Here is a 55009-nt window from a genome sequence, read left to right on the forward strand (position 1 = left end):
TCCGGCCACCCCTGACGGAGACGCCGTCGCGCGGGTCCCGGACGCTTCGGCTCCGTTCCCACCCCGACACGGACACCTCGTAGTCCTCCGGCGAGCGCGTGGGTGCGGCCGCGTCGTCGTGAAAAACTTGCTCGGCTCCGACGGCCGAGACGACCTCGGCGGCCCCGTGTTCGACGAAGACGTCCTCGACCTCGGTGACGATCGCGTCGCCGTCGACGCGGTCGACGTAGCCGTCCTCGAGATCGCCGGTCAGCACCGTCCGGACGGCGTCGGAATCGACGCGGTCGTCGCCGGGTGAGACGTCCGTAAAGACGTACTCGGGGTCGAAGATCGTGAGCGTTCCCGCGACGGCGTCGGCACTGACGTAGACGTCGGCCGCACCCCGGAGTTCGACGGGCGCGGTTTCGCCCCCGCCGACGTGAACGTCGCCCGTAAACTCCCGTCGAACCGCGTCCTGATCGCCGCTCATGATACTCTCGGGGTTCTCAACCGGCTTACTTCAACGGTTCGAATAGTTGCGACAGAATACCGATTCCGGTCGGAAAACCTAAACTACTTTGTGATTGAACTGTCACGGGAATCCATGAATCGACGGCGGTTCCTCCGGGTCTCTGGGGGTGGGTTCGTGACCGCGAGTGTGGGACTTGCCGGCTGTCTCGGGAGTGACGACGACGACGAGCGACCGCCGCGGGAGTCGGAAGTGTTCGACGACGTTTCGATCGATGCCGGGACGATGACGGTCGAACTCGTCTCGACGCCGACAGTGCAGTCGACCGACGACAGCGTCTCCGAGGACGCGGTCGTCGGCGCACTGGTCGGGCCGCTGTTCCCGGTCGGAACCGCCCGTGCCGGGTCGCGCTCGAGCGGCTCGGGGTCGGGCAGGAGCGGCGCGACCGGCCGCGGCAGGGGTGGCTACTCCGACGCACCGACGGACGGCCGCACCGGCTGGGCCGTCTACGGCGGGCACCCCCACCATCACCACCACGACCGGGAGGACGAGGCGACGACGTACCGCGCGGCCATCGCGACCCTCGGCGTCGTCTACGTCGGCTCGAACCAGACGTATCAACGGAAGTCCCCGGGACCGGACTGGGGACGGGGCGACTGGGACGAGACGCTGTCCGACGTCGATCCGGGAGCGACCCTCGCGGTCGACCTCGCGACGCTCGGGGACGACTCCGTCTCGTCGCTTGCGATCGGTTCCGGGTCCGTCCCCGAACCCGAGCCGGAGTCCGATTCGGCGGGCGAAACTGAAACCGGGGCCGGGACCGGGACTGACGCCGACTCGAGCACCGGCGACGACGCGGCGACCGCCGACGAGGGCTGGTACCGCCTCGGAACGCACCTCGAGTCACCCGCCGGTGAGGCCGATTTCGAGTGGGAGGCCGCCGACTTCAAACTCGAACGAGGCTCCGACGGCGGGCTCAGTATCGACGAAGCGTGGCACGTGCGGCCGCGGCTGTAGCCGGTGGTCCCGTTGTCCTCGACCGATCCCCGAACGCCGTCACCCGATCGTCTCGAGCGTGATCCCGTGAGCGGGACTGCCGAAGCCGTCAGTATCCATGTCAGACGATAGATCGACCGAGGGCGTCGACCGGAGTCCGACCGGAGCGAGCGACGGAACGGACGAGCGGCCACAGCGACTCGTCACCGATCGGCGGGTAGCGCTGGCGGCGACGTTCGTCGTCGCGTTCTGTTCGATCGCGTACGAACTCGTCTATTCGGAACTGCTCACCGTCTTCTTCGGCGGAACCGTCCTCCGGTACTCGATCACGATCGGCCTCTATATGTTTTCGCTTGGCGTCGGCTCGGTGTTGTCGGCACAGTTGGGCGAACCCGAGTCGAACTTCCTCCGGACCGAGGTTTACCTCGCGATCGCGGGACCCGCGGGGGCGATCGCCATCGTCGCGATCAACTCCCTGCCGTCGCTGACTTTCGCCGGGAAGGAGCCGGCGGTCCTCCTGCTTTCGCACGTTCCGATCGTCGTCGTCGGCGTCCTCTCGGGGTTCGAAGTACCGTTGCTGACCGACCTCGTCGAGGACCGGGAGGAGACGATCTTCGCGTCGCTGGGTCGGCTCTACCCGCGGCGGCTCGTCCGCGGCCTCCTCGGCCTGTTCTTTACGGTCGACGATCCGGACGAGCGCTCGTTCTCGGAGGTCCTCGGTGTCGACTACCTCGGCAGCCTCGCCGGAACGGTCGTCTACGCGGTGGTGCTGTACCCCCGCGTCGGACTCGTCGTCACCGTCTTCGCGCTGGGACTGCTGAACGCCATCGCCGCGCTCGCCTTCGCGGCGTGGACGTTCTCGGGACGGACCCGTACCCTCTCGCGACCGACCGCGGGCCAGTGGCAGGCCCTCGTCCTCGTGGGGTTGCTTCTGACGGGGACCTACGCCGGCCTCGTCGGCCACCCGGGAGCGGTCGACCGCGCGGTGACGACCACCTACCTCGAGCGCAACATCGAGGGCGAGTACCCCGAGGGAACGGACGTTCGGACGCTCAGCTACGACACGACGCCCTATCAGACGGTGCTCACCTACGAACGCGACCTCGAGACCCACGCCGACACCGAGCGGTGTCTCCACCTCGATCAGGCGTTACAGTTCTGTGATACGTGGGTCGACTCCTACCACAGCGGGCTCGTCGACGTTCCGATGACCACGTTCGACGACCCGTCGTCGGTCGATGTCTTGCTCGTCGGCGGCGGCGACTACATCGCCGTCGACCACCTCCGGCAGTACGGCGCGTCGGTCGAGCAGGTCGACATCGACGGCGAGTTCCTCGCGATGGCTCGCCAGCGGGAGTTCTTCCGGGAGTTCCACGATGACGCCCACGAGTACGACCGGCTGAACACGACGACCGAGGACGCGTTCACCTACCTGCAGGAAACCGAAGGGACGTACGATCTGATCCTGCTCGACGTGCCCGGCGCGCGCAGTGACGAGACGCTGTCGCTGTACTCGACGGAGTTCTATTCGCTGGTTCGTGACCGCCTGAGCGACGACGGACTCGTCGTCTCGTGGGTCTATCCCCACGCCGACCACCCCGCCCACAACGAGGTCTACACCGCGACGCTGCGCGAGGCCGGCTTCGAGCGCTACCTCCCCTACTACGTCTACGACGACCTCGACGGCGACGGCCGACTCGAGCCCGGCGAACGGTTCTACGTCCTCGCAGACGGGGACGGCCCGACGCCGGACCCCGACCTCGAGCGCGCCGAGAGCGAGTATCTCCGCGAGCACGCCGGGGCGTTCGACGAGTGGCGCTGGCGCTCGATCCCCGACTACCGGGGCGTCGAGCCAAACAGCGTCTTCCGCCCGAACTACGACGTCATCGTCGACTACTGACCATGAACAGCCAGACCCTCCGCTTCGTCCACGACGACCGGCCGCCCGCGACCGACGGCGTCCGCGTGTTCGACTCGCTCACCCGGCCGTTTCTGGGGACCGAGTTCACCTTCCGGATCATCGGCAGTTCCCACTACATCAGCGCCCCGGCGTACGATTTCTACGAACTCTCCGCCTGTGGGCCGGTCCCGGGTGGCGGCTGTGAGGTGACGGCGATCCCGCTCGACCCGGCCCAGCCGTCGCGTCGTCTCGGGTTCGAGACCGACACATTGGGTTGCGAGACCGTCGTCGACCACCGGCCGCTGTCGGCGTTCCCTACCGACCGCCTCCGGTCCCGGCCCGACTCGTTCGACCTCGCGTACGCGTTCGACGGCAACCCCGAGGCCGTCACGACGATCGAAATCGGCGACGACGGCTACGAGACGTACCACACCTATCCGGAGTTCGACCTCGCGCTGTACACGCGATCGGAATTCGTGATCGCCGATCCGACGGCGGACGACCGGACCGCTCGCGTTCCGGATTCGGTTCGATAGTCGGAATGTCTTCTAAACGTATATGATGGTCGTTTTCGTAACGGCACGTAATGTCCGACGAATCGGGGGGCGGTGACGGGAGCAACACTGACGGTGAAACCGGGGACCGAGACACGGACGTCCTTCTCACGGCCGACGAGCCTGTGGACGTCGATCCGTCGATTCTGCACCTCTCGCCGGCCGAACGGGAGGCTCGCGGGATCACGGACGACGACGTCCGCGAGGCGTTTCGAGCGGTACTCGTCTCCGGAACCGACGAACAGAAAGACCTCCGCGGCGTCACCCTGCCATCCCTCTCGCTTGACCGAGCCACGATAACGAGCGCCGACCGAAACCCGGTCGATCTCAGCGGGGCAACCATCGAGGAACTCTCGCTCGAGTACTCCCGGGTTACGCTGCCGCTCGTGCTCGACGACGCGACGATCGGGGCGCTTCGATTGAGAGAGGCACACCTCGAATCAGCCCTGTCGTGTTCGGATGCGACGATCACCGGTCCCGTCGACTGCTTCGAGGCACGGTTCGATGACGACGTCCTGTTCGACGGGACGACCTTCGACGGGCCGGTCGACTGCGACGAAGCGACCTTCGACGACGACGTTCGCTTCGACGGTGCCACGTTCGACGACGCGGTTACGTTCCGCGCCGCGGAGTGTCACGGCGATTCGAATCACCTCGAGGACAACACGAGGTTTTCCGCGGCGACGTTTCGCGACGCCGTGAGCTTTCGCGAGACGGAGTTCGGCTTCACCCGGTTCGACGGCGTCACGTTCCACGGCGACGCCGTCTTTCAGGAGGCGACGTTCACCGGCGACGCGGAGTTCGAACGCGCTGACTTCGGCGCGCTCGCGGACTTCGACGAGGTCCGGTTCGGCGGCGACACCGCGTTCGACGGGGCCGCGTTCCGGGGGCGAGCGGACTTCCGTGGGGTATCGTTTGCCGGCGGCGCACGGACGCTGGTCGACGACGCGAGTTTCGCCGACGCGACCTTTCACGAGGAGGCCACGTTCTACCACGCCTCGTTTCGGTACGTAACGTTTGCCACCGCCGAATTCCGCGCCGATGCACACTTCGAGTCCGCGAGGTTCGACGGCGACGCCGACTTCCCCGATGTTACGTTCGCCCGCGAGGTCGACTTCGACGAGACGCGGTTTCGCGGGGATGCCGACTTCTCGGGCGTCTCCTTCGACGGGCCGTGCGTGTTTCGCGGCTGCGAGTTCGAGGGCGGTTCGAACCACCTGCAAGACGACGTCTCCTTCGAGTGCGCCCGGTTCGCCGACGACGTCGACTTTCACGACGCCGAGATCACGAGCGTGAACTTCGAGGGGACGGCCTTCGGCGGAACGGTCGATTTCAGCGGCTGCGTCGTCTCCGAACGGATCGACATCAGGGCGCGGGGGATCGACGACGACGCGTTTGTAGACTTCTCCCGCGGGAAGATCCGCAGCGGCCGTATCGTTCAGCCCGCAGAGGGCTGGGTGCGCTACGACCTGACGCTTGCGAGCATCGGCGACGTCGATCTCGAGGCCGAGCGGGTCGACGACCGCAGACAGTTGCTCGATTACTTCCGGTTCTGTCGGACGGAGTTCGACGAGTTCGACGGCCACACGTTCGATTTCAGCGGCCACCGCGAGTATCTCGACCGAAACGGCTGGACGATCCACACCTTCGACGAACCCTCGGCTGTCGACCCCGAGTACGCCCTCGAGATGAGGCCGGAAGTCGTCGAGACGACCTACCTCAAGGCCAAACAGAGCGCACAGGACGTCGGCGACATGAAGATCGCCGGGGAGTTTCGCGTCAAGCGCCAACAGTACAGCCGGAAAAAGAGCCTCGGGGTCGTCCGCGACGCCGAGGCGGGGCTGTTGACCCGGACGAAGAACTTCGGCCGCGCGGTCGAGAACCTCTTTTTGGGGGTTACCTGTGGCCACGGGATGCGGCCCATGCGGATCGGCCTCGCGTTCGCCGTCGCGCCGCTGTTTTTCGCGATCCCGTACGCGTTCGGCGGGCCGCTGTTCGAAACCGGAGCCGAGGGCTTCTACGAGAACCTCTATTTCAGCTACATTAGCTACACGACGATCGGGTACGGCGACATCGGCCCGCAGGGGCCGCTCGCCCGCCTGCTTGCCGGCTCCGAGGCGTATCTCAGTACGATCCTGTCGGCGCTGCTCGTGTACGCGCTCGTCAAACGCTCCGAACTGTAACCGACCGATCGCTGTCGGTGCGTATTTCTGCCGACGGCGACAACTCACACCGATGAGTTCCGAGGAACCCGTCGATCTCGAGGACGTCGGCGTCGATCCGAACGACTACGACGCACTCGAGGGCGCGGACGTACAGCTGCGAGTCAACGAACACGGCCTTCACATCGTCGACGACCTCGAGACGGGCGTTTCCAGCCAGGGACAGGACCCCGAGGAAGCGATGGCGAACCTCGCGGAGGCGGTCGACTCCTACAGGGAGGCGACCGACGACGAGACGGCCGACGATTGGTTGTAACTCCCTCCCTTCGTTCGACAGCCGGTGTGGTTATATGATGGGGGTGGATACGGGCAACTATGACGGCTCGACGGGATCGCGTCGAAACGGTATTGCGGGCGATCGTTCACGAACTCAAGGTCGAGCGCGTGACGTTCATGGCCGGCAGCATCGCGTACAACGCCTTCCTCTCCCTGCTTCCGTTGCTGTTGCTCTTGCTTTCGATCATCAGTACCGTCGGGAACCGGACGCTCGAGGAAGGATTAGTTTCGATTACGCGCGCGGCGCTGACCCCCGGCGCGGCGGACGTACTCGTCGCGGAACTCCGGTCGGGATCGGCCGGGGCCTCGATCGTCGGTCTCGGCGCGCTCCTGTGGGGGGCGCTCCGTATCTTTCGGAGCCTCGATATGGCGTTCTCGGATATCTACGAGTCGCAGGCTGCGAACACGCTGCCAAACCAGATCCGTGATGGGATCATCGTACTGGTCTCGGTGACGGCCGTCGTCGGCCTCGTTGCCGCCGTCGAAACGCTCGCGCCGGGTGGACTCGGCGGAGCCGGCGGGGTCGTCGGCTGGGTCGTCCAGCGAGTCCTGCTCGTCGTTGCCGCAGGGGCGGCGTTGCTGCCGATGTACTACCTCTTTCCGGACGAGGAGGACATGGCCGTCGTGGAGGCGCTTCCGGGCGTGGCCGTCACCGCTGTCGGTCTCGTCGCCGCGGAATCGCTGTTTCGCCTGTACATTCAGTACAGCTCCACGAACGCCGAGAACAGCCTGCTCGCCGGTATCATCGTCCTGATGACGTGGTTGTACGTCAGCGGTCTCGTCATCCTCGTCGGCGCGGCCGTCAACGCCGTGCTCTCGAACCGAAGCGAGGACGTTTCGATCCAGCCGGTGATCGGTGGCGTTCCCGTCGACGAGGGCGACGAGCACGCCGACGCGACCCCAGCGGACGGGATCGAGGTGAGCGGCGGCGATCCCACGGATCCCGTTCGGGCGATCGACGACCTTCGCGAACGCCTGCCGACGGCGACCGACGTTCGGATCGTCGTTGACGGGAAGGCCGTCGCGGTGCCGCCGCCGGACCGGATCGACGCCGACCGCGAGACGTCACCGATCCCGTTCGTCAACGACACCGTTGGCGTCGATCTGTCCTGGAACGTGCCGGACCGCGACCCCGATTCCGACGACGAGCAGCGAGCCGAACCGGCGGCCGACGAACGCGACTCGCAGGCTCCAACTTTACGCACGCAGTCGTAGTCCGGCGCGTATGCCGGAGTACGACGTCGTCGTCATCGGGGGTGGATCGGGCAGTCAGGTCGCGACCGCGGCCGCGGACCGCGGTCTCGAGGCGGCCGTGATCGAACGCGGTCCCCTCGGGGGTGCCTGTGTTACGCGTGGCTGTGTCCCGTCGAAGGCGCTTATCCACCGGGCCGACGTCGTCGACGAGGTGCGACGCGCCGAGGCGTTCGGCGTCGCGGCCGAGGTGACGGGCGTCGACTACGACGGGATCACGACCGCGATCCGCGAGACCGTCTTCCGGAAAGCGAATCGGCAGGAAGCGAACCTGCGGGAGGGCGACCACACGACGCTGTACGCAGGTGAGGCCCGGTTCGTCGACGAGCGGACGCTCGTGGTCGATCCGAACGATGGCGGCGACGACATCCGGGTTCGCGGCGACGCCGTCGTCATCGCAGCCGGCAGCCGTCCCGTGATCCCGCCGATCGACGGCATCGAGGACGTCTCGGTTCTCACCAGCGACGACGCGCTCTTTCTCGAGGAGCGACCCGACGACCTCGTCGTCGTCGGCGGCGGTTACATCGGGACCGAGCTGGGCTATTTCTTCGGCGCGCTCGGCACCGACGTGTCGATCGTCGGCCGCAGCGACCGGCTGGTGCCACGGGAGGACACTGACGTAAGCGAGGTCGTGACCGCCTCGCTCGAGCGCTATTGCGACGTCTACACCGGCTACGAGGCCACCGAAGTCGAGCAGGGAGACGGGGATATCACAGTCACGGCGGCCTCGACCGACGGAACCGACGACGCGGTCGATCTCGTCGCCGACGATCTCCTGCTGGCGACCGGCCGCCGTCCGAACACCGACGCCCTGAACCTCGAGGCGGCCGGCGTCGAGACCGACGACGAGGGGGCCGTCGAAACCGACGCAACCCTCGAGACGACCGCCGACGGCGTCTGGGCGCTCGGCGACGTCCTCGGCGACCAGCCGTTCAAGCACGCCGCCGACGACGAGGCCGTCGTCGTCTCGGCGAACGTCCTCGACGGGGTGGGGCGAACAGTCGACTACGAGGCGATGCCTCACGCGATTTTCACCAACCCACGGGTCGCGAGCGTCGGCCGGACCGAACGCGAGCTCGAGGACGAGGGCCGGGAGTACGAGGCCGTGACGGTGCCCTACGGGGCCGCGCCGCTGGGGATGATTCTGGAGGCCGACGACGGGTTCGTGAAGGCGATCGCCACACCTGACGGCGAGATCCGTGGCTGTCACATCGTCGGCCCGCAGGCCGAACTGCTGATCCACGAGGTCGTCGTCGCGCTGGACAGCGCCGAGGGGACCGTCGACGACGTGGCGAAGCCGGTCCACGTCCATCCGGCGCTGAACGAAGTCGTCTACGCGGCCTTCGACGAACTCTCGGACAAACCGTACTCGACGGCCCCCGACTGGCGGGACGTAAGCGACGGGTAACGGGGCGACGAGCGAGTTACGCCGACCGCTCGACGATCGTAACCGTCGTCGTCTGCCGCTGGAACCCGGTATCGAAGACGGCCGTTCGGTCGCCCGACTCCACGTCGGAACCGATCGTCGCGTGGGTCGTATAGCCGGCGAGCGTGTCGCCGTCGATCCGCTCCGAGAACACCTTCGGCGGCGCGCCCGGGACCTCGAAGACGCCCTTGAACGGCCCCGGACCACCCTCGTTCCGGACCCGAACGTCGACCGTCGCGATCGTCCCTGGTCGAACCTCGGCGTCGGCGTCGAACGAGACGCTCGTGAGACGAGGGGGATTCGACAGGCGATCGAGGACGTCCCGATAGACCGGATGCGATTCACCGCCGACCAGCACTGTGGCGCTCTCGGCCGCTACGTTCAGCGGTACCTCGAATCCCACGTCGAGCCGGCCGTCCGCCGTCGCGGTGAACGAACTGGCGTACTCGGTCCCGTCCAGCCGAAGGGCCACGTCGCTCGCATCGCTCGTCGGTGCGCCGAACGTGACGACGACGTACTGCCGGTCCTCGGTCGCCAGGATCTCGGGTCGTCGCCCGTCGCGCGGTCGTACGTACTGGAGCATCGCGGAAATCCCCGCTATCTCCGCCGACGCGGTTTCGCCGGGGCGGTCTCCGGTCTCGCTCGACGGCGACCCCTCGGAGCGAGAGGACGAACAGCCCGCGAGCGCGCTCGCGCCGGCGGTCGCGAGGAGAACCCGACGCCGGTCGACGACTGCGTTCATAGGCCACGATTCGTATCGGCGAGCATCAATGTACGGGGTCGGACGGGATAGCGGCCCGCCAGTCGACAGCGCGCTGGAACGCGCTACGCGTCGACGGGCCCGTGTTCTACCTCGCCCTCGTGGGCGAGCCACTCCGTGAGGCTCCCCTCGTAGACGTTGACGTCGTCGTAGCCCAGCGCGTCGAGCACGACGTAGGTGTGGCTGATCCGGCGAGCGGTGTTACAGTAAAGGACGACCTCGCGGTCCGGCGTAATGCCGTACTCGGCCAGCAGCGTCTCGAGCTCGTCGGCCGGCTTTAACCGACGGCTCTCCTCGTCGACGACGTCGCGCCAGTCGAACCGAACCGCGCCGGGAAGGCGCGCCTCCTCGAACTCGTCCCGTTCGCGCGTATCCACGACGACGGCGTCGCGCTCGAGGGCTGCCTCGACGGTTTCGCGGTCGATCAGCGGACTCTCGTCCGGGGACAGCGGATCGGGATCGTACTCCGTCGACTCGACGGGCGGCGCTTCGGTCGCCGCCTCGTACGCGCGATTCCAGGCGCTGTAGTCGCCGTCGAGCAGTTTCACGTCCGCGTGGCCGTACTCGCGCGCGGTGAGTACGAACCGGGCGGCGAAGACGCCGTAGGTGTCGTCGTAGGCGACGATCGTGTCCTCGGGGCTGATACCGGCCGCCGAGAGCAGGTCGGCGAAGGCCTCGGCGCCGGGGAGGGTCCCTCGGTCGACGTCGCTCTCGTCGCGGTAGCTCTCGAACGGGACGTTCACGGCACCGGGAACGTGCCCGATACCGTCGAACTCCCAGCCGTCCCTGACGTCGACGACCCGGACCTGCGGATCGTCGAGTCGCGCTGCGAGCCAGTCGGGGGCAACGACGGATTCGTCCATCGTCCCCACGGTCACAGCGAAGCCCCGAGAACACATCGATCCCGGCAGGCTTCCCTCCGCTACCGAGATAGTGGCAATTATTACCCATTTCAGGCCGGGTGGGTGCCAGTTTCGGCCCGTCGTTCGTCGGGGTTTCGTGGGATGCGACGCTAGCCGTCGGCTCCGGCCCGCGACCGCGAGCCGCCGCTCGAGGAACCGGCAACTGTCTCCGGCACGGTCGACCCCCGTCCGAAATTGTCCGCTTCGGGAGACACTATGTCCCCGGGGTACGATGGGCCGTATATGGCAACCGACTACGCCAAAGACGTACTCGTGTCCGCCGACTGGGTCGAGGACCGACTCGACGAGTTCCAGGCCGACGACGCTGCCCTCCGACTGGTGGAGGTCGACGTCGACACGGAGGCCTACGAAGAAGCGCACGCGCCCGGCGCGATCGGATTCAACTGGGAGACACAGTTGCAGGACCAGACCCAGCGGGACATCCTCGAGAAGGACGACTTCGAGGAACTGCTCGGCAGTCACGGCATCAGCGAGGACGATACCGTCGTCCTCTACGGTGACAACTCCAACTGGTTCGCCGCCTACGCCTACTGGCAGTTCAAGTACTACGGCCACGACGACGTGAAACTGCTCGACGGCGGCCGGGAGTACTGGCTCGAGAACGGGTATCCGACGACCGACGAGCAGCCCGACTTCTCCGAGACCGAGTACGACGCCGCCGGCCCGCGGGAGAACATCCGCGCCTACCGCGAGGACGTCGAGAAGGCGATCGAACGCGGTGTACCGCTGGTCGACGTCCGCTCGCCGGAGGAGTACCGCGGCGAGGTGCTCGCCCCGCCGGGACTGCAGGAGACCGCCCAGCGTGGCGGCCACATCCCCGGTGCGAAGAACATCTCGTGGGCCGCCGTCACCAACGACGACGGCACGTTCAAAGATCCCGACGAACTCGAGGAACTCTACGCCGAGGAGGGAATCACTGGCGAGGAGACGACCGTCGCCTACTGCCGCATCGGCGAACGGTCGTCGGTCGCGTGGTTTGCCCTGCACGAACTGCTCGGCTACGAGGACGCCGTCAACTACGACGGTTCCTGGACCGAGTGGGGCAACTTGGTCAGCGCCCCGATCGAGAAGGGCGAGGCCGAGTGAACGTAGTGAGCGAAGCCTCGAATCGGAACGGGGAGCGCAAGCGACCCGTGGAGAAGGGCGAGGCGGACGACTGAGGGAAGTGAACGAGTCCGTCTCGTAGCGAAGCGGGGAGCGACCCGTGGAGCAGGGCGAGGCGGACGACTGAGTATAACGAAGGAACTCTCGTATTCCGTTCGGCGCTCTCGAGCAGGGTAGCGCGGCTCGTAGCCGCAAACGAGCGACGGAACGGGCGATCGATGGGTGGCCCGTCCACCGCGGTCCCGAACGGAATTGCTTTTCAATTCGATGTCGTAATTCGAACCGATGGACGATGAAACCGAATCGTGGATCGCCAGTCGGAAAACGACGAACATGCTGCTCGCGTTCGGAATCGTCGTCCTCGCCGCGGGCTTCGTCAGCGTCGGTGATATCGGCCCCGCCTCGATACGATTCGTTTCGGAGACGCTCCTCGTTTTGATCCTCGTCGGTGCGTTACTGCTCGTCCTCGGGTACTTGATGCACTCCGACGGTGACTGACTCGAGGCGACAACTGGTCACGTAGACGATACTCCTAACTCCCGTCCGCTCGAATGCCCGCCTATGGTCGATTTCGAGACGTTCGTCGAGACCGTTCGCGAGGAAAACCGGACCGCTCTTTCACGACTCGGCTCCTCGAAGTCACTCTATGCGGACACCGGCGGCGACATCGAGACGGAACCCGTTCTCGAGGCGACCGTCGACGCCGAACACGCCGCCTGGCAGACGTTCGATGAGTGGGCGGACACCGAGGATCACGAGGCCGCTCGCGAGGCCTTCGAGACCACGGCCGCGGAGGAACGCGACCACTTCGAGACAGCCAGCGAGCAACTCGGCGACGACGCCTACGAGCCACGGACAGTACCTGCCCTCCACGAGTACCTGCGTGGCCTCGAGTCGACGATCGAACGCGTCGGCGCACTCGCCGGACGGATCCTCGCGAGCAAACGCTCGAAAGAGCAGGTCGTGGGCTATTTCGTCGGCGACGCCGACCCACAGACCGCCGACGTGTTCCGTGGCTTCGGCGACGACCTCGACGCCCAACTCGAGCGGACGCAAGCGTTGCTCGAGGACGTCTGCGAGGGTGACGACGACTGGGACCGGGCCACGGCGGCGGCGACCGGCGCGATCGAAGCCGCCTACGAGGAGTACGTCGAAAACCTGGAAGCGATGGGGGCGAACCCGAAGCCGGTCTGTTGACCTAGACGCCTTCGACCGTCTCCCGGAACGCACGGAGCGATTCGAGTGCCGCGTCGACGTGGGTGGCGACGTCGCCGCCTTCGTCGTCGGCGATTTCGGTGAGGATGTGTTCGTGGCGTGCCAGTCGACCGTGATCCGGGCCGCGATCGGCGGTCGCCAGATCCGCGAGTTGCGTGGCCTGGTTCCGGAGCCGTTCGCGGGCCGTCTCGTCCGCGGCGGCGTCGGCCGCGTGCTCGAGCGATTCGGCTGCGTTCTCGAGTTCCGTTCGGACCATACGGATCCGTTCGGCGGCGGCCGACAAAACGTTTCACCGACCGTCGGGTCGTTGCGGTGCCCGACGAACGACGGCGACGGCCAGTTCTCAGACGACCCGTTCGACGCGGCCTTCCAGTTCGAGGTGCGTCACGCTATCGGGCGTCAGCCCGGAGACCGCGTCGTGGAAGTTCGAGCGATAGCTTGCCGGACCCTCGTGGGCCATTTCGGCGGCGCGCTCGCCCGCGATGCCGAACGCGAGCGTGCCGTGGACGGCGGCCGCGTGATCGTCCTCGAGCGCGCCCCGGAAGGCCGCAAGCGTGACGCCGAGCATACAACCGGTGCCGACGACCGTCGAGAGCATTTCGTGGCCGGCGGTGAGTCGGTAGGCGCTGTTCGAGTCCGCCACGACGTCCTCGACGCCCGAGGCGACGACGGTCGCGCCGGTCGAATCGGCCAGCGAGCGCGCGGTGTCCTCGATGTCGTCGTAGTCGCCGATCGACTCGACGCCTTTTACCTCTGCCTCGACGCCGGCGAGGGAGCTGATCTCTCCGTAGTTGCCCTTGATAATGCTGAACTCGACCTCCTCGAGCAGTGCCTGCGCGACGCTCGCCCGCGTCGGCGTCGAGCCAACCCCGACCGGATCGAACACGATCGGCACCCCGCGTTCGGTCGCCGTTCGGGCGGCGTCGTGCATCGCCTCGATTTTCGTTTCGGGGACCTGTCCGGTGTTGAATAGGACCGCATCGGCGAGTTCGGCCATCTCGCCGGCGTCGCCGGGCGAATCGGCCATCACCGGCAGCGCATCCCAGTGGAGGGTGAGGTTGGCCACGTCGTTCATCGTCACCTCGTTTGTCAGCGCCTGAACGAGCGGTTCGGAATCGGCGATCGATTGCAGGGAGTCGGCGAGTTCCGCGCCGGTCACGTCGATCTGGTCAGCCATCGCCTTCCGTTCCGTTCCGGATACCCTTCGCGGTTTCGACGGTCCCTGCAAGGGAGGCAGTCGCGGCCGTCGGATCCGCAGCCGCGGTGATCTCCGAAATCACGGCGACGCCGCTCGCCCCAGCGTCGACGACCGGCCCCGCGTTGTCGGCCGTGATCCCGCCGATGCCGACTACCGGGATCGAGACGGCATCGACGATCTCGGCGATCCGCTCGGGACCGACGCCATCCTTGTACTCGGCGACGTCCTTCGACGTCGTTCCGTAAACCGTCCCGACGCCGAGATAGTCCGCGCCCGCGGCCTCCGCCTCGAGGGCCTGGTCGACCGTCGCGGTCGAACAGCCGACGACCGCGTCCGGCCCGAGCAGATCGCGTGCGACCTCGACCGGCAGATCCGACTGTCCCACGTGGACGCCGTCGGCGTCGATCGCCTCCGCGATATCGATCCGATCGTTGACGATCAGGTCCACGCCCGCGTCCGCGGTCAGTTCGCGTATCTCGAGGCCGAGTTCGTACCGCCAGCGGGCGTCGGTGTCTTTCTCACGCAGTTGGACGACGTCGACGCCGCCGTCGATCGCCGCCTCGACGATTTCGACGGTCGAGCGCCCGTTCGAGAGCGATTGCTGGGTGACGAGGTACGTGCCGTAGTTCGAGGGATCCATAGCCGAGATGGGGGAACTGCGCCACTAAGCGGCTTCGAAGCAGCTACGACCGCAACAGGGACCGAACGCCGGTCGTGACGACACTGTACACGAAACCAAGCGTCGTTCGGAGGTCGCTGTCGGAGCGGGTCAGGGACGGAACCGTAACGAACGCGGCGATGACGAGTCCGAGTACGCCGGCGAGGGCGAAAATGGGTCGAACCGGGACAGCCACGATCGCGGCGAGCAGGGCCGTGAACGCGACGAGCGCCGGGAGACCGGCGTGAACGACGGGACGAACTGCATCGGACGGAGGGCTGTCAGGACGCAGCGTTCGGCCAAGCCGGTGGAGTTGCCAGCCGCCGAACGTCCCAAGCGATGCGCCGAGTAACAGAACGGCGTCCGGATCGGCGCTGCTCACGACGAACGCGACCGCACCGAGGACGACCGCCAGCGAGAACGCGACCACCCCTTCGTCGGACGGCACCCGTGTCACCGCCCGGCCCGCGACGAGTACGAACGCGAGCCCGATCCCGACGCCGGCGACGACATCGACGAGGTAGTGGACTCCGAGGGCCACTCGCGAAAGACAGACCACCGCGACGATAGTCGCCGCTCCGAGGACGCGCTGCCGGAGCGTGCCGATCGAGAGGCGACCGGCCAGACTGGTGTAGACGACGGTCGTGATGAACGCGTGCCCGCTCGGAAAGCCGTAGCCGTCCGCCGTCGCCGTCGCTTCGTACAGCGGCCGGATCAGTACCGGGAGCGTTTCGAGGGCAACGAGTGGCTGCTCCGGCCGCGGCAAGGCGAACACGTGTTTCAACGCGGTGACGGTCGAGAGGCCGGCGAGCAGCAACCCGGTGACGATCGCGGCGTCCTCGCGTCTGTCGGGCCGAAACAGGTACAGAGAGCCGACGAGAAGCGCGAGAAACCACACGTCGCCCAGCTGGGTGACGAGGGCGACGAGGACCGCCGCCCACTCGGGGATCACCTCCTGAAGCGGCCCGAACTCTCCGACTCCTCGAGACATACCACTAGCTACCGAGTGCCGGATACATAAGATTCCGCCGACCGACACGTGCCGGCCGGTCGGCGGAGCGTCGTCGCTCGCCGCCGGGGCGTGCCGCTAGTGGCCCTGATCGTGGGGGTTTATCGCCGTTCCGTAGTTCTCGGCGTGGTCGGTGTAGTCGATAAAGCGCGGGGCGTCGGGATCGAACGGCCGCTCGAGGCTCTCGAAGGCCTTCTTCTTGTCCCAGCCCTGGAGTTTCCCGACCGCAGACTTGTCCTCCAGATCGTGGTAGTCGAGTTTCGGCTCGGTCAATTCCCAGGCGTTCATGCCCTGTTCGGTGCGAATGATGACGCTCGAATACTCGTCGGAGGAACCGACGGAGCCGACGGTAACGTCCGAACAGAAGCCGGTGAAGTCGGCACACTCGTCACAGCCTTTGAGCGCGGCGTCGTGGAAGTTCTCGATGTCCTCTTCGAGGATCATCTCGCCGTCGTGGTCGTAGACCATTAGCTTGCCATGCAGGACGTCCATCTTGCCGATCTCCGCCGGCGAGATGCCGCGTTGCTCCTCGAGTTGCTCGCCCATGAGGCTGTAGTAGTTGAAGTTCTTCGTACACATCAGCGAGATCGTGTACTCGACGGCGCGGATGCCCTCGTTCTGGGCCTGATAGTCCCACTCGAAGTCCTGCAGGGCACGGATGCCCTCGATCTCACACGGCGTCCCGACCAGAGCCAGCGAGAGGTCGTCCCAGTCCTTGTCGGGGAGCTTGTGCTCCCACTGGTTCAGATCGAGGTTGCCCAGCGCGAGCGTCTGGTTGTAGACCGTGCCGGCGTTTTCGATGAGTTCCTGTTCGGTCGTCGCGAGGAAGCTCTCGGCCTTCCAGGGTTCGTCGTCGCTTTCGGTCGCGATGAGCGCGCCGTCGATCTCGCCTTCCTCGAGCAGCGTCGCGAGGATGCCGGTGACGACGCCGCCGTCCTGAGCGTCGTCGGTCCAGTCGTCCTCGACGCGTGCGGAGAACTCGGTGATCGGGTCGCCGGCACCCTTGACGTTGTCCTCGCCGCCGGTGATCTTCCACTGGCGTTCGTACCGCATGCCGCCGCGGGGGCAGAAATCCCAGCAAAGCGAACAGCCGGTACACATCTTGACCAGCTTGGGGAGATCGTCCTCGCCGACGCCGATCGAGTCCGAGGGACAGGCGGCGACGCAGGTTCCACACTGGATACACCGACCCTCGTCGATGACCGCCTCGTCGAGTTCCATAAACCAGGTCTTCTCGTCCGGCGTTTCGATGTCGTTCATCGAAGAGCGGATCGAGTACTCCGGCGTTTCGAGATCGACGCCCTCCGGGATGCCGACGCGAGTGTCGGGCGCGTCGTCGTAGACGTCCTGACTGACGCCCTCGGCGGGTTCGGTGAACTCGAGGTCGCCGAGTTCTCCCTGCTCGTCGACGTTGGCGACGCCCGCCCCGTCGGTGGCGACCCGCTGGTCGGTCGACGCGGCGTCGGCCGTTCTCTCGCCGCAGGTGCAGGTCTCCGGCGAGCAACTGTCACCGCCGGCGCTGCTCCCATCCGTACGGATCGCACCCTCCCGAGCACGGTCCGTCCCGTCTCGAGACCGCGGCGCAGCGCTCCCCGTTTCGGGGACCATCACGGCTTCGTCGTCCGTACTTGACTCGGGAACGCGCGGGAACGCGCGCTCGGCAGCCTCGTCGGAGCCGTCAGTCCCCATGGGCGACACCCCGTGCGACCGGCGCATCCGCTCCCTGCATGATCCCCCGGAGCCGCTCGTTGTCGACGCGGCGGGTCCACTCGTAGAACTTCTCGCCGGCCTCCCGCTCGTCGCTGTAGACCTCGAACAGCTGCTCGAGCGCCGGGATCACGGCGTCGGCGGGCACGGCGTTTTCCACCCAGTCGAGGAACTCGTTGTCGGCACCCAGCGATCCGCCGAGTCCGAAGTCCATGCCCTCGACGATACCGGATTCGTCGTCCGTATCGAGTGTGACGGTCTCGCCGCGGAAGCCGATGTCCGCGATCTGGGGCTGGGCACAGGAGGCCGAACAGCCGGACATGTGCATCCGGATGGCCTCGATGTCGTCGGGGACGTCGATGCGCTCGTCGAGTTCGCGGGCCCAGCGTTTGGTGCGCTTTTTGGTCTCGATGATGGCGTAGTTACAGAACTCGTTGCCCGTACAGCCGACGGCACCGCGGGAGAACGGCCCCGGATCGGGACTGTACTCCCGAGCGAACGGCTCCGCGAGCAGGTCGTCGACGTTCTCCTCGGGGATGTGGGTGATGAGGAAGTTCTGATCGGTCGCCAGCCGGATCGAGGCGTCCTCGGTGCCGTACTTCTTGGCGGCCCGGGCCGCCTGCGCGAACTCGTCGCCGCCCATGCGGCCGGCGATCACGTTGAAGCCGACGTATTTCAGCCCGTCCCGTTTCTGGTCGTGCACGCCGACGTGGTCGCCCTGATAGCCGACGGTCAGATTTCGGCCGCCGTCGGGCAGGTCGACGGTACAGCGGTCGCGAACGGCTTCCTCGAACTTCTCGGCTCCCATCTGCTCGACGAGATACCGCATGCGGCAGACGCCGCGGTTGTTGCGGTCGCCGAGTTCCTTGAACGCCTGGGCGACGGCACGACAGAACTCGACGGCGTCCTCGGGTCTGATGAAGGCGTCGAGCTCCGACCCCATCCGCGGGCCGTCGGAAAGGCCGCCCCCGACACGGGCGTGGAACCCGTAGAGGTGCTGCCCGTCGATCTCCTTTTTCGCAGGGACGAGTCCGACGTCGTTGATCTGGGACTGCCCGCAGTCGTGTCGGCAGCCGGTGATCGTCATCTTGAACTTCCGCGGGAGGTTTGCGTACTCGCGGTTCTCCGTGAAGAAGTCGGAGACGGCTTCGATGACCGGTTGCGCGTTGAAACACTCGTGATCGCCGAGACCGGCCGCGGGACAGCCGAGGACGTTCCTGGCGGAGTCACCACAGCCCTGAATCGTCGTCAGACCGACCTCGTCGTAGCGCTCCCACATCTCGGGGACGTCCTCGACGCGGATCCAGTGTTTCTGGATGTCCTGTCGGGTCGTGATATCGAGGTACGCGTCGCCCCAGAGTTCGTTCTGTTCCTCGCCGCCGTACTCCTCGGGTGCGACGGCGTAATCGGCCGCACACTCCCCGATGACCTCGGCCTGTTCCGGCGTCAGGTAGCCGCCCGGGGCCTTGGTCCGGATCATGAAGTACCCCTCCTGCTTTTGGGCGTACATCCCGGCCCATTTCAGCCGTTCCCACTCTCCGTCGCCGGCGCGTGCTTCGATCTCCTCGAACGTCAACTGCTCGTCGGCGTAGTCGTACACGTCCTCGACGACGTCGAGCGGGTGTTTCTCCTGTTTGTGTTCTTCGACGGTGTTCATACGACCCACCCCCGCCGAGCGGTGTCGGTCAGCGGGTCGATCGGGCGCTCTTGACGGACCATTGTTTGGCGGGTAATACGCACCCGTCCCTATACCACCCCGCAACAAGGCGAATCATGACGGGGGTCGTTTGCAGCAGTAAATATTGCCCACTGTCTCCCTCCCCCGTTCCGACGAGCGACGGAGATCAGCCCGGTCAGGTCACGACGAACCGGTTTCCGCGCCCGGCCGCCGGCGGTCGTCACTGGTACCGGTTGTATTCTCCGGTAGACGTGCGTGATTCCGGTTTCAATCGACCGTCGCCGGCCGATCGGACCGTCGGTTACCACGGACCACCGGCTTCGCTGCACTCCCAGCCAGCTATTCGAAGCAGTCGACAGGGGTTCCCTCTCGCCGCGGATCGGGTTTGAACGCCGGACCGTCGGCGATGCCGTCGTACACTGCCCGGAGGAGGACGTGGTTGTCAGCGTAGTAGGTCGTCCGGACGTCCCACTCGTCGCGTTCCGCGTGGGCGGTCCCTGTCGTCACGTCGTAGACGACCGCCACCAGCACGGCGTCGCGGTCGCGGTCGGTTTCGACGTCGGTCGCCTGTCGAGCGGTGAGGGAAAACTCGAAGCTCCGCGCCTGATTCCCGTATCGTTCGAGCAACTCGTTTCGCCGGTACGCGCGCTCGAACTCGGTGACGTACTGACTCGCATCCGCGGACAGCGAGTCGGGGCGGGACGGATACTCGAGCGGGTCGGGGGCGTCGTCGTCGCTCGGGTCGCCGGGAACGGGACGGGAAACGTCGGTACAGTCGTACGTCGACGGGTCGACGGGGCCGCTCGGGGCCGGCGTCTCGTCCGATCCGGTCAATCGACTCTCGAAACACCCCGCTGTGAGCCCGGCGAACGAGGCGACCGACGTAAGAAGGGCACGGCGAGAACGGGAAACGCGCATACCTACGTGTCAATAACCTATTAGAAGTGCTTTGTGTCTCCGATCGAGTGGGTCGTCCCGGTCGGTCGAAAAGGTGTCACGCGAAACGGCTGTCGTTTCGACCCCGAATGCCGACCGCCGGACGCGACTGCCGAACTAGGCGTCCGTCTCGAGCAACCGGTTGACCATCTCGTCGGGATCGAACCGTTCGATGTCGTCGTAGCCCTGTCCGACGCCGAGGAACAGAATCGGTTTCCCGGTGACGTGAGCGATCGAGATCGCCGCGCCGCCGTTAGAGTCGGCGTCGGCTTTCGTCAGGATCGCGCCGTCGATCTCGGCGGCCTCGTTGAACTCGCGGGCACGGTTGACCGCATCCTGGCCGGCGACTGCCTCGTCGACGAACAGCGTCATATCGGGATCGACCACCCGGTCGATCTTCTCGAGTTGGTCCATCAGCCCCTCGTCGGTGTGGAGTCGTCCCGCGGTGTCACCGAGGACGATGTCGACGTCGTTGGCTTCGGCGTACTCGACGGCGTCGTACAACACTGCGGCGGGGTCGCCGCCCTGCTCGTGGCTGATGAGTTTCGTCCCCAGCGCGTCGGCGTGTTCTTGGATCTGTTCGTTTGCCCCGGCGCGGTAGGTGTCGCCGTTTGCCATCACCGTCGAGTAGCCCCGCTCCTCGAAGTAGCGGCTCATCTTGGCGATCGAGGTGGTTTTGCCCACGCCGTTAACGCCGGTGAAGACGATGGTGACGGGCTTGTCCTCGATAGCGATGCGCTCGTCGAAGTCGAACTGGCCGACGCTGATCACGTCGAGGATCGCCTCGCGAAGGGCGTCCTCGACGACTTCGCCGGTCGAGGTCGTAAACGTCCGCGTTTCCCCGACCAGCTCGTCGCGGATGGTATCGAGGATCTCGTCGGCGACGCTCATCTCCACGTCGCTCGAGAGCAACGCCATCTCGAGTTCGTGCAAGGGGTCTTCGAGGTCCTCCTCCTCGATGACGAACTTTCCTTTCACGAAGGATTTGGCCTTGCGCCCGAATCCGGTCGCGTTGTCGTCGGATTCCTCCTCGGTCTCGGAATCGGCGTCGTCGGTCGGCTCCCCGTCGGTGGCACCCGAATCCTCCGCGGGTTCAGCCGCCTCGGAGTCGGCTTCCGGCGGGCGTGATCCGTTCGCACCCCCCGGTTCGGTCCCGACGTCGGCGGCCGACTCGGTTTCGGCCGTCTCCGGCGTGGCCGCGGGCTCCGCTTCAGCCGTCTCCGGTGTCGCCGCGGGCTCGGCAGCGGCCCGTGGCTCGGCCTCGGCTTCGACGTCGGCCTCGGCTTCCCCAGCCGCTCCCGTCGTCTCGGAAGCGTCCGCAGCCTCCGTCGCCGTCTCCTCTTCTTCGAGTTCGGCTTCGTCGACCTCCTCGACGTTCTCTTCGGCGGCTTCTTCGGCGTCTTTACGGAAGCTCCCGAGCTTCTCTTTCAGGTTATCGAACATGGGTGTCGGTAGGGGTTTCGAACGGGGTCGGTGCGGTACTCGTCGTTACTCGTCGGGGTTCTGGCCCTGCCCCATCTGCTGCATCTGCTGTTGCATCGCCTGCTGCTGGAGTTGCTGGGCCTGCTGTTCGAGCTCCTCGCTTTCGGTCTCGAGTTCGGCGATCTCCTCGTTGAGGTCGTCGATCCGGTCGTCGAGGCGCTCTTTCTTGTTCTCGAGGGCGTCGACGGCGTCGTCCTGTTCGAACTCCGCGGCGTAGTCGGCACCGAGTTCGACGATCGCCTCGTCGATGTCCTCGATCGTCGCCCGGAGGTAGGCACCGCCGCCGAGCGGGACCTGAACGGTCGAGTCGGTCTCGAGGGTCTCGAGCGCTTCGATGGCCTCGTCGACTTCGGTCTTTTCCTGCTGGATGGCCTCGACGTTCGTCTGCAGGGCGTCGATCTCTTCCTGAATCTCCTGTAGTTCCTGGGACAGCTGCTGGAGTTGCTGCTGGCTCATTGTTCGTCGACCTCCTCGAGTTCGATCTGGGTCCGTTTGAGACCGTGCTGGCTGCCCAGCTGTGCGTAGGTGTGCTCGCGGGCGACGTTCTCGTTTTCGGCGTCGATCGACGTTTCGAACTCCGCGTAGCCGTCGCGGCTCTGGAACCGGCCGGTGACCGTGAATTCACTCATAGCTATCCCTCCGGCAGGCAGTCGGAAGAATCTTCCCTTCCGTCGGAGCCGTCGGCCGGATCGCGGTTCGGCGGTATAGCCGACGGCAATCGATTTTACGCGCAACCGCGTATGGCCGAACGCGACGCCACCGACCTTCTCCCGAGCGAGCGCATGCGAACCACGGCACTCGACGGCGAGGTCACACAGATCCACCGCGGGCATCGATACGCCGACGACGGCGAGACGTTCACGATCGCCGGAACGACCTTCGAAGTGACCGCGGTCACGGAGCGTCCTCTCGGCGAGCTGACCGACGAGGATGCCCGGGCCGAAGGGATGGCGGATCTCGAGTCGTATCGCCGACTGCTAGAGCGTGTCCACGACGACTTCGAGTGGGACGACGAGAGCACGGTCGTCCGGCATCGATTCGAGCGGCGCTGACCCTGTCAGTCCTCGAGCCGACGCCGGCGGTCGGGGCGCACGACCGCGGCGAGGCGACGGGAACGCATCGCGGGACCCACACTGGGGGATCGATACGCCGCGATCAGACACCACATGACGCCCGTCGCCAGGAGACCGCCCGCGGCGAGGTACATTCCCATCGACGCGAACGTGATCGCATAGACCCCGCCGAGAAGCATCTTCGGCAAACTCGTCGCGAGGGGAATCCGTGCGTTCGCGTTCCGAACCGCGGGCACGAGTACGATCACGGAAAGCAAACTGCCGACCAGAAAGAGCACGTCCTGCCAGACCATACAGCATACACTCGCGCTCGAGTAAATGTAGGTTCCGGTCGAAAAACGGCGTTTCAGACGACTTTCTGGCCGTTCAACCGGTCAAAAGCGCGACTCGGACTCGAGTCGCTTACTCGAGATATCCCAGCGCGTCCTCGATCCGGCCCAGTTCCGGTCCGGTCGTGTTCTCGCCGACGACGTAGCCGGCCTCGTTCGCGATCAGGCCCGATCCGACAAGCGGCGCGCCGTAGTTGACCGTGCCGACGTCGGCCCGGACGTCGAGCACCGATTCGAGGACGTCCAGTTCCTCGTCGGTCGCCTTCGGATGACAGAGCACGCCGGCGTTGGTCGCGACCGCGGCGGTCCCGACCGTCCGGACGCCCGCGAGGTCGCCGCGTTCGACCGGCACCTCGAGGGTGTCTTTGATGATCTGGACGGCCTCCCGCGAGAGATCGGGATGGACGTAGGCCCCGTAGTCGTTCGCGAGGACGACGTTCCCGGCGGCGTTGACGTTACCCGGCAGTTCCGCGACCGGAACGTCGATCTCCTCCTCGAGTCGATCGCGCTCGTACTCGAGCACCCGCGAACTGACGAGCAGCCCGTTTTCGTTACCCGTAGCTAAGGCACCGACCGTCGAGGAACCGCCGACGGTCGTTTGGATCGCGGGCACCTCGAGTTCGTCGGACAGGTCGGCGACGACATCGTCGTCGACGTCCTGGCGAACGAGCACGCACGAGTCGGTCGCGCGGGCAAAGACGCCGACGTAAGCCGACCCGGCGAAGGCGAGGCGTTGCAAGTTTAGTCGGCGACCTCGGCCTCGACGACCGCTTCGCCCTCTTCGTCGAAGCGGGCCGCGCGGACGCGAAGCTTCCGCGGCGGGTTCGAACGGCCCTGTGACCAGACGGCCTCGTTGATCGAGGGGTCCAGTCGGATGGCGTCCTCGTCGACCGCGAAGTGCTTTGCGAGGTGTTCGCGGACGAGTCGCATCGCCAGATCCGCGGCCTCGTGGTTAGCCCCCTTCTTGACGTCTCGCAGCGGAACGGTAACGACGCGTTCCTCGAAATCACTTGCACTCATCGTTACTCGTCAGTGTCGTTGCGCCGCCAGTTGCGTCGCTTCGGGTTCCGCTGGACTTCCATGTCGGTTTTCATCATAACCCAGGCCGGAACGCGGCTGTTCTGGTTCTCGAGTTTGGCAAGTCGCTTCTTCTTGCCCTTCGATTTCTTACCCATAGTAGCCGAACGTAGCCCGCGGTGGCTTAAAATCTTGTCCATCTTGAAGGGACCGTTCGTTCGAGGCGTAACGCGTTCGTCGCCGCCGGCAACGGGATTCCGTCGGTTCGGCAGCCTTTCTCTCGGTGCCGATGGCGATTCGATCAGTGAAAAGTCGTTCCGTCGACCGTGTTGGTGATTGCTATCTCGGCTCTCGAGTGGCGTTGATCGGAGACGATCGAAGAACGGCGGCCGTGACGGCGTGTCGAGACGCCGATCTCAGGCCTCGAACCGTCGCTCGAGGGTCCGCGTGACGCCCTCACAGGTTGCGTCGCTGAGGCCGGTCGTGTAGGTCCACTCGTCGATCCCTTCGAGACCGTCGTGTCGATAGAATCGGCTCCGGTCGCCACAGCCGGTCCCGTGAAACCGGGTCCCGCCGCCGATCCGGTCGGGGCCGGCGTAGGCGGTCGCCATCGGGGAGACTCGAAGGGTGCCGTCGCCGTTGCTGACTGCCGCCCCGAGTTCGTGGTCACAGACGGCGTCGTCGATGGCCGTCACGACGTCGGCCTCGAGAAACGTATGGAGCGTCTCGTGGATCACCATGTTCCGCGTCACCGCTCGCGAATCCCAGACCTCCGTCGCGCCGACGTTCGCGACCGCCTGTGCGTCGCCGCTGGTCCCGTCGTGCTCGGTGCCCACGGTGGCGTGTGGCGACAGCGTCCCACCGTATCCGACGCGGTAATTTAGCGGCGACCAGTCCAGAAGGACGTGACAGGTGCGCCCGTCGAGCGCGTCGCGTGCACGCAATCGATCGCGGAACCGTTCGAGGACCGTCTCGAGCGACGGCAGCACGGCCTCGGACGAGAACGGCGTCTCCGTGGGCGGGAACCGAATTCGGTCGCCGCGCTCGATGTAGAGCTCGAGGTCCGCGAGCCGACCGTGCTCGCGGGCGTATGCGAGGACCTGATCGAACGCGTCCTCGATGGCGTTCGCTGCGGCCGCCAGCGGCTCCGGCCAGACGCCTCGCAGGTCGTCGGTCCCGTACCACACCCGTGCGTGAAGCGGCACGACGCCCGGATAGACGCGCACGCGGACGTCGCCGTGTTCGGCGGCGTCGGTGTGAACGGTCGCCGCGTTCTGCGCCCCGACCGCTGACGTCAGACCCGCACCGCCGACCGCAGCGAGGACTTCCCGGCGCGTGACGGGCCACCCGGGGCTGGTGGGGACGAGGCCGGTCGCTCGCTCGTCGTCGCTATCGTCGCCGAGTCCGGTGGGACCGGTGTCCATCGTCTCGCGGACGATACACCGGGACGGCCCATTATGTCCTGTTCAGCAGTAGCTGACTGTCTCCGTACGTGATACACTCACTCCAGCGGGAACGATTCGACCGTCGAGTACACCGGTCCCGTATCGGTAAGCGTACTCTCGGTCAGTCGCACTTCGTCGACGGTGGTCTCCCCGATCGTCGGATCGCGGTCGCGCACGAGTTCCTGTACCAGGTCTTTCCCGCCGGCGTGTTCCATCCGTGCGAGCGTGACGTGTGGGGTAAACTCGTGGGACTCCGGATCGAACCCCATGTCGGTCGTCCGATCCTCGATGGCCTCGTGTAATCGGGTGAGCTCGTCGCCACCGGTCTCGGTGCCGAACCAGACCACGCTGATGTACTCGAGGTCGGGAAATACTCCCAGTCCGCCGTAGCGAACCCTAAAGGGGTCGACGTCGGCGTCGTCGACCGCGGTCTCGAGCGTTCGTTTCAGTTCGGACAGCCGGGCTTCGTCGACGTCGCCGAGGAACTTCAGAGTGACGTGGGCCTGCTCGGGATCCGTGAAGTTGAGTCCGCTCGCGTCCGCGAACTCCGTCTGCAGGTCGGCGATCGGGTCCGCGAGGTCGTCGGGCAGGTCGACGCTGACGAACAGTCGCATACCGGATGTCGAACCGGAGTCCTATTCAATCGTGGCACCGGCGACGAACGAATAGCGGGGCGTCGAGTCAGTTCTCGAATTTCTCTCCCATCTCGGTCGCGTCCTCGAAGACCTGATAGGCAATGAGCTCTTGGGCCGCCTCCTCTGCGATCCAGATCCCGAGCTTCTCTTCGTCGGGATTCGAGAGCGTCACTGTAGTCGTGTCCCGTCGGCCGTCAGGGGTCGTCCCGTCCGCAGTCGGCTCGCTCTCGTCTGCGGTGTCGGTTTCGTTGCCGTCGTTCGTGTCAGCCGCGTCAGAAGCGGAGTCGCCATCGCTCGTCTCGGTGGCGTTTTGCTCCCCGTCCGGGTCGGTCGCGTTCTGATCGGCATCGGAACCCGGGTTCGGACTGGGATCTTCCGCGAAGGTAAGCGTAACCTCGTAGTCGCCGGCACCGTCCCAGACGTCGCCGTAGTTTGCCATCGAGTCGTCGTCTTCGTCGTCTCCGTTGTCTTCGTCGTCCTCGCTCGCTGCGAGTTCGAACGACTCCTCGAGGACCGATTTCCCGTCGGGATCGGTGATTTCGATCGTTCCCGAGATCGGCGTGTCCGCACTGTTGAAGACGTTTACCTCCTTCAGGGCGAGATCAACGAGGTAGTTGGCAACCCTCGTACAGCCGGCAAGCGAAAGCAGCGTCGTCGTGCCTCCGGCAGCGATGACTGCGCGCCGTGAAACGGGGAACCGGTTGTCATGGAGGGCGATTCGGTCGAGTGGGGGCGATTTGACGGGGACATATCCACCTGAGATAATTAGTTGGATAAAATAAGTTTTCCTGTTGATCGTACTCGAGTGCGAACCGTCGGTCAGAGGTCGGCGGTACTGAACTGGAGATAGCCGAGCGCAAGCGGGACGACGAGCCAGCCACACAGCACGATCAGCGCAGTTACGGGGTTGACGTACCACGGGGTCGTGGCGGCGAGGTGGGCCTGTGAGCCTCCGATTTCGAAAAGGGTTGCGACGAGGTGACGGTACGCCTCGCTTGGCGACGCCAGCTGGAGGCCGACCGCCCAGTCGGGCATGTCGCTCGGGAGTGCTATTCTGAAGCGATACAGGAGCCGTACGAACTGGTTGATAAACCAGTTCCATCCCAGATCGAGCACGACGTACGCACCGATCGCCCTGATGAGGACCTGTCGTCCGGCGGTCGTACTCATCGAGCAGGCCAGCGCGATCGAGACGAACACGGCACCGTACAGGACGGTCGCGACGACGAAGGCCAGATACGGTGCCAGCGATACCGACTCGTACTGGACGACTGCGATCGAACCGCCGACGATCAAACCGACGACTACCGGGATGGTAAGGACGAGCAACCGGCCGACGAGTTTCCCCACGACGAAGTCCCGGCGGGACTGGGGAAGCGACAGCGAGAGGACGAGACTGCCCGATTCCCGCTCGTAGAGGACGGCCTTGTAACCGAGCACGATACCGACTATCGGTAACAGCCCGTGGACGTTCGCAAACGTCGTCTCGACGAACCCGTCAAACGGCCCGGAACGCGGACCGAAGACGACGTTGCCGAGGATGAAAAGCCCCACGAACCCGATCAGCAGGAGCCAGATGGTCCGCGATCGGATCGCGTCCCGGAAGTCCTTCCGCGCGGTCGATTGCCAGTTCATTCGCGATCACCCGTTTCGGGAGTCGTGTGGTCGAACATCGTCGTTGTTGAGGGGAGTCGGTCGGTCATAGGTCGGTGTTGCTAAACCGGAGGTAGCCAAGCGTTACCGGAACGACGGCCCAGACGAGAAACAGCGCGAGCGCGACCCACTCGCTGAGGTACCACGCGTCGGACCCGGCGTACGGCCCGGCTCTCTCGATGAAGAACCCGGTCAGGATTCGATCGTACAGCGTCGCGGGGTTGAGTCCGAACAGGAACAGGACGCCGTCGGGCAACCCGGCGTCGGTCAGCCCGATCGTCTCGAGGCCGTATCTGAGGCCGGCCTGAACGGGACTCCAGAAGAGGACGAACAGTCCGTAGAGTCCGAACGCACTGACCGTCGCGAGGTGTTTCGATCGCGTGAGCATCGAGATCGCCGTCGCGGTCGCGGTGAAGATCCAGCCATAGAGGACGGTGACGACGATAAAGGCCAGATACCACCCGAGAGCGAGCGAGCCGAAGGGGTAGACGACGAGTGCCCCGGCGACGGCCAGTATGGTGATAAGCGACGTCGCGAAGGCGAGCGAGCGGCCGACGAGTTTCCCGACGACGAGATCACCCCGGCTGTACGGCAGCGACAGCAGTAGCGTCAGCTTGCCGGACGCCCGTTCGGTAACGATGGCACCGTGCCCGAGGAAGACGCCGATCAGGGGCAGGAGGTGATTGATGCTCCCGAGCAAAACGCCGTCGCTGATGAACGTCCGCGTCGTGACCGCCCCGTCCGTGGTGATGGGATAGAAGTACCCGCTCAGGACGCAGGTGATAGCGAGCAGCCACAGCAGCCACCGGATCGCACGGGAGTCACGCGTCGTCGCGTACTCCCGGCGTGCGATCGTCGTCCACGACATCAGTTCACACCGTTGGTGTACTCGACGAACATCTCCTCGAGCGATGCCTCCTCGGTTCGGAAGTTCTCGACGTCGACGCCGGCTTCGTGGAGCGCGACCAGCACGGTCATTTTGGCGTCGTTCGTACACGTGACTTCGATGCGGTTCTCGTCGGGGTTCGGCCAGACGTTTTCGACGCCGTCGAGCGACTCGAGTCTCCCGACGACGTCCGTCTCGAGGTCGTCGACCGTAATCAACAGCTTCGTGCCGCCGCCGACGGACTGTCGGAGGCCGTCGATCGTATCGGTTGCGACGACCTGTCCGTCGTACAGGATCCCGACCCGGTCACAGACGGCTTCGACCTGTTCGAGGATGTGACTCGAGAAGAAGACGGTCGCGCCGCGTTCGTTTTCCTCCCGGATGACCGTTCTGATCTGCTTGATTCCGTGGGGGTCGAGCCCGCTTGTGGGCTCGTCGAGGATGAGCAGGTCCGGTTCGCCGACGAGTGCCATTCCGAGGACGAGTCGCTGGGCCATCCCCTTCGAGTAACCGCCTGCCTTTTGATCGGCGGCGTCTCGAATGCCGACCCGCTCGAGAACCGCCATCGGTTCGGCGTCGGCCGCTTTCGCTTCGATCGCGTACTCCATGTGCTGTCGGCCCGTCAGCCGATCGTATACCGAATATCCGTCGGGGAGAACGCCCATTCGGGATTTCACCTCGACATCGTCCTCCTGACAGTCGTGTCCGAATATCGTCGCCTGTCCGGAGTCCGGCTGGGTGAAATCGAGAAAGACGTTGATCAGCGTCGATTTACCTGCGCCGTTGGGACCGAGAAAGCCGAAGATTTCGCCTTCGTCGACCGTCAGATCGACGCGATCGAGCGCCGTTACGGTACCGTACCGCTTGGAGACGTTCTCGACCGTTATTGCACTCATACCTGTTAGTCAATAAACCATTCCTATATGTCTTTATGTTCTGATACCATTCCGTTTTCCGCGGCGTCGACTGTCCCTCGGTCTCCCGCTCGGGCGGTCGATGTTCGGGTCGCAGGCCTTAACAGTCGTCACCGCCACATTCCGTTCATGACTGACCGAGAGGGCGATCGCGATCACCGCTTCTCCGAAGGGGAGGGGTTCGAGGACCCCTACGACGAGTTCGATCTGGATCCGCCGGAACTGGACGTCGATCCCTCGAAGGTCGACCCGGTCGACTCGCGCGTCGTCGCCGATACGCTCGACGAACAACACGTCGGCAGCGACGAGGTCGACGCAAGCGAGTTGCTCGACGTCGGGTTGAACTACATGCAGATCAACCGGTACGAGCAGGCGACCGAAACCTTCGAGCGGGCCGCCCGGTTCGCCGAGGACGACCGCCTCGAACAGGAGGCCTGGGTCAACAAGGGCGTCGCCCACGCCGAACTCGAGGAGTACGACGAGGCGATCGGTGCCCACCGCGAGGCGATCGCGATCGACGACTCGAGCGATCACGCCGCGACCGCAGAGACGAACCTCGCGTATGCGCTCTGGGAGTTCGGCGAGACCTCGCAAGCGCTCGACCACGCCGAGCGGGCCGTCGAGATCGACGAACGGTTCGCCGAGGGCTGGTTCAACCGCGCGTTTTTCCTCTCCGAACGCGGTCTGGCCGAGGAGGCGCTTCACTGTATCGACAACGCCGTTCGGCTTGGCCTGCGTAACGCGAAGGTCCTCGAAGAGAAGGCCCACATTCTCGAGGAACTCGGCGAGTACGACGAGGCCGAGGAGATCGCCGAGGAGGCAAACGAGATGCGCGAACGGGCCGAACAGCGAGTCATGGAGGAACGGCGGGAAATGCACGGTCAGGGACCCGGCGGCGCTCAGGCCGACCTGCCCCAAGACGAGGTGGACGTCACGGAGCCGGGTCGTGAACTCGACGGCGACCGCGATCGCGAGTGGGAACTCGAGTGAGCATGATCGTCAACGAACGGGAGACACAGGAAGGGTTGCTGGTCGCCGTCTGTGACGACGACGTCCTCGGGGAGACCTTCGAGGAGGGCGACCTGTCGCTGACCGTCACCGAGGAGTTCTACGGCGGCGACGAGGTCGACGAGAGCGCGGTCGTCGACAGCCTGACGCGGGCGACCGTCGCCAACATCGTCGGGACCCGGGCCGTCGAACTCGCCGTCGAGGAGGGCTTTATCGACGAAGCGAACGTACTCGAGGTCGGGCCGACGCTGCACGCGCAGTTGCTACGGATGCAGTGAGCAGCGTCACCCTTCCGGAGGTCCCACGGGGTCGCCATCCGACTGCGGCGGCACCGGTGGCATGCGGGGTGTCGTCTCGATCACCAGATCGCGGATCGTCGCCCCCGCATCATCGAGTCCCGTCACGACCCGCGCTTTCGTCGCCGGGTCGGCGATAACGCACGTCAGCGTCCTGCCGGTCGCGCCGGTGACGGTGACGCCCGCGATCGAGTCGAGGATGTTGCGGCCCCACTCGGCGGGGTCGGCGAGCGTGAGCGTCATCGTCGCCCCCTCGCGGCGTTCTTCGACCGTCTCGACGGCGACCAGCCGTCCGTCGGCCACCACCCCGACACGGTCACAGAGCGGCCGGACGTGACCGTCCCTGTGGCTCGAGAGGACGGCCGTCGTCCCCCGCTGGACCGCGGCGGCAACGAGTGTCTGCACTTCGCGGACGCCGCGGCGATCGAGCCCGGTGAAGGGAGCATCGAGGAGGAGCAGGTCGGGATCGCCGCTCAGGGCCATCCCGACCGCGAGCCGTCGGCGTACTCCCGCGGCGTACTCGCCGACGGGCCGCGCGAGGTCGGCGGCCGAGAGCCCGATTCGCTCCCGGATCGCGTCGGGGTCGTCGTCGGCGTCCGCGGCTTCGAGCGCCGTCTCGATGTGCCGACGGCCGGAACGACTCGGCTCCATCTCGAACGCGTCCGGGAGCACACCGACGCGCGATCTGAACGCGTCGGTCCCGTCGCCGGGATCCGTCCCCAGTACCCTTACCGTTCCCGCCGTCGGGCGAGTGACCCCCCGAAGTACGTCGATCGTGGTCGACTTTCCTGCGCCGTTCGGGCCCAGCAAGCCGAACGCTTCGCCGTTCTCGATACGGAGATCGAGGTCGTCGACGGCGATGTGATCGCCGTACCGTTTCGTCAAACCGCTCGTCTCGATTGCGGGCATCGTCGTCCCGTTGCGCCGACGGGACCGATAACCAGCCCCCACGGTTTCACGGCCGGAAACTGTGGGATCTTTTATATCAGCTATCCGTACGAACGAGCGAATGACCGACGATGAGGATCGAGAACTGCTCGCGTTGCTCGACGACGAGTACGCACGCCGCATCCTCATCGCGGCCAGCGAGGAACCGATGTCCGTCGAGCGCCTCACCGACTACTGTGATGCGTCGCCGCCGACGATCTACCGGCGGATCGACCGGCTCACCGAACAGGGGTTTCTCGACGAGTATCAGGAGCTCGATCCCGATGGACACCACTACAAGACCTACAGCACTCGCCTCGAGCGCGTGGCGATCGAGATCGCCGACGGCTCGATGGAGACCGACGTGTATCGACGCGACGAGGACCCCGCGGATCGGTTCACGCGACTTTTCGAGGACCTGTGATCACGATGGTCGGATTCCCACTTCAGGCCGTCTCGGGCGACACGCCGGTTGTCGCGGTCGCCGTCTTCCTCGGACAGGCGACCGCGTTCGTCCTCGCCTGCTGGATCGCGAAGCGTTCCTACGACGGGTATCGGGACGCTCACCGACGGCCGTTGCTCTGGCTGGCGCTGGGGATCACGCTGCTTGCCGCGGTGCCGACCGGCGTTCGATTCCTGCTCCCGACGCTTCTCGGGGCGTCCTCGTTGACGACGACCGTGTTCGCGACCGCGAGCGAGATCGTCGGCCTCGCGGCGATCCTCTATACCGTCTACGGTCGCCCGTGATTCGCCCCGATCGAACGAGGTGGCGGCGATGACCGCGGGCGTCGGTACCGTCGCTCCCGTTCTCGAGACGACGGCGTTCGGACTCGACGAGGCGACGACGATCTTTTTCATCGGGCTGACAAGCGCTGCGCTCGGAACGATCGTCACGTGGACGGCCTACCGTGGGTACGCTCGCAACGACAGCCGGCCGATGCTGTTTCTCGGTACCGGCGTCGCGTTGCTCACGGTCGTTCCGTTCGTGCTCTCGCATGCGGTCGATCGACTCCTCGAGGTGGCCGACGCGACGGTGTTGCTCGTCGTCACCGCCTGTCACCTGCTCGGACTGCTCGCGATCGTTCGCTCGTTCAGGAGGCCCGGTTCAGAATAATGTCGAGTATGTCACCCGCACATTCCACAGCCGACGCGGTTCTTGCACGTATCGTGGCGTGGCTGCGCTGGTTTTTCGGCGTCGCCGTTCGCGAACGAACCTACGGTACCCTCGCGTATCTCTTGGTAGCGTTTCCGCTGGGACTCGGCTACTTCATACTCCTCGTGATCGGAGTCAGCCTCCCGCTTGGATTCGCGTTTGCGCTCGTCGATATGGCGGTTTCGTCCCCTATCGCGCTGCTCATCGCCGGGATTCCGATCCTCCTGCTCATGATCGTCGTCGGAATCCCGCTCGTTCTGTGGGTGCTTGTGTTGACGATCGAACTGGCCGCCCTCGAGCGGGTCCTCGCCGAGCGGTTGCTCGGGGCCGACATTTCGACGTCCGAGCCGGCCCGGACGTTCCGCGAGCGGGCGCGACGTCTCGTTCTCGACCGGGGGACGTGGAAGGGGATCGGCTATCTGTTCAGCAAGTTCGTCCTCGGGGTCGTCTCGCTGATCGCCCTCATTGTCGGGGTCGCGTTCACGTACGTACTGGTCGCCGCACCGCTTCATTATCGGAACCGATCCGTCGGGATCCACGTTGCCGGGCCGATCGAGTTCGTCCCGGAACTGACGTACCGACACGACGGCTGGGCCGTCGATGTCGTGTCCTCGACGACGCTCTCGATCGCCGACGGCGAACTGATCTCGCTGTACGTCGATTCGTTCGCGTCGGCGTTGGTCGTTTCGGCGGTCGGCGTTCTGGTCGGGCTCGTCGTGCTCCACCTGTTCAACGCCCTCGGGTGGCTGTATGCACGCTATACGGAACTCCTTTTGCGCGGGACGCAGCCGTCGCTCTTCCGTGAACCGCCGACGCAGTGACCCGGCGCTTCCGATCGCCGCGGCCGAACCGGCAATTCGAACCGCGCGGCCGGGATACCGGAAAACCGCGCCGTCGACGGACCGAAGAAGTGTTTTGTATGGGGTTCCTGCTAGTGCGTAATGAGCCACCAGAACCTCGAGACGCTCGACGCCGAGGCCATCCGCGAGGAGTTTCCGATCCTCCAGCGGGAGTTCGACGGCCAGCAGGTCGTCTACCTCGACAACGCGGCGACGACCCAGACCCCGGAGCCGGTCATCGACGCGATGAGCGACTACTACCGCGAGTACAACGCGAACGTCCACCGGGGCATCCACCACCTCAGCCAGGAGGCCTCGATCGCCTACGAGGAGGCCCACGACCGCGTCGCGGAGTTCATCGGTGCCGCGGGCCGCGAGGAAGTGATCTTCACGAAGAACACGACCGAAGCCGAAAACCTCGTGGCCTACTCGTGGGGACTGAACGAGCTCGGTCCCGGCGACGAGGTCGTCCTCACCGAGATGGAACACCACGCCTCGCTGGTCACGTGGCAACAGATCGGCAAGCGCACCGGGGCGGACGTCAAGTACATCCGCATCGACGAGGACGGCCGTCTCGATATGGATCACGCCCGCGAGCTCATCACCGACGATACCGCGATGCTCTCGGCGGTCCACGTCTCGAACACGCTCGGCACCGTCAACCCCGTCTCCGAACTGGTCGATATCGCCCACGACCACGACGCGCTGGCGTTTATCGACGGCGCACAGGCCGTCCCCAACCGGCCCGTCGACGTCGAGGCCATCGATGCCGACTTCTACGCCTTCTCCGGGCACAAGATGGCCGGTCCGACCGGCATCGGTGCCCTCTACGGCAAGCAGCACCTGCTCGAGGCCATGCAGCCGTACCTCTACGGCGGCGGGATGATCCGCAAGGTCACTTTCGAGGACTCCACCTGGGACGATCTCCCCTGGAAGTTCGAACCCGGCACGCCCCAGATCGCCGAAGCCGTCGGTCTCGTCGCGGCGATCGACTGGCTCGAGGACATCGGCATGGAGCGGATTCGGACCCACGAGGAGGAGATCGCCCGCTACGCCTACGAACGGCTCGAAGCCGAGGACGACGTCGAGATCTACGGCCCCGAGCCCGGACCGGACCGGGGCGGCCTCGTCGGGTTCAACCTCGAGGGCGTCCACGCCCACGACCTCGCGTCGATCATGAACGATCACGCGGTCGCGATCCGCGCCGGCGACCACTGTACCCAGCCCCTCCACGACAAACTGGGCGTGTCGGCCTCGGCTCGCGCGTCGTTTTACGTCTACAACACGCGCGAGGAAGTCGACAAGCTGATCGCGGCCCTCGACGACGCTCGCGAGCTGTTCGCGTAATCGATCCGCGAACGGCGACATCGCGTTGTTTCTCGATATCGGGCGCTCGAGCGAGCACCGAAGTGACGAGTCAGGAGGAGTTAGCGGTGGTCCCGCCGGCCGTTCCGGTGTTCAGTACCGTTGCGATACCGGCTCCGAGAAGGACGCCGACGACCACCTGTCCGTAGACGAGATACGGAAGCGGATCGTGCAACGTGAACGCCGTCGTCAGTACTATCTCTTTTCCGCTCTTTTCCATAGGTCGTATTCTTGGATAGATAACATCAATCTCCTCGATATCGGGCGAACCGCGTTCGAGGTCGGCGCGTTTATGTCCGATCGATGAAATCCGACGACTATGCTCGAGACAGTTCGCACGCGTGCCCGCCAGTACTTCGGGGACGCCTCGCCGGCCCACGACTGGCACCACGTCGAGCGGGTCGAGACGCTCGCCGAGACGCTGGTCGACCGACACCCCAGCAAGGGGATCGACGACCGCGTGGTGACGCTTGCCGTGTACCTCCACGACGTCGGCCGCGAGCGGGAAGACCGCGGCGCGATCGACGACCACGCGACGTGGGGAGCACGGGAGGCCGGTCGAATCCTCGAAGACGTCGACGCCGACCGGGAGACGATCGATCGCGTCCAGCACTGTGTTCGCGCACATCGGTACTCGAACGACGTCGATCCCGAGACGCTCGAGGCGAAACTCGTCAGCGACGCGGACAACCTCGACGCGCTCGGCGCGGTCGGGATCGCTCGCGTGTTCGCGTACGGCGGCGAACTCGGCCAGCCGATGTACGATCCCGCGGTCCCGGTCGCCGACGACGAGACGATCGCCGGCGCGACACAGTACAATCACGTCCACAAGAAGATCCTCGACCTCCCCGAGCGCATGTACACCGACGTCGGCAGGGAACTCGCGGCGGAACGTGCGGCGTTCGTTCGGGAATTCCTCGAGCGGTTCGACGGGGAAGTAGCCGGGGACCGCTGAGTGACCGATCGGCCGCGCGCCGACGGAGGCATCGGCCCCTTCTGAAACAACAACAAACCCACAGCAGGTTTTTTGATCCTGCTGTCCGTACTACTCGCTGCCGAGGTGAGAACGATGTACGAGAAACCGATCGGCCGTCCCGAACGGGATCCGTTCGAGACCCTGGTCGGCGTTCTCGCCGCGGTAACCCGGTACGATCTCCTCCTCGGGATCGTTCCGCTCGTCTTTACGGGTGCACTGGTCGCGGCACACGTGCTGAGCGTGTCGATGGTGCAGGCGATGTTCGTCGCAGCGACCATCGGCGCGTTCGTCATCGTCGATGCCTGCTACCTCAACCCCCCGACCGACCAGGGGTCCGCGTAGCAGTATCGACCATCAACCCTTCCGGAGGCGGATCGGCCCGCGTTCGCTGTAACTGATCGGCGTCACGTGCGCTCGTGTACCTCCGCGTCTGGCCGTCGCCGAGCCGTCGGAGTAACCGGTCGTGGTAACGGGGGCCGAACGGCCCCGGAACCCTTTTACAACTCTCTCGTCTATTCGGGACTACCGATGGGACTGGGCTCTGATATGTACAGACAGCAGATCCTCGATCACTACAAGAACCCACGGAACTACGGGGAACTCGAGGATCCCACGTTCTCTCACGTCGGCGAGAATCCGATGTGTGGCGACGAGATCCGCATGGACGTCGAACTCGCTGATGACGGCGAGACGATCGAACGGGTGGCTTTCTCCGGCGACGGCTGTGCGATCAGTCAGGCCTCCGCGAGCATGCTCTCGGGCGAACTCGCGGGAAAAACGATCGACGAGTTGCTCGAGATGGACCGCGACGACGTCATCGATATGCTCGGCGTCGACATCTCGCCGATGCGGGTCAAGTGTGCCGTCCTCGCGGAAAAGGTCGCACAGGACGGCGCGGAGATCTACAGGGGCGAACTCGACAAGGAGAAGACGACGACCGAGGATTGAGTCGCCTCGGCTCAGTTTCCCGACGCCCGCGGTCGGGCGTGTGACCGTCCGTCCGGACGCTTTCTTCGTTTCAGTTCACCGTTCCGGAGCGACCTCGTACAGCGGGTTCCTGACGATCCCGTGTTCGACCGCGTGGGGCCGTTCCGGCAGATCCCCGTAACCGAAGTCGACGATCCGGTTGCGGTTCAGGGTCAGCTTCGGGAACGTCGGATCGAGCAGGTCGAACAGTTCGAACCGCTCCTCGAGTTCGGGGAACCGCTCGTGGTAGGCCTCGATCGCGGCCCGGACCTGCCCCCAGAAGCGTTCCTCGGAGTAGTCGTGATGGCGGACCAGCAGGTCCGCGAGATAGCGGTAGACTCCGACGAACAGGCCGTAGACGACGAACAGTCGGAGTTCGCTCGGCGGCACCGACAGGAGCACGTCGTCGAGGTCGTCCGGCAGGTCCTGTAGTTCCGGGATGGGGTACTCGCTGACGTTGACGTCGTCGACGAAGTCCTTGACCGCGAGCCGGGACGGCAGCCCGTCCTCGAGGACGAGGATCGTGTTCTCCCCGTGTGGCGAGAAGGCGGTTCCGTACCGGTAGAGGTAGTGCAAAAGCGGCGGGAGCATCGTATCGAACAGCTCCTCGAGCCACGCCTCGAGCCCGAGTCCCGAGCGGTCGACCAGCTTCGAGACGACCGGTTCGCCGTCCTCGACGTGCAGCAACGCCGAAAGCGTCATCGCCCGCTCGTCGTCGTCGATCATCGCCGTGACGCTCTCGCGCCAGATACAGCCCAGTAGTTCGTTGTACTGGTAGGCCGGCCCCGAGAGCGCGTCGAACGTCGGATGGTCGAAGTTCACGCCCGCGATTTCGCCCGGCAGGACGAGTTCGCACTCGTCGCGAAGGAACGGATCGGAATTACGGATGTCCTTGACGTACTCCGTAACGAGCGGCGCGGCTTCGGTCCGCTCGCCGGGGAGGCCGCGCCAGACGAGCGTGTTGCTGATCTTCATGGGGAGCTTCACGTTGTGCTTTTCCGGCTCGTCGGCGTTGACGAACGTCCGAACCGACTGCATGGGGCGGTAGTCGTCCGGTCCCGGACCCAGCGGGACGATGTCGTCGGTTGCGAGCTGTGCCCCGAACAGGGGGACGATGGCGTTTTCCCACTGCCAGTCGTGGACCGGCAGGAACAGGTAGTCCTCGGGCTCGAGCCCGCGGTCTGCGAGTTCGTCGCGGAACCGATCGTAGTAGCCGCCGAGTTCCGCCCGGAACAACGACTCGTACTCGAGTCCTTCGACGCTCACGAACGAGGCCGCCTCGCGCGAGACGCCACACCACGACAGTCGGATCGGCTTCGAGCGCTCGGGCGCGTAGTCGCGGTAATCGTCGTATCCCCAGCCGACCCGCCCCTTGTTGAAGGTGAGCCACGGGTGGCCGGTCATCTCGCCCTCGATCTCGGCGTAGCTCATCTCGAGGACGGATTTCCCGTCGTCGGCGTCGATGTGGGAATCCGCGAGCAGCGTTTTGGCGTACTCGCGCACGAGATGCCCGGCTGTAATGGAGTCCATCTCGATCGTCGGCTCGATATCGACGACGAACTGGAGCGGGTCGGCGGCGGGTTCGAACCCGTCGCCGGCGTCGCGTTCGATCGAATCGGTCCGGACGCTGATACTGTCCCAGGCCCGTTCTTGGGCGTCGAACCGGTAGGTCGTTCCCGCGAGGTCGATCCCGTATCGCGTCCAGTCGTCCGCCGATCGATCGGTTTCGACCGGCTCGGGAGCGACGAGATCCTCGTAGGTGAACTCACGCAGGATCTTCGCGAGCAACTCCCGGCCCACGTCGTTCCAGCGGTCTTCGGTCAGCACGTCGTCCAGCGTGGCGATACCGTCGAGTCCGTCGTCGTGATCGATGTCGTGTCGGTCCATTGGTCAGTCCGTTCTGTCGGGCGACTGCGTCGTGTCGGTGCGAACCGGTGCGTGGTCGGCGAACTGTTCGAGATCGAAATCCTGGTAGACGGTGTCCCGGTCGACGGGGTAGACCTCGCGGTCGGCCAGTTGCGAGATGATCACCGCGTTCCGGTAACAGCCCAGTCCGAGGTCGGGCGTTCCGACGCCGTGGGTGTGCAGTTCGGCGTTCTGGACGAAGATCCGGCCGTCGTCGCCGGTCCCGAACTCGCCCTCGAGCCGGTAGTCCTCGGTCACACGGGGCCGGCCCCGGTCGTCGAACGCGAGCCGATCGGCCAGCGGCTCGAGAAACGCCGGGCTCGGCCGCTGGTATCCCGTCCCGAAGATCACGGCGTCCGTCTCGAGGGCGAACGGGCGCTCCTGCTGGCGGTGCTCGCACTCGAGCCGGTAGCCGCCTTCGCGGCGCTCGATGTCGGTCACGGCGGTCGTCGCGAGCATCCCGAAGTCAGGCTCGCGGTCGCCGATCGACCGCTCGTAGAGGGTGTCGTAGATTTGCGCGCTCGTCTCGACGTCGATACCCTTGTACAGCAGGTCCTGCTCGGCAAGGAGTTCGTCCTTCCGGGATTGGGGGAGATCGTAGAAGTACCGCGTGTACTCGGGCGTGAAATGCTGGAGGCCGAGCTTGGAGTACTCCATCGGGAAGAAGCCGTCCGAGCGGGTGAGCCAGTCGAGCCGGTAGTCGTGTGCCGATTGTCGCTCGAGCAGGTCCAGCACGACTTCGGCGGCGCTTTGCCCGGAGCCGACGACGGTAATCGAATCGGCGTCGAGGGCGGTTTCGCGGCCCTCGAGGTAGCGGGCGGTATGGAACAGGTCGGCCTCGCCGGCGAACTCGCGCGCGAACTCGGGGACGGCGGGGCGGGAGCCGATGCCGACGACGAGGTCGTCGGCGCGGTAGCGGTACGTCCGCCCGGTTTCGGGGTCGACGGCGTCGACGACGAACGCGCCGTCGGCCGCCGTCTCGGTGTTCGCTTCGACGTTCGTCACCGCGCGACTGAACTGCGTCGCGGGGACGGTCTCGGCGACCCAGCGCAGGTAGTCGTCGTACTCGCGGCGAGGGATCTGGAACGTCTCGTAGAAGTAAAACTCGTAGATGCGGTCGCGCTCGCGGAGGTAGTTGAGAAAGCTGTATGGGTTGGTCGGGTCGGCCATCGTCACCAGATCCGCGAGGAACGGGACCTCGAGCGTGACGCCCTCGATTAGCATTCCCTCGTGCCAGGCGAACTCGGGTTCGCGCTCGAGGAAGACGGCGTCGATCGCGTCGTCGGCACCGTCGAGCAGCGCCGAAAGGCCGAGGTTAAACGGTCCGAGGCCGACCCCGAGGACGTCGTAGCGGCCGCAGTCGACGACGTCGCAGTCGCCGCCGGTGGCGGAACCGTCGCGTTCAGTCACCGTCGCTCACCTCCTTGCCCGCGGTCTCGCCGTCGCCGGTCGGCGGCCAGATCTCACGCTCGAACCGCTCTCGCGGGCAGACGATCAGTTGTGCCGTCTTCTCCTCCTCGGGGAACTCGAACTCGCGACGGAGGTCGCAGCCACACCGCTCGGCCACCGCGAGGACGGCGTCGTTCCGGGCGTCGGGTTCGCCGACCACCCGCTCGGTCTCGGGATGGCGGAACGCTAGGGCGAACATCGCCCGGAACAACGCGGTCGCGTAACCGTGCCCCAGGTATTCTTCGGGGCCGATCAGGAGGTGAACCCCCTGATCTGCCGGCTCGGCGTCGTAGTACGCCGCCAGATCGTCCTCGGCCGCCCAGTAGCGTTCCCAGTAACTCATCGGCACGTGATCCAGACAGCCGACGTACAGCGTCTGGTGGTCGTCCGCGAGCTTCTCCCGGAGGGTCTCCCGGAACGCCGGCAGCGGCTCGTCGAGTTGCCAGTAGGGTTTGACGTGCTCCGAGCCGAGCCACGCGTGCAGTCGGCCGAGGTCGCGCTCGAGCGAGACCGGGCGAAAGCCGATGTGGCGGTCGATCGTCTCGTCGTAGTACTCGAAGTCGTACTCCGAACTCACCGTCGCATGGGGGCCGCGGGCGGGGTCGGATGCCGTCATCGTTCCACCTCCGGTCGCGCCGCATCCGTCCCGGCGGTGACGTCGGCAAGCGGATTCGGAACGTCGGCGTAGACGGATTGTTCGTCGATCGACGGCGCGTCGAGTTCGTCCAGCCCCCGGAATCGTGTCAGGAGGTTCGCCTTGCGCGGGACCGTCTCCGACTCGAGCAGCGGTTCCAGAATCGACGTTCCGGGTCGGTCGAACTCCCGGAGCGACTCGAGTTCGGCCCGGAGGATCGCGAGCAGTCGCGATTCGTCGACCAGCCCCGCGGTCCCGAAGGCGTTGATCAGCCCGATGGCGTTGTTGAGCACGACGTAGTAGCGGATCCGTTCGTCGGCGACCGCGTCGGGACAGATGGTGTCGGCCCGTTCGCCGACGCCGGGACAGACGGAATCGACGCGGTCGTAGGCGTCCTCCGGGAAGTAGTAGCCCTGATTGTCCCGGTACCGGAACTCGTCGGGGTAGCCCGCTTCGTCCAGCGTGAGCACGCTGTTTTGCTGGTGGGCCTCGAGACCGACTCCCCACTCGAGGTAGAGCCACAGGAGCGGACGCACCGAAATCTCGAGGTAGCGGCGGAACCAGTCCTCACTCACGGCGGCGACCGCGCGTCCCTCGCGGTCGGCGATCGACTCGACGATGCGCCCGAGGCGGGACTGCCCGTCCCCGATCGGGTCCTGACAGAGCGCGACGACGGGCGTCGCCCGCCGGGCGTCCTCGCCGCGGAAGGGGTTGTCCCGGAGGACGACTTCGAACCCGGACTCGTCGCCGTCGCGACCGAACGCGTCCGGATCGACGGTCAGGTAGGCCGGATCCCGGAGCACGTCGAAGTCGGGGAACCGCTCGCGGAGTTCGTCGCCGAGGGCCGTCTCCAGCAGGTCCGCGATCGCGACGCCGCGTTCGAGTTCCGGCCGCTTGTTCGTTCGGACCGAGTTGGTGATCTCGACGGCCAGCGATCCCTTGACCATGAACGGTGCGTCGGGGGCGTACAGCGTCCGCACCGATGCCGTCGGGAAGAACTCCCGCCCGAGTTGTCCGAGCGACTCGAGTTTCCCCGCGGAGACGAGGTTCCGAACGGCGGGCCGCTCGAACAGTCGGTCGGCCTGCCACGGGTGGACCGGGATGACCACGTCGTCCACCGTCAGCCGGTCACACAGCGAGTCGGGGACCGCCGGATCGTCCCGCAGGGCGTCGCGGACCCACTCGGCGGCGTTCGTCTCGCGGGCGGAGCCGCCCTCGACGATTTCGGGATCGGCCCGCACGTAGTGCAGCGGGAACGATCCCTCGAGTTCCGGGGCGTAGCGCTCGGCGTGGCGCTCCATTCCGCGGCGGCTCTTCGGCGTCGGATGTCGGAGGTGGCCGAAGACGAGCGACTGCTCGGCCTCGCGGAACGTGAAGTCCGTGCCGTACAGGGCATCCCGGTCGTCGACGCGGGCGCGGACGTACCGTTCGACGTTGCGACACGATCGGACGACCCGCTCGAGGAGGTCGTCACGGGTTCCGTCGCCGCCGCGCTCGAGTTCGAGGTCCTTCGTGACAAGCGTCGCGAGCGTCACGTAGTCCAGTTCGATCGGCTCCCCGTCGGTTCCGTGCAGGTAGTACGCCGGCAACTCGAACAGGTGTCGGCCGGTTGGGGAGCGATAGCGCACGGGGACGAAGAGGGCGACGCCCTGGTTCGAGAGCGAACACTGGAGGACGAGTCCGCTTGCCGGCGTGCGGTCGATCGGCGCGTCCGCGGCGGCGACGAACTCGCCGGCCCCGGTCTCGTGGCAGTAACAGTTCAGGAAGCTCTGTACCGCTGCGTCGCGTGCGGCCCGCGTCGGGTCGACGCGACAGTCGTCGGTCGTGGTAGCTCGTGGTGTCATGCGGAATCGATCACCTCGCGTTCGAGGGCGTGGCCGCGGTCGAGGACCGCTTCGAGGGCGTCCCGGAGGTCGGACATCGTCGTCCGGGGGTTCAAGAGGGTGAACTTCAGGGCCGGCGTGTCGTCGACCTCGGTCCGGGCGAGCAACACTTCGCCGTCGGCGAGGAGGGCGTCGCGGATCGCGTGGTTCACGCGGCCGATCGGGTCTTCGGTCGGTGAATCGCTCCGTTCGGCCGCCTGCTGGAGCCGATCGGACCGGTATCGGAAGACGACCGTACTCAGTTCGGGATCGCAGCACAGTTCCAGCGACGGCTCGGCCCGGATCTCGGCCGCGACCGCGTCGGCGAGATCACAGACGTACTCGACGCAGTCGGCCAGTCCCGCCCGTCCGACGGCGTTGAACGTCACGAACGGCTTCAACGCGTCGAACCGGCGGGTCGTTCGAATCGATTTCGAGACGAGGTTCGGGACGCCGGCCGCGTCGTCGCGCTCGGGGTTGAGGTAGGCCGCGTTGCGCTCGAGCAGCCGGTAGCGGTCGCCGTCGCGAAGCAGGAAGGCCCCGCAACTGATCGGCTGGTAGAACAGTTTGTGGAAGTCGACGGCGATCGAATCGGCGCGGTCGATTCCCGCGAGCTTCGGTCGGAGGCGACCGCTGATCGCACACGCCCCGCCGTAGGCGGCGTCGACGTGGAGCCAGAGGTCGCGGTCGGACGCGCGGTCGGCGAGCGCATCGAGCGGGTCGATGCTGCCGAAGTCGGTCGTCCCCGCGGTGGCCACGATCGCGAACGGGTGGCGGCAGTCGGCCTCGAGTTCCGCGAGCGTCGCGTCCAGTCGCTCGAGATCGATCCGATGGTCGTCGTCGGTCGGGACGGTCACGACCGCGTTTTCGCCGAGTCCGAGGTGGTGGGCGGCCTGTTTGGCCGTAAAGTGGGCGTCCGCCGAACACAGCAGCCGGAGGTCCGTCCACTCGGGGGGCAACCCGTCGGCCCGGACGGAGCGGTCGAACCGCGTCTCGCAGTACCAGTCGCGAGCCAACAACAGGCCGAGGGCGTTCGATTCGGTGCCACCGCCCGTGAAGACGCCGTCCGCCCCGGTCGGATAGTCGAACAGGGCACAGCAGGCGTCGACGACGCGTTCCTCGAGTACCGACGCCGCGGGTGCCTGATCGAACGAGTCCAGAGACTGATTCGTCCCCGATACCAGCACCTCTGCCGCCAGTGCCGGAATCGCCGGCGGACAGTGAAGGTGAGCCACGCAGCCGGGATCGTGGACGCGGACCGAGTCCGCGAGGACGTCATCGGCGACCGTCTCGAGGACGGCCGCCAGCGACTCGCCGTCCTCCGGCATGACCGGCTGCTCCTCGAACCGGTCCCGGAGCGCCTCGTGATCGGTTCCAGCGTACGGCCCCTCGATCGACGCGAACGATTCGACGAGGTGCGTTCGAGCACGGTCGATCGCGTCCGCGTAGGCCGCTTTACCCTCGGCCCCGCCGAGGAAGGCGCGTTCGGCCGCTGGGGGCGGCGTTGGGATGTCGACATCCGCCGTGTCGGTCGGCCGGGTCACGTCGGCACCTCCACCTCGTCGGTCACGGCCGCACGGACGCTTTCGTGGACGATTTCGCCGATCTCGTCGATCCGTGTCGCCGAAATCGTCAGCGGCGGGAGGAACCGGACGACGCTGCCGCGACGGCCGCCGGTTTCGACGATGAGTCCGCGGTCGAACGCCGCCGACTGGACGGCCGACGCGAGGTCGCCGTCCGCCGGATAGCGCCCGAGCGAGTCCGGCTCACCGTCGGGGTCGACGAGTTCCACCCCGAGCATCAGCCCGCGGCCGCGAACGTCGCCGACCGCCTCGAACGTCGCGGCCGTCTCCTCGAGGTGGCCCCGCAACCGCTCGCCCATCGCCGCGGCGTGGTCGTCGAGGTCGTGCTCGAGGACGTAGTCGATGGTCTCGATACCGGCGGCCATGCCGAGCTGGTTGCCACGGAACGTCCCCGCGTGCGCGCCGGGCTCCCAGAGGTCGAGCGAGTCGTCGTAGACGACGACCGACAGCGGCAGTCCCCCGCCGACGGCCTTCGAGAGCGTCATCACGTCCGGGACGACGTCGGCGTGTTCGATCGCGTACAACTCGCCGGTGCGGCCGAGTCCGGTCTGGATCTCGTCGACGATCAGCGGGACGTCCTGTTCCCGGGTGATCCGGCGGATCTCGCGGAGCCACTCGTCGGGGGCCGGTACCGATCCACCCTCCCCCTGAACGGGTTCGACGATCATCCCCGCGGGATCGACGATGCCGCTTTCGGGATTCGAGAGGGTCCGTTCGACGTACGCGGCACTCGTCCGCCAGCAGTCCTCGCCGCCGAGTCCGAACGGACAGCGATAGGCGTAGGGGTACGGCAGGTGGTGGACGTCGGACATGAGCCCCGGGATCGGCTCTTTCGGCTCCGTATCGCCCATCAATCCGAGTGCCCCGTGGGTCATCCCGTGATAGCCGCCCTGAAAGGCCAGCATCGACCGGTTGCCCGTGGCCGTCTTGACGAGTTTCAGCGCGGCTTCGACGGCGTCGGTCCCCGCGGGACTACAAAACTGCACCGTGGCGTTTTCGGCGAACTCGTCGGGCAGGCTCTCGAGCAACCGATCGACGAACCGCTCTTTGACCGGCGTCGTCAGATCGAGCGTGTGAACGGCTCGATCGCGCTCGAGAAGGTCCTCGATCCGCTCGACGACCGCCGGATGGTTGTGCCCGAGCGCAAGCGTTCCCGCGCCGGCCAGACAGTCGATGTACTCGTTCCCGTCGACGCCCTCGAGGATCGCCCCCTCGGCGCGTTCGATCGCGAGCGGCAGCGACCGGGGGTACGTTCGAGCGTTCGACTCCCGCCGTGCCTGCTGTGCGAGGAGTCGTTCGGCCGACGAACCGCCGTTGATCACGGCCGCTCACCCCCTGTGGGCGATCGATCGACGGACGGAGCCGGTAGCGAGTGTCCGTATAGCATGTGGATTTTAGGCTAACCTAAATAATGAAAAGCGTATCGGTTTTTAGGACAACCTAAAAACTATATCGTATTCCTGAATCCCGCGAATTCGGAACGTAGAGGGATTAAAATACGGTCACAACGGAGTTGTTGGCGGCTGATGCGGACGGTAATAACGTGTTTTCTCGAGTGAACGTCGAGATATCGTAAATGTGCCGTAGACGGGAATCGAACGTCGATGATCGGAAGTCGGTACGTAATCGAGATATCGGTATATGATTTCCGATACAAATAACTCGGTTCGAAACCGGGGGTTCGTTTAAAAGACCGACATCGTCCGGGTCGATACTCCCGAACCCGGATCGACAACTGTTCGTCTCCACCTCTCGCGTTCGGGTCCCGAACGCGATCGAAACCGGTACCGCGACTGGCTGATGGGAACGAAACGAAACCCGTACTGCAACCGGGAGCCGGGAACCGCTACTCGGGTTTCAGCCCGCCGTCCTCGACGCGCATGACGGCTTCGCCGTCGGCGAGGTTCGGCGCGTCGACCAGCCGGACGATCCGCTTGTCGCCTTTGGACTTGCGGAGGTAGATCCGGAACGTCGACTTGTGGCCGAGGATGTTGCCGCCGATGGGCTGGGTCGGGTCGCCGAAGAACGAATCAGGGTTCGAGGCGACCTGATTGGTGACGATCACGGCGGCGTTGTAGAGGTTGCCGACCTTGTCGAGGTCGTGGAGGTGTTTGTTGAGCTTCTGCTGGCGATCCGCGAGTTCGCCGCGGCCGACGTACTCCGCACGGAAGTGGGCGGTCAGCGAGTCGACACAGAGCAGTCGAACGGGATACTCCGAGTCCTCGTGTTCGCTCGCGAGTTCCTTTGCCTTCTCGGCCAGCAGCATCTGGTGGTTTGAGTTGAACGCCTTCGCGACGTGGATCTTGTCGAGGACGTCGTTGACGAGTTCCTCCATGGCGTCCTCGTCGCCGGCCGCCCCCTCGATTTCCCGATCCTCGAGTGTGGCCTCGATCGTGTCGTCGGGCAGGCCCCGAACCATGTCGTCGATCCGCTCGGGGCGGAAGGTGTCCTCGGAGTCGACGAAGATGGCGCTGCCGTGGAGGCCGCCGACCTCCTTGGGCAACTGGACGTTGACGGCCATCTGGTGGGTGACTTGGGACTTGCCGGCTCCGAACTCGCCGTAGACTTCGGTGATCGACTGGGTCTCGATCCCGCCGCCCAGCAGGTCGTCGACCTCGTCGATGTGCCAGCTCAGTTTGCCGATCTTGTTCCGTCGCTCGAGTACCGTCGACCCGGTCTCGAAGCCGCCGATGTCGGCGGCGTCGCGGGCGGCGTTGACGATGTCCGCAGCGGTGGACTCGCCGACATCGGCCGTGTTCGACAGCTCCGACGGCGAGGCGACGGCGAGACTCTGGAAGGAATCGAAGCCTGCATCGTGGAGTTTGTCTGCGGTCGCCGGTCCGACGCCGGGGAGTTCCTCGAGATCTGCTTCGGGCATACTCCCTCGTTGTGCCGGCCCCTTCATAAACCCTCGTTAACAGGGGAGTGGAAGTGAAAGTGCGGACCGGCGTCGGGACGAACCGCGGTCACAGCGATGGGTTTAGAAGGAATAGAGTTCTCGCAGGCTCACCGCGAGGGGTCGTCGTCCCACGCGAGACAGTGGAGGGTTCCGTCCTCGCTGCCGACGTAGAGCCGTCCGGGAGCGACTGCGGGTGTACTTACGACGGCAGCCTCGAGCGAGGCGTACCACAGGAGATCGGGCTCGTCGGCGTCGATTCCGTAGAGCGAGCCGCTCGCGTCGCCGACACAGAGGACGTTACCGACGACGACGGGACACGAGCGGACCGGCCCGTCGAGTTCGATCCCCTTCCGCGAGAACAGCCACCCGCGCAGTTTGCGCTTCCCGACGGTCGTGTCGGTGACGTGGCAGTAGCCGTCCGTCGCCCCGACGAACGTCGTTTCGGCGGCCGCGAGCACGGTCGGCGAGGTTGTGAACCCGCCTCGAATTTCGTACGTGAACCACGTCTGGCCGGTCCCGCCGTCGAGCGCGAGCATCGTCCCGTCGTCGTCGGCGACGTACACCCGACCCTCGGCGACCGTCGGTCCGGCCGCAACCGTCCCGTCGGTCGGTGCCGACCACGCTTCCTCGCCCGTTTCGGCCTCGAGCGCTCGAACGCTGCCGTAGTCAGTCCCGACGAAGACCCGTTCCGACCGCCAGCGGTGATCCGCGTCCCGATCCTCGAGGCGCGTCGAGCCGAGATGCGTCGGTTCCTGCTGTGTGTCAATCGGGTCCCGTCCTCGGACCTGCTCCCGACCGTCTGCGATCGCCGGCCTGTCGACCACCGCCGACTCGGTTTCGTGGCTCCACAGTTCGGTTCCCGTTTCCGTCTCGAGCGCGATCAGCCCGTCCGCGTGTCCGACGTAGAGGCAGTCGTTCGAGAACGCGAGGCCGGCGGCGGTGAACTCGGCGGGGAGTTCGACGTGCCACCGTTGCTCGCCGGTCGCGGTATCCAGCGCGTAGACCGTTCCCTCGTCCGTTCCGAGGTAGAGCCGATCGCCGGACACGATCGGGGTCGCGTCGGTCGCAGCCGTCGTCTCGACGACCCACCGCCGACGGCCGGTCTCGCGTTCGAGCGCGTAGCAGTTCCCCCGGTCCGTGCCGACGTAGACGCTGTCGCGATCGAACACCGGCGACCCCGGCGATCCGACGAGGTCGGCCGACCACGTCTCGGTGACGCGGGCCGGCCCCTCGAGATCGCGCCGGCAGCCCGAGTTTCGCGCATCGCCCTTGTACTGGTTCCAGTCCGTCACTGATCGGGAGTACTGAACGAATGGGGATAATTGATGTGCAACGAGGGCCGGGATCGGACCGGACCCCTTCGATACCGGGGCCGAAATCACGAGGTCGGCGATCGACCGTGAGTCCCGCTCGAGCGTCCATCGGACGGTATGACGGCATACCGCTGGGAGAAATCGAACGGGGGTTCAGGACATACCTGCCGCCGAGTCGGCACTCTCGACGCCGGAGAACTCGAAGCGGGCACCCCCGTCGGGGGTCTCCTCGATCGAGACGGCCCAGCCGTGGGCCTCGGCGATCGTTCGGACGATGTTGAGTCCGAGCCCTGTCCCATCGTCGTTCGTCGTGTACCCCATCTCGAACACTTGCCGTCGCTTGTCCGTCGGGATTCCGGGCCCGTCGTCCTCGACGACGAACCCCGCGTCCGTTCGGCGAACGGTGACGGTTACGTCCGTACCGGCGTGGTCGAGACTATTCCGAAACAGGTTCTCCAGTAGCTGGCGCAGTCGATCCCGATCGCACGATACCGCGCCCAGTTCGCCGTCGATGCGAAGTCGGGCCTCGGACGACCCGGCCGTCGACCAGGCCTTATCGACGATCGGCCGGAGCGCAACGGGACGGAACTCGTCGACCGTTTCGCCCTGTCGTGCGAGGGCCAGCAGATCCTGAATGAGGTCCTCCATACGGGCTAACGCGGCCGCGACCTCGGCCAAGTTTTCGTCGGCCCCGTCCTCGTTCTCGCCCGCCTCCGTTCCCCCCTTCCGCTTCTCGCGCGCGAGCTCGAGGTGGCTCGTCGCGACGTTCAGCGGGTTCCGGAGGTCGTGGGAGACGACGCCGGCGAACGCGTCCAGCCGTTCGTTCTGTCGAGCCAGTTCCCGCTCGTGTTCCGCCAGGCGATGCCGGGCTTCGATCGACGCGATGGCGTGGCCGATCGTCTCGCCGAGTTCCGCGAGCACCTCCTGTTCGTGTTCGTCGAACACGTTTTGACGGTCCGCATAGATACTACAGAAACCGTACGCGGTCCCGTCGTGGACGATCGGAACGACCGCAAGCGACTGCACGCCGCGACGCTCGAACAGCTCCCACCACGGCTCCATCGTCGGATCGGCGAAGACGTCCGGAACGCACTGTATCTCGCGGGTTTCGATGGCACGGCCGCCGGCACCGTTGCCGGTCGGGCTGTCGTCGACGGTGACCTCGACCGACGCGACGTACTCGTCGTCCAACCCGGCCCATGCGGCGGGGCGAACACGGGACGTCGCACCGTCATCATCGTCGTACCGGCCGATCCAGACCCCCTCGTAGGGTTCGGACTCGCTCAACCGGTTGCAGACGGCCTGTTCGAGGTCGATCCGTTCGGCCCTGTTTACCAGCTCCTGGGTCGCGATCCGGATCGTCTCGTTGATGCGGTTTAATCGTTCGACCGACTGCTGTCGTTCCAGCCCGCGGACGTCGTAAACGCCGACTAGCAGACCGACGAGAGACCCGAACGTCGCGGTATTGAGCAACGCGAGGAATGGCTTCATGACCGGGAAGCCGATAATGACGAACGAACTGAATATCCAGACACCCAGCGCTGAAAGCGATAGGGCACCGGTGACCGTCCACGCCAGCATCCGGTCCGCGAACTGAGCCGAGACGAGGCGGTCTCGAGCGAGCGCCACGCCGACGACGATCATCACCAGCGAGAGAACGAGCGGAGCCCCGTCGAGAAACACTTGTTCGGGAACTGACCGGCGCTTGGCGAGGTTCGCGAGGTGAACGAGCGCGGAGAGGACACCCCCTCCGCCGATGAGTCCGCCAACGGCCTGATTCGAACAGTCTTTCATGCCGTCGCTCCGTCGTTAGCAGGTGATGCGGAGCCGCAGTGATAGGCGCTCCGGCCTCGTATCAGCGAGTTTATCAACGAGCCCCGGCTGAACACCCGTTCGATCCTCCGGCTCGGTTCGGCTGCAGCCGACGGCACGGTCGGAATGACGGAAATACGGCAGAAAAATCGGGATCAACTGGTGTATGGCGTAGTTGTGATGATGTGGCGATCCGATGTGGTCGGTGTGGGTTCCTGCCGTGTACGTCTCACTACCCGCCGAGCCGGGATAGCAGTGACCCCAACAGGATTTGGTATTCCGCTCACTCCCACGGATGGGTCCCGCCGTCGCTCGGCCACAACGGGTACCAGTACTCCTTCTCGCGCTCGATCTCGAGTTCACCGTCCAGCGCCGCCTCGAGTTTGAACTCCACGCTCGAGTCGCGTTCGCGCCCTGTTCGGGGCGCGAACGGGTAGAACGACCCGCGGCGGAACGAGTAGATCCAGTACGCCGGTCCGTCCCGGCTTCGATAGGCGAAGACGGCCGCGAGCAGCCGCGAGCCGTAGCCGTGCTCGATGAACGTATCCGCGGCGAAGTGCATGCTCGTGATCAGATCCTCGGGATCGCTGTCCTCGAGGATCACCCAGTGGTAGCCGTGATCGTCCTCCGAGACGGTGAACTCGGTCCCGGTTTCCTCCTGTCCGGCTTCGAGGATCGCCTCGACCTCGTCGACGGCTTCCCGGAAGCTGTGGGTGTCGACGCCGGAGAAACAGAGCGCACCGACGTCCAGCGGCTCGTAGCCGAGTTCCGCGTCCATCGTCACGTAGGCGGTGCTCATCCCGAAGAGGTCGTCGGGATCGGCGTCGCGGCTCGCGTCGGCCTCGGCGCGCAATCCGAGTACGGCCCGCAGTCCGTCCAGCAGTCCCATAGCCGGACGAAGGGGGCCGAGCCCTTAGAATCCACCTGTTGTGGGCTCACCGCCTGCCGATCACGGTTCTCGAACGCAACGCTCGGCGACGATCCGACGGCCGAACGCCACACCGCAGTCGCGGTGATCGATTGTGGTCCCGTCCTCAGCCGCCGATAGTATCGTCGTCTGAGGCTGCCCGAACCAGCGCTTCGTCGACCGATATCTCGCGTCGCGTCGCGTATACCCACACCACCACCAACGCCAGCATGAGGGTCACGAAAAACAGGTTGAGTCCATCGAGAGTATTCCACACACCGGGAAACGTCGTCTCGAGTCGTATCAGTGCAGGAAACTCGTCTCCCGGAGCCGCTGTCTTGCCGAAGACGGCGACGCCAGCGAAATTCGTCGAGACGTGTAACCCGATCGGAAACCCGAGATTGCCGGTAAGAACGTACGCGAGGCCGAAATACGCACCGCTGATCGTCGTCGAGACGAGGACGACGGGAACGGCCACCCCTTCCTGTCCCGTTGCTTGCCAGTAGTGGATGACTCCGAACGTGAGCGAACTGATGAGCCATGCCAGCCAGACGGCTGTGGCGGGCGAGAACCCCCGCTCGGCGAACCCCTCGGTGGCGTTTATGATGAATACGCCTCGAAACAACGTCTCCTCCCAGATGCCGACCCCGACGAACGATAGCAGCGTCAGCGCCATTCCGACGGCGAACGCCGACGATCCCGGCGAAACGATCCCGGTGACGCTGGCCCAGCCGAGGCCGAGGTACGTCACCGCGATCAGCGCCTGCCACAGCAGTCCGATTCCAACGGCACCCACGAAGTCGAACCACCAGCGGCGGTCGACGTCGAACCCGTACTCCCGGATCGAACGCCGGTCGACCCGTCGAGGGATAACCACGAGGACGACGCCGGTCGCAACGACGTATCCCGTCGCAGTGACGACCCGCTGATAGCCGTCCGGGATTCCGGCAGCGGCCGACGCCCGGAAGATGCCTATCGCGACCGCGAGAAAGAGGCCGAATGCGAACACTATCCGCCACGTCGCACGGATGCGGCCCTCTTTTCGCCCACGAAACAGCAGCCGTATCGCGTTCGGGAGACGTCCGATCATCGATGTAGTCGCCCCGACGATGGACGCGGGACTATAACGCGGGCATGAACTGTCGGGCGAGTCACTCTGCGAAAACCCTTTCCGTGAGGACCGCACCCGGTTGCCGGCCCCGCTCGTCTATCGTATCGACGATCGATACATCAACGATCCTGACGGGCGCGGCCGTTATAGGCCTCGATCCCCTAGTTGTGTCGAATAGCCCGCCGACCGACCCACCATCCCTGACGCACCCATGAAAACAACAGCGTCACCGAAAGCACCGCTTCCAGTACCGCCGACCGACCACCTCGAGGGCCGCTCGCGCCGGGCCCGCACCGAACCGATGTCGGTGCTCTCGCTCGGCGACGGTCTCTACGAGGTCGAGTCGGCCAGCGACCACACCTACCTCGTCGACCTCGAGAGCGGGCGCTGTACCTGTCCGGACCACACCTTCCGCGACGTCCGGTGCAAGCACGTCCGCCGGGTCGCCATCGAGATCACCGAGGGGCGGACCCCGCCGCCGGGCGAGATCGCCGTCGAGTGTCACGACTGCGACGCCACCGTCTTCGTCGACGAGGACGCGACCGACCCGTTCTACTGTTCGACCCACGAGATCACGCCGGGCGATACGGTCGTCGACCGCGAGACCGGCGGCCGTCTCACCGTCGTCGACGTCTCGGCGTTTCGGGCCGACGCCGTCGAGATCCGCGACGCGGACTGTACCGTCGCCGAGTACGGGACCAACGAGGACTACGATCCCGACGTTCCCGTCGTCGGCGCGGTCTACCCCCACGCCAGCGTGAAACCCAACGGCGTCGTCCCGGGATCGCTGAAGGTCTACGTCTTCCCGCGGACGCGACTCGAGAAGGTCTCACCTGCGCCCACGCCGGACTAACGAGATCGCCGTCCCGGAGTCGCCGGCCACGGACCCCTTCGTCGTCTCTCGAGACGGTTACTCGAGCAGGTCGGCCGCTTCTTCGACCTCCATCACGCCCTGCTGGACGGCGTTCAGGACGCGCAGGATCTCCTCGTCAGGGCCGTCGTCCGCTTTGCCGACCTCGGCGAGCGTTACCTTCTCGGATTTCCCGACGAACTCGGCGAAATCGACGCCGTCGGCGACGGCCGTCTCCTTTTTGACGCGGTAGTTGCCGCCGTCGGTGACGTAGAGGTCGCCGGGGTGGAAGAAGTACCAGTCCTCGCGGTCGAACCGGACGCCGATACGGGGTTTCGCGCCGAAGTTCTGCGCGAAGTAGATCAGCGCTTCGACCTCCTCGCCGGTCAGATAGATCGGGTCACCGGCGCTCGATTTCGCCTCGATCGCGTAGAAGATCTCGCCGTCGCCGGCGAGCACGTCCGGGAGTTCGCGTTCCGTTGCAGAACCGCTTGCGGGTGCACGCATCACCGCGAAGCCGGCCTCGTCGAGTTCGTTGACGAGTTCGCGTTCGCGGCGGTCACCCTTCGCCTGAGACATACCCGTTGCTCGCCGGCGGCACCTAATAAAGGAACGGACGCGGCCGTCCGCCGACGGCTATCCCGGAACGGCCGCGAGGAGATCGACGAGCAGCGACGGCGTCGGCTCGGCCCCCTCGAGCTCGTACTCGATGGCCAGATAGAGAAGGCCGAACTGGAGGGCATTGAAGACGGCGTGGGCGATGATCGGGACGACCAGATTGCGGGTCTTCGCGTAGAGGGCACCGAAGATGAGCGCGCCGCCGAAGACGACGACGATCGAGACGGCGATCGCGGCGACGGAGTCGGCATAGATCATGTAGACGGGCACGTGAATCAACGCGAAGATGCCGCTCGCGATACCCACCGACTGCATCCGAGTGAACGCGGCGTAGAGTCGTTTCTGGACGATATTCCGGAAGAGGAACTCCTCGGCCGGCGCGTTGAAAAAGAAGACGATTCCGATCATGACGAGGATCATCGTCTGGTCGTTGCCGATGATGCCGACGACTTGGTTGTCCGCGGTCGGCAGCCCCAGCGCCTGCACGATGACGCTGACGAGGACGTAAAACACGATCGGGGCCACGATCCCGAGGCCGACGTAGAGCCAGCCGCGTTTCGTGGGAACCTCGAGATCGACGTACGACCAGCCGCGGTCGGTCGCGGCGAGATAGAGCGCGCCGGCGAGTACGAAGCCGACGAAGTTCAGGATCATGAACCCCGTTCGGGCTTCGATCGAGGCGTCGGCCGGGGATTCGATCAACGTCGGCTCGAGCAGCAGTGCCGGCGTCGTCGCGAAGTTGGAGACGATGATACCGAAAAGTGCCAGTCCCGCGGCGATAAGCGTCGCTCTGACGGGGCCGTCTTCACGGATGCGTTGCCCTGTGGGCGTTTCCATACCG

The 55009-nt window shown here is 65.7% G+C and carries 60 protein-coding genes (1 of these 60 cut by a window edge); 22 read left to right on the forward strand and 38 right to left on the reverse strand.

Annotated elements, in window-relative coordinates; genetic code table 11:
• Positions 1–469: the start of a hypothetical protein gene (locus TX80_RS16220; protein ID WP_049924288.1), read on the reverse strand. It extends 494 nt beyond the left edge of the window; the window shows 469 of its 963 coding nt (coding positions 1–469); the start codon lies at positions 467–469; its stop codon lies beyond the left edge, outside the window.
• A 114-nt stretch (positions 470–583) separates the two neighbouring features.
• On the opposite strand from TX80_RS16220, the gene TX80_RS16225 reads away from it, so the two are divergent.
• The 7 genes from TX80_RS16225 (at position 584) to TX80_RS16255 (ending at position 9055) form a co-directional block, all read left to right on the forward strand.
• Positions 584–1465: a hypothetical protein gene (locus TX80_RS16225; RefSeq protein ID WP_049924290.1), complete on the forward strand. Its 882-nt coding sequence runs from the start codon at positions 584–586 to the stop codon at positions 1463–1465.
• A gap of 97 nt (positions 1466–1562) precedes the next feature.
• Positions 1563–3344: a spermidine synthase gene (locus TX80_RS16230; protein ID WP_081661651.1), complete on the forward strand. Its 1782-nt coding sequence runs from the start codon at positions 1563–1565 to the stop codon at positions 3342–3344.
• A gap of 2 nt (positions 3345–3346) precedes the next feature.
• Positions 3347–3880 carry a DUF2617 family protein gene (locus TX80_RS16235; protein ID WP_049924291.1) on the forward strand — a complete coding sequence of 178 codons (534 nt, stop codon included), beginning with the start codon at positions 3347–3349 and terminating at the stop codon, positions 3878–3880.
• 50 nt (positions 3881–3930) lie between these two features.
• Positions 3931–6081: a pentapeptide repeat-containing protein gene (locus tag TX80_RS16240; protein WP_049924292.1), complete on the forward strand. Its 2151-nt coding sequence runs from the start codon at positions 3931–3933 to the stop codon at positions 6079–6081.
• A gap of 52 nt (positions 6082–6133) precedes the next feature.
• Positions 6134–6376: a type II toxin-antitoxin system HicB family antitoxin gene (locus TX80_RS16245; protein WP_049924293.1), complete on the forward strand. Its 243-nt coding sequence runs from the start codon at positions 6134–6136 to the stop codon at positions 6374–6376.
• A gap of 59 nt (positions 6377–6435) precedes the next feature.
• Positions 6436–7611: a YihY/virulence factor BrkB family protein gene (locus TX80_RS16250; RefSeq protein WP_049924294.1), complete on the forward strand. Its 1176-nt coding sequence runs from the start codon at positions 6436–6438 to the stop codon at positions 7609–7611.
• Between the two features lie 10 nt (positions 7612–7621).
• Complete coding sequence (locus TX80_RS16255; protein WP_049924295.1) at positions 7622–9055, forward strand: dihydrolipoyl dehydrogenase; 1434 nt, start codon at positions 7622–7624, stop codon at positions 9053–9055.
• Between the two features lie 16 nt (positions 9056–9071).
• Here TX80_RS16255 and TX80_RS16260 read toward each other — a convergent pair whose 3' ends face one another.
• Positions 9072–9815, reverse strand: coding sequence for a hypothetical protein (locus TX80_RS16260; RefSeq protein ID WP_049924296.1), 744 nt, complete (start codon positions 9813–9815; stop codon positions 9072–9074).
• 83 nt (positions 9816–9898) lie between these two features.
• Positions 9899–10696: a sulfurtransferase gene (locus TX80_RS16265; protein ID WP_049924298.1), complete on the reverse strand. Its 798-nt coding sequence runs from the start codon at positions 10694–10696 to the stop codon at positions 9899–9901.
• 282 nt (positions 10697–10978) lie between these two features.
• On the opposite strand from TX80_RS16265, the gene TX80_RS16270 reads away from it, so the two are divergent.
• From TX80_RS16270 to TX80_RS16280, 3 genes are all read left to right on the forward strand, one after another.
• Positions 10979–11842, forward strand: a complete 864-nt coding sequence (locus TX80_RS16270; RefSeq protein ID WP_049924299.1) for a sulfurtransferase — start codon at positions 10979–10981, stop codon at positions 11840–11842.
• A gap of 303 nt (positions 11843–12145) precedes the next feature.
• Positions 12146–12358 carry a hypothetical protein gene (locus tag TX80_RS16275; RefSeq protein ID WP_049924301.1) on the forward strand — a complete coding sequence of 71 codons (213 nt, stop codon included), beginning with the start codon at positions 12146–12148 and terminating at the stop codon, positions 12356–12358.
• 63 nt (positions 12359–12421) lie between these two features.
• Positions 12422–13057 (forward strand): hypothetical protein, encoded by a 636-nt coding sequence (locus tag TX80_RS16280; protein ID WP_049924302.1) that lies wholly within the window; start codon positions 12422–12424, stop codon positions 13055–13057.
• A 1-nt stretch (position 13058) separates the two neighbouring features.
• Here TX80_RS16280 and TX80_RS16285 read toward each other — a convergent pair whose 3' ends face one another.
• The 10 genes from TX80_RS16285 to rpl18a all read right to left on the reverse strand — a co-directional run bounded on the left by TX80_RS16285 (position 13059) and on the right by rpl18a (position 22372).
• The gene (locus TX80_RS16285; RefSeq protein WP_049924534.1) at positions 13059–13331 is read right to left on the reverse strand and encodes a DUF7553 family protein; all 273 of its coding nucleotides are present in this window, start codon (positions 13329–13331) and stop codon (positions 13059–13061) included.
• Positions 13332–13418: 87 nt separating this feature from the next.
• Positions 13419–14252, reverse strand: coding sequence for a hydroxyethylthiazole kinase (gene thiM, locus TX80_RS16290; protein WP_049924303.1), 834 nt, complete (start codon positions 14250–14252; stop codon positions 13419–13421).
• Positions 14245–14913: a thiamine phosphate synthase gene (thiE, locus tag TX80_RS16295; protein WP_049924305.1), complete on the reverse strand. Its 669-nt coding sequence runs from the start codon at positions 14911–14913 to the stop codon at positions 14245–14247. The genes thiM and thiE overlap by 8 nt, the downstream gene beginning before the upstream one ends.
• 43 nt (positions 14914–14956) lie before the next feature.
• A complete protein-coding gene (locus TX80_RS16300; RefSeq protein ID WP_049924306.1) occupies positions 14957–15922 on the reverse strand; it encodes a phosphatase PAP2 family protein in 966 nt (321 codons plus the stop codon).
• Positions 15923–16018: 96 nt separating this feature from the next.
• Positions 16019–17629 (reverse strand): Coenzyme F420 hydrogenase/dehydrogenase, beta subunit C-terminal domain, encoded by a 1611-nt coding sequence (locus TX80_RS16305; RefSeq protein WP_049924307.1) that lies wholly within the window; start codon positions 17627–17629, stop codon positions 16019–16021.
• Entirely contained in the window at positions 17619–19304 is a 1686-nt protein-coding gene (locus TX80_RS16310) for a nitrite/sulfite reductase (protein WP_049924309.1), read from the reverse strand. Before TX80_RS16310 ends, TX80_RS16305 begins: the two co-directional genes overlap by 11 nt.
• A 360-nt stretch (positions 19305–19664) precedes the next feature.
• Positions 19665–20243 carry a hypothetical protein gene (locus tag TX80_RS16315; RefSeq protein WP_049924310.1) on the reverse strand — a complete coding sequence of 193 codons (579 nt, stop codon included), beginning with the start codon at positions 20241–20243 and terminating at the stop codon, positions 19665–19667.
• Between the two features lie 135 nt (positions 20244–20378).
• Positions 20379–21704, reverse strand: coding sequence for a signal recognition particle-docking protein FtsY (ftsY, locus tag TX80_RS16320; protein WP_049924312.1), 1326 nt, complete (start codon positions 21702–21704; stop codon positions 20379–20381).
• A 45-nt stretch (positions 21705–21749) separates the two neighbouring features.
• Positions 21750–22199 carry a prefoldin subunit alpha gene (gene pfdA, locus TX80_RS16325; protein ID WP_049924313.1) on the reverse strand — a complete coding sequence of 150 codons (450 nt, stop codon included), beginning with the start codon at positions 22197–22199 and terminating at the stop codon, positions 21750–21752.
• On the reverse strand, positions 22196–22372 hold the full coding sequence (rpl18a, locus tag TX80_RS16330) for a 50S ribosomal protein L18Ae (RefSeq protein ID WP_049924315.1): 177 nt from the start codon (positions 22370–22372) through the stop codon (positions 22196–22198). Before rpl18a ends, pfdA begins: the two co-directional genes overlap by 4 nt.
• Positions 22373–22483: 111 nt before the next feature.
• Between rpl18a and TX80_RS16335 the strand changes: the two genes are divergently transcribed.
• Positions 22484–22795, forward strand: coding sequence for a hypothetical protein (locus tag TX80_RS16335; RefSeq protein ID WP_049924316.1), 312 nt, complete (start codon positions 22484–22486; stop codon positions 22793–22795).
• Between the two features lie 5 nt (positions 22796–22800).
• Here TX80_RS16335 and TX80_RS16340 read toward each other — a convergent pair whose 3' ends face one another.
• The 10 genes from TX80_RS16340 to TX80_RS16385 all read right to left on the reverse strand — a co-directional run bounded on the left by TX80_RS16340 (position 22801) and on the right by TX80_RS16385 (position 29677).
• Positions 22801–23109, reverse strand: coding sequence for a hypothetical protein (locus TX80_RS16340; protein WP_049924317.1), 309 nt, complete (start codon positions 23107–23109; stop codon positions 22801–22803).
• Between the two features lie 109 nt (positions 23110–23218).
• Positions 23219–23884 carry a translation initiation factor IF-6 gene (locus TX80_RS16345; RefSeq protein ID WP_049924319.1) on the reverse strand — a complete coding sequence of 222 codons (666 nt, stop codon included), beginning with the start codon at positions 23882–23884 and terminating at the stop codon, positions 23219–23221.
• A 2-nt stretch (positions 23885–23886) separates the two neighbouring features.
• The gene (locus TX80_RS16350) at positions 23887–24165 is read right to left on the reverse strand and encodes a 50S ribosomal protein L31e (RefSeq protein WP_049924320.1); all 279 of its coding nucleotides are present in this window, start codon (positions 24163–24165) and stop codon (positions 23887–23889) included.
• 2 nt (positions 24166–24167) lie between these two features.
• Complete coding sequence (locus TX80_RS16355; RefSeq protein WP_004267621.1) at positions 24168–24320, reverse strand: 50S ribosomal protein L39e; 153 nt, start codon at positions 24318–24320, stop codon at positions 24168–24170.
• Between the two features lie 258 nt (positions 24321–24578).
• Positions 24579–25586, reverse strand: a complete 1008-nt coding sequence (locus tag TX80_RS16360; RefSeq protein ID WP_081661653.1) for a hypothetical protein — start codon at positions 25584–25586, stop codon at positions 24579–24581.
• A gap of 77 nt (positions 25587–25663) precedes the next feature.
• A complete protein-coding gene (thpR, locus tag TX80_RS16365; protein ID WP_049924322.1) occupies positions 25664–26221 on the reverse strand; it encodes an RNA 2',3'-cyclic phosphodiesterase in 558 nt (185 codons plus the stop codon).
• Between the two features lie 67 nt (positions 26222–26288).
• Positions 26289–27125: a hypothetical protein gene (locus tag TX80_RS16370; RefSeq protein ID WP_049924323.1), complete on the reverse strand. Its 837-nt coding sequence runs from the start codon at positions 27123–27125 to the stop codon at positions 26289–26291.
• Complete coding sequence (locus TX80_RS16375) at positions 27062–27877, reverse strand: ABC transporter permease subunit (RefSeq protein ID WP_049924324.1); 816 nt, start codon at positions 27875–27877, stop codon at positions 27062–27064. The genes TX80_RS16370 and TX80_RS16375 overlap by 64 nt, the downstream gene beginning before the upstream one ends.
• A 64-nt stretch (positions 27878–27941) precedes the next feature.
• Positions 27942–28763, reverse strand: a complete 822-nt coding sequence (locus TX80_RS16380) for an ABC transporter permease subunit (protein ID WP_049924325.1) — start codon at positions 28761–28763, stop codon at positions 27942–27944.
• Positions 28763–29677 carry an ABC transporter ATP-binding protein gene (locus TX80_RS16385; protein ID WP_049924327.1) on the reverse strand — a complete coding sequence of 305 codons (915 nt, stop codon included), beginning with the start codon at positions 29675–29677 and terminating at the stop codon, positions 28763–28765. Before TX80_RS16385 ends, TX80_RS16380 begins: the two co-directional genes overlap by 1 nt.
• Positions 29678–29824: 147 nt before the next feature.
• On the opposite strand from TX80_RS16385, the gene TX80_RS16390 reads away from it, so the two are divergent.
• Together TX80_RS16390 and TX80_RS16395 are read left to right on the forward strand one after the other, a co-directional pair.
• Complete coding sequence (locus TX80_RS16390) at positions 29825–30685, forward strand: tetratricopeptide repeat protein (protein WP_049924328.1); 861 nt, start codon at positions 29825–29827, stop codon at positions 30683–30685.
• Between the two features lie 2 nt (positions 30686–30687).
• On the forward strand, positions 30688–30981 hold the full coding sequence (locus TX80_RS16395; protein ID WP_049924329.1) for a DUF424 domain-containing protein: 294 nt from the start codon (positions 30688–30690) through the stop codon (positions 30979–30981).
• A 6-nt stretch (positions 30982–30987) separates the two neighbouring features.
• Here TX80_RS16395 and TX80_RS16400 read toward each other — a convergent pair whose 3' ends face one another.
• On the reverse strand, positions 30988–31908 hold the full coding sequence (locus tag TX80_RS16400; RefSeq protein WP_049924330.1) for an ABC transporter ATP-binding protein: 921 nt from the start codon (positions 31906–31908) through the stop codon (positions 30988–30990).
• 100 nt (positions 31909–32008) lie between these two features.
• Here TX80_RS16400 and TX80_RS16405 point away from each other — a divergent pair, with 100 nt between their 5' ends.
• From TX80_RS16405 to TX80_RS16425, 5 genes are all read left to right on the forward strand, one after another.
• Positions 32009–32350, forward strand: a complete 342-nt coding sequence (locus TX80_RS16405; RefSeq protein WP_049924331.1) for an ArsR/SmtB family transcription factor — start codon at positions 32009–32011, stop codon at positions 32348–32350.
• Positions 32351–32355: 5 nt separating this feature from the next.
• A complete protein-coding gene (locus TX80_RS16410; protein ID WP_049924536.1) occupies positions 32356–32673 on the forward strand; it encodes a hypothetical protein in 318 nt (105 codons plus the stop codon).
• A gap of 28 nt (positions 32674–32701) precedes the next feature.
• Complete coding sequence (locus TX80_RS16415) at positions 32702–33040, forward strand: DUF7521 family protein (protein ID WP_049924332.1); 339 nt, start codon at positions 32702–32704, stop codon at positions 33038–33040.
• Positions 33041–33048: 8 nt separating this feature from the next.
• Positions 33049–33900, forward strand: coding sequence for a sensor domain-containing protein (locus tag TX80_RS16420; RefSeq protein ID WP_049924537.1), 852 nt, complete (start codon positions 33049–33051; stop codon positions 33898–33900).
• Between the two features lie 120 nt (positions 33901–34020).
• Positions 34021–35265, forward strand: a complete 1245-nt coding sequence (locus TX80_RS16425; protein WP_049924334.1) for an aminotransferase class V-fold PLP-dependent enzyme — start codon at positions 34021–34023, stop codon at positions 35263–35265.
• A gap of 70 nt (positions 35266–35335) precedes the next feature.
• Here the strand turns inward: TX80_RS16425 and TX80_RS19145 are convergent, their stop codons facing one another.
• Positions 35336–35503 carry a hypothetical protein gene (locus TX80_RS19145; protein WP_154658688.1) on the reverse strand — a complete coding sequence of 56 codons (168 nt, stop codon included), beginning with the start codon at positions 35501–35503 and terminating at the stop codon, positions 35336–35338.
• A 99-nt stretch (positions 35504–35602) separates the two neighbouring features.
• Between TX80_RS19145 and TX80_RS16430 the strand changes: the two genes are divergently transcribed.
• The 3 genes from TX80_RS16430 (at position 35603) to sufU (ending at position 37207) form a co-directional block, all read left to right on the forward strand.
• Positions 35603–36238, forward strand: coding sequence for an HD domain-containing protein (locus TX80_RS16430; protein ID WP_049924335.1), 636 nt, complete (start codon positions 35603–35605; stop codon positions 36236–36238).
• A gap of 114 nt (positions 36239–36352) precedes the next feature.
• Complete coding sequence (locus TX80_RS16435; protein ID WP_049924336.1) at positions 36353–36601, forward strand: hypothetical protein; 249 nt, start codon at positions 36353–36355, stop codon at positions 36599–36601.
• 186 nt (positions 36602–36787) lie between these two features.
• Complete coding sequence (gene sufU / locus TX80_RS16440; RefSeq protein WP_049924337.1) at positions 36788–37207, forward strand: Fe-S cluster assembly sulfur transfer protein SufU; 420 nt, start codon at positions 36788–36790, stop codon at positions 37205–37207.
• Between the two features lie 75 nt (positions 37208–37282).
• Here sufU and TX80_RS16445 read toward each other — a convergent pair whose 3' ends face one another.
• The 11 genes from TX80_RS16445 to TX80_RS16495 form a co-directional block, all read right to left on the reverse strand.
• Positions 37283–39112: an IucA/IucC family protein gene (locus TX80_RS16445; protein WP_049924340.1), complete on the reverse strand. Its 1830-nt coding sequence runs from the start codon at positions 39110–39112 to the stop codon at positions 37283–37285.
• Between the two features lie 3 nt (positions 39113–39115).
• Positions 39116–40540, reverse strand: a complete 1425-nt coding sequence (locus TX80_RS16450; protein WP_049924341.1) for a lysine N(6)-hydroxylase/L-ornithine N(5)-oxygenase family protein — start codon at positions 40538–40540, stop codon at positions 39116–39118.
• Entirely contained in the window at positions 40533–41195 is a 663-nt protein-coding gene (locus tag TX80_RS16455) for a GNAT family N-acetyltransferase (RefSeq protein ID WP_049924342.1), read from the reverse strand. The genes TX80_RS16450 and TX80_RS16455 overlap by 8 nt, the downstream gene beginning before the upstream one ends.
• Positions 41192–43057, reverse strand: coding sequence for an IucA/IucC family protein (locus tag TX80_RS16460; protein ID WP_049924343.1), 1866 nt, complete (start codon positions 43055–43057; stop codon positions 41192–41194). Before TX80_RS16460 ends, TX80_RS16455 begins: the two co-directional genes overlap by 4 nt.
• On the reverse strand, positions 43054–44619 hold the full coding sequence (locus TX80_RS16465) for a pyridoxal phosphate-dependent decarboxylase family protein (RefSeq protein WP_049924344.1): 1566 nt from the start codon (positions 44617–44619) through the stop codon (positions 43054–43056). The genes TX80_RS16460 and TX80_RS16465 overlap by 4 nt, the downstream gene beginning before the upstream one ends.
• Positions 44616–45980 (reverse strand): diaminobutyrate--2-oxoglutarate transaminase, encoded by a 1365-nt coding sequence (locus TX80_RS16470; protein WP_049924345.1) that lies wholly within the window; start codon positions 45978–45980, stop codon positions 44616–44618. Before TX80_RS16470 ends, TX80_RS16465 begins: the two co-directional genes overlap by 4 nt.
• Before the next feature lie 524 nt (positions 45981–46504).
• A complete protein-coding gene (gene radA, locus TX80_RS16475) occupies positions 46505–47536 on the reverse strand; it encodes a DNA repair and recombination protein RadA (RefSeq protein WP_049924346.1) in 1032 nt (343 codons plus the stop codon).
• Between the two features lie 128 nt (positions 47537–47664).
• On the reverse strand, positions 47665–48849 hold the full coding sequence (locus tag TX80_RS16480; RefSeq protein WP_049924347.1) for an outer membrane protein assembly factor BamB family protein: 1185 nt from the start codon (positions 48847–48849) through the stop codon (positions 47665–47667).
• A 174-nt stretch (positions 48850–49023) separates the two neighbouring features.
• Positions 49024–50664, reverse strand: a complete 1641-nt coding sequence (locus TX80_RS16485) for a receiver/sensor box histidine kinase (RefSeq protein ID WP_049924348.1) — start codon at positions 50662–50664, stop codon at positions 49024–49026.
• A 301-nt stretch (positions 50665–50965) separates the two neighbouring features.
• On the reverse strand, positions 50966–51571 hold the full coding sequence (pspAB, locus tag TX80_RS16490) for a PspA-associated protein PspAB (protein ID WP_049924349.1): 606 nt from the start codon (positions 51569–51571) through the stop codon (positions 50966–50968).
• Positions 51572–51716: 145 nt separating this feature from the next.
• Positions 51717–52598 carry a CPBP family intramembrane glutamic endopeptidase gene (locus TX80_RS16495; RefSeq protein WP_230198758.1) on the reverse strand — a complete coding sequence of 294 codons (882 nt, stop codon included), beginning with the start codon at positions 52596–52598 and terminating at the stop codon, positions 51717–51719.
• A gap of 313 nt (positions 52599–52911) precedes the next feature.
• Between TX80_RS16495 and TX80_RS16500 the strand changes: the two genes are divergently transcribed.
• A complete protein-coding gene (locus TX80_RS16500; protein WP_049924351.1) occupies positions 52912–53553 on the forward strand; it encodes an SWIM zinc finger family protein in 642 nt (213 codons plus the stop codon).
• 57 nt (positions 53554–53610) lie between these two features.
• Here the strand turns inward: TX80_RS16500 and hjc are convergent, their stop codons facing one another.
• Complete coding sequence (gene hjc / locus TX80_RS16505) at positions 53611–54129, reverse strand: Holliday junction resolvase Hjc (protein ID WP_049924353.1); 519 nt, start codon at positions 54127–54129, stop codon at positions 53611–53613.
• 57 nt (positions 54130–54186) lie between these two features.
• On the reverse strand, positions 54187–55005 hold the full coding sequence (locus tag TX80_RS16510; RefSeq protein WP_049924354.1) for a CPBP family intramembrane glutamic endopeptidase: 819 nt from the start codon (positions 55003–55005) through the stop codon (positions 54187–54189).
• Between the last annotated feature and the right edge of the window lie 4 nt (positions 55006–55009).

Origin of the sequence: Halopiger djelfimassiliensis (assembly GCF_000455365.1) — an archaeon.
Lineage (GTDB): Archaea > Halobacteriota > Halobacteria > Halobacteriales > Natrialbaceae > Halopiger_B > Halopiger_B djelfimassiliensis.

Excerpts from the sequence above, each read along its gene's own strand:
- TX80_RS16310 (WP_049924309.1), bottom strand. The coding sequence starts at position 19,304 with ATGAACACCGTCGAAGAACACAAACAGGAGAAACACCCGCTCGACGTC.
- ftsY (WP_049924312.1), bottom strand. The coding sequence starts at position 21,704 with ATGTTCGATAACCTGAAAGAGAAGCTCGGGAGCTTCCGTAAAGACGCC.
- thiE (WP_049924305.1), bottom strand. The coding sequence starts at position 14,913 with ATGGATCCCTCGAACTACGGCACGTACCTCGTCACCCAGCAATCGCTC.
- TX80_RS16230 (WP_081661651.1), top strand. The coding sequence starts at position 1,563 with ATGTCAGACGATAGATCGACCGAGGGCGTCGACCGGAGTCCGACCGGA.
- TX80_RS16420 (WP_049924537.1), top strand. The coding sequence starts at position 33,049 with ATGTCACCCGCACATTCCACAGCCGACGCGGTTCTTGCACGTATCGTG.
- TX80_RS16255 (WP_049924295.1), top strand. The coding sequence starts at position 7,622 with ATGCCGGAGTACGACGTCGTCGTCATCGGGGGTGGATCGGGCAGTCAG.
- TX80_RS16445 (WP_049924340.1), bottom strand. The coding sequence starts at position 39,112 with ATGGACCGACACGACATCGATCACGACGACGGACTCGACGGTATCGCC.
- TX80_RS16415 (WP_049924332.1), top strand. The coding sequence starts at position 32,702 with ATGACCGCGGGCGTCGGTACCGTCGCTCCCGTTCTCGAGACGACGGCG.
- TX80_RS16245 (WP_049924293.1), top strand. The coding sequence starts at position 6,134 with ATGAGTTCCGAGGAACCCGTCGATCTCGAGGACGTCGGCGTCGATCCG.
- rpl18a (WP_049924315.1), bottom strand. The coding sequence starts at position 22,372 with ATGAGTGAATTCACGGTCACCGGCCGGTTCCAGAGCCGCGACGGCTAC.
- pspAB (WP_049924349.1), bottom strand. The coding sequence starts at position 51,571 with ATGGGACTGCTGGACGGACTGCGGGCCGTACTCGGATTGCGCGCCGAG.
- TX80_RS16300 (WP_049924306.1), bottom strand. The coding sequence starts at position 15,922 with ATGTCTCGAGGAGTCGGAGAGTTCGGGCCGCTTCAGGAGGTGATCCCC.
- TX80_RS16270 (WP_049924299.1), top strand. The coding sequence starts at position 10,979 with ATGGCAACCGACTACGCCAAAGACGTACTCGTGTCCGCCGACTGGGTC.
- TX80_RS16455 (WP_049924342.1), bottom strand. The coding sequence starts at position 41,195 with ATGACGGCATCCGACCCCGCCCGCGGCCCCCATGCGACGGTGAGTTCG.
- TX80_RS16315 (WP_049924310.1), bottom strand. The coding sequence starts at position 20,243 with ATGCGCGTTTCCCGTTCTCGCCGTGCCCTTCTTACGTCGGTCGCCTCG.
- TX80_RS16405 (WP_049924331.1), top strand. The coding sequence starts at position 32,009 with ATGACCGACGATGAGGATCGAGAACTGCTCGCGTTGCTCGACGACGAG.
- pfdA (WP_049924313.1), bottom strand. The coding sequence starts at position 22,199 with ATGAGCCAGCAGCAACTCCAGCAGCTGTCCCAGGAACTACAGGAGATT.
- TX80_RS16360 (WP_081661653.1), bottom strand. The coding sequence starts at position 25,586 with ATGGACACCGGTCCCACCGGACTCGGCGACGATAGCGACGACGAGCGA.
- TX80_RS16375 (WP_049924324.1), bottom strand. The coding sequence starts at position 27,877 with ATGAACTGGCAATCGACCGCGCGGAAGGACTTCCGGGACGCGATCCGA.
- TX80_RS16305 (WP_049924307.1), bottom strand. The coding sequence starts at position 17,629 with ATGGGGACTGACGGCTCCGACGAGGCTGCCGAGCGCGCGTTCCCGCGC.
- TX80_RS16435 (WP_049924336.1), top strand. The coding sequence starts at position 36,353 with ATGTACGAGAAACCGATCGGCCGTCCCGAACGGGATCCGTTCGAGACC.
- TX80_RS16460 (WP_049924343.1), bottom strand. The coding sequence starts at position 43,057 with ATGACACCACGAGCTACCACGACCGACGACTGTCGCGTCGACCCGACG.
- TX80_RS16510 (WP_049924354.1), bottom strand. The coding sequence starts at position 55,005 with ATGGAAACGCCCACAGGGCAACGCATCCGTGAAGACGGCCCCGTCAGA.
- thiM (WP_049924303.1), bottom strand. The coding sequence starts at position 14,252 with ATGGCTGACCAGATCGACGTGACCGGCGCGGAACTCGCCGACTCCCTG.
- TX80_RS16395 (WP_049924329.1), top strand. The coding sequence starts at position 30,688 with ATGATCGTCAACGAACGGGAGACACAGGAAGGGTTGCTGGTCGCCGTC.
- TX80_RS16335 (WP_049924316.1), top strand. The coding sequence starts at position 22,484 with ATGGCCGAACGCGACGCCACCGACCTTCTCCCGAGCGAGCGCATGCGA.
- TX80_RS16350 (WP_049924320.1), bottom strand. The coding sequence starts at position 24,165 with ATGAGTGCAAGTGATTTCGAGGAACGCGTCGTTACCGTTCCGCTGCGA.
- TX80_RS16485 (WP_049924348.1), bottom strand. The coding sequence starts at position 50,664 with ATGAAAGACTGTTCGAATCAGGCCGTTGGCGGACTCATCGGCGGAGGG.
- TX80_RS16250 (WP_049924294.1), top strand. The coding sequence starts at position 6,436 with ATGACGGCTCGACGGGATCGCGTCGAAACGGTATTGCGGGCGATCGTT.
- TX80_RS16390 (WP_049924328.1), top strand. The coding sequence starts at position 29,825 with ATGACTGACCGAGAGGGCGATCGCGATCACCGCTTCTCCGAAGGGGAG.
- TX80_RS16380 (WP_049924325.1), bottom strand. The coding sequence starts at position 28,763 with ATGTCGTGGACGACGATCGCACGCCGGGAGTACGCGACGACGCGTGAC.
- TX80_RS16500 (WP_049924351.1), top strand. The coding sequence starts at position 52,912 with ATGAAAACAACAGCGTCACCGAAAGCACCGCTTCCAGTACCGCCGACC.
- TX80_RS16280 (WP_049924302.1), top strand. The coding sequence starts at position 12,422 with ATGGTCGATTTCGAGACGTTCGTCGAGACCGTTCGCGAGGAAAACCGG.
- TX80_RS16425 (WP_049924334.1), top strand. The coding sequence starts at position 34,021 with ATGAGCCACCAGAACCTCGAGACGCTCGACGCCGAGGCCATCCGCGAG.
- TX80_RS16385 (WP_049924327.1), bottom strand. The coding sequence starts at position 29,677 with ATGAGTGCAATAACGGTCGAGAACGTCTCCAAGCGGTACGGTACCGTA.
- TX80_RS16235 (WP_049924291.1), top strand. The coding sequence starts at position 3,347 with ATGAACAGCCAGACCCTCCGCTTCGTCCACGACGACCGGCCGCCCGCG.
- TX80_RS16400 (WP_049924330.1), bottom strand. The coding sequence starts at position 31,908 with ATGCCCGCAATCGAGACGAGCGGTTTGACGAAACGGTACGGCGATCAC.
- TX80_RS16430 (WP_049924335.1), top strand. The coding sequence starts at position 35,603 with ATGCTCGAGACAGTTCGCACGCGTGCCCGCCAGTACTTCGGGGACGCC.
- TX80_RS16355 (WP_004267621.1), bottom strand. The coding sequence starts at position 24,320 with ATGGGTAAGAAATCGAAGGGCAAGAAGAAGCGACTTGCCAAACTCGAG.
- TX80_RS16265 (WP_049924298.1), bottom strand. The coding sequence starts at position 10,696 with ATGGACGAATCCGTCGTTGCCCCCGACTGGCTCGCAGCGCGACTCGAC.
- TX80_RS16260 (WP_049924296.1), bottom strand. The coding sequence starts at position 9,815 with ATGAACGCAGTCGTCGACCGGCGTCGGGTTCTCCTCGCGACCGCCGGC.
- TX80_RS16225 (WP_049924290.1), top strand. The coding sequence starts at position 584 with ATGAATCGACGGCGGTTCCTCCGGGTCTCTGGGGGTGGGTTCGTGACC.
- TX80_RS16410 (WP_049924536.1), top strand. The coding sequence starts at position 32,356 with ATGGTCGGATTCCCACTTCAGGCCGTCTCGGGCGACACGCCGGTTGTC.
- TX80_RS19145 (WP_154658688.1), bottom strand. The coding sequence starts at position 35,503 with ATGGAAAAGAGCGGAAAAGAGATAGTACTGACGACGGCGTTCACGTTG.
- radA (WP_049924346.1), bottom strand. The coding sequence starts at position 47,536 with ATGCCCGAAGCAGATCTCGAGGAACTCCCCGGCGTCGGACCGGCGACC.
- TX80_RS16340 (WP_049924317.1), bottom strand. The coding sequence starts at position 23,109 with ATGGTCTGGCAGGACGTGCTCTTTCTGGTCGGCAGTTTGCTTTCCGTG.
- TX80_RS16285 (WP_049924534.1), bottom strand. The coding sequence starts at position 13,331 with ATGGTCCGAACGGAACTCGAGAACGCAGCCGAATCGCTCGAGCACGCG.
- thpR (WP_049924322.1), bottom strand. The coding sequence starts at position 26,221 with ATGCGACTGTTCGTCAGCGTCGACCTGCCCGACGACCTCGCGGACCCG.
- TX80_RS16275 (WP_049924301.1), top strand. The coding sequence starts at position 12,146 with ATGGACGATGAAACCGAATCGTGGATCGCCAGTCGGAAAACGACGAAC.
- TX80_RS16240 (WP_049924292.1), top strand. The coding sequence starts at position 3,931 with ATGTCCGACGAATCGGGGGGCGGTGACGGGAGCAACACTGACGGTGAA.
- hjc (WP_049924353.1), bottom strand. The coding sequence starts at position 54,129 with ATGTCTCAGGCGAAGGGTGACCGCCGCGAACGCGAACTCGTCAACGAA.
- sufU (WP_049924337.1), top strand. The coding sequence starts at position 36,788 with ATGGGACTGGGCTCTGATATGTACAGACAGCAGATCCTCGATCACTAC.